Source organism: Bradyrhizobium roseum, assembly GCF_030413175.1.
Taxonomy (GTDB): Bacteria; Pseudomonadota; Alphaproteobacteria; order Rhizobiales; family Xanthobacteraceae; genus Bradyrhizobium; species Bradyrhizobium roseum.
On record NZ_CP129212.1, the window covers coordinates 7103761 to 7160969 of the forward strand.

A 57209-nucleotide genomic window follows, 5' to 3' on the forward strand; every position below is an offset into this window, starting at 1 on the left:
TCGATCAACTCGGCAGCCGCGGCTACGATTTCGTTGCGGGGCTCGAGGTCGAATTCCACCTCTTCAAGCTCGATGACGCGCACATGGCGCCCGAAGATGCCGGCCAGCCCGGGCGGCCGCCTTCGGTCAGCCTGCTGTCGCACGGCTATCAATACCTGACCGAGCAGCGCTACGATCAGATGGAGCCGGCGCTTGAAATCATCCGCCGCGACGTGCTGGCGCTCGGCCTGCCGTTGCGATCGGTCGAGGTCGAGTTTGGCCCGAGCCAGTGCGAATTCACCTTTGCGCCGACTAGGGGGCTGACGCCCGCCGACAACATGGTGCTGTTTCGGTCAGCCGTGAAGCAGATCGCGCGGCGCCACGGTTTTCACGCCACCTTCATGTGCCGGCCGAAACTGCCGAACGTGTTTGCTTCCGGCTGGCACCTGCACCAATCGATCGTCTCGCGCGCGGGCGGCGAGAACGCCTTCATGGCCAAGGATGGCGGCGAAGCGCTGAGCCCGTTTGGCCGTTTCTATCTCGCCGGACTGCTGGCGCACGCCCGCGCCTCCACCGTATTCACCACGCCGACCATCAACGGCTATAAGCGCTACCGCTCCTATTCGCTGGCGCCGGACCGCGCGATCTGGGGTCGCGACAACCGCGGCGTCATGATCCGCGTCCTCGGCGGCCCTGGTGACCCCGCCACGCGGCTGGAAAACCGCATCGGCGAGCCGGCCGCCAACCCCTATCTCTACATGGCTTCGCAGATTCTCTCCGGACTCGACGGCGTCGACCGCAAGCTCGATCCCGGGCCGTCGGCGGACACGCCTTACGAGACCAAAGCGGCGCTGCTGCCGAAGAGCCTGCGCGAGGCGGTGTTCGCGCTGAACGACGATCCCTTCTTCCGGCAGGCATTGGGCGCGGAGTTCGTGGATTATTACGTCCACATCAAGAACGCGGAGATCGAGCGATTCCAGGCCGAGGTATCGGACTGGGAGCACCGCGAATATTTCGAGATGTTTTGAGCGATTAGCCCGCGCCGCCAGCGATCGCCGACGCCTCCGCGGCGGCCCGCTGCATGCTCGACGACATTTCAGAGGTAACGGTGCTCTGCTCCTCCACCGCTGCGGCCGTGGACGTGACATATTCGCAAACGTTCTGGATTTCCGTCCTTATTTCGTTCAGCGCGCTCACGACCTCGTCGGATATCGAATTCAAGCCGCCGATCTCCGTGCCGATCTTGTCGGTGGCCTGCTTGGCCTGATTGGCGAGGTTCTTGACTTCCGCCGCGACGACGGCAAAGCCCCTGCCGGCCTCGCCCGCCCGCGCCGATTCGATCGTCGCATTCAGCGCCAGCAGATTGATCTGACCGGTGATGTCGCCGATCATCTCGACGATGCCACTCATGGCCTGCGTGGCGTCACTGAGCCGCTTGGCCTGCGAATCGGCGGAAGCGACCCGATCGGCTGCGCCTACCGCGGTCTCCTTCGACTTGACCATCGCCTCGGAAATCTCGCGTACCGAGGCGTTCAGCTCCTCTGCGCCTGCGGCGACCGATTCCATCATGCCGCGAACGCGCTCATTGCCCATTCGAACCAGCACTTGCCGGGTGATGTCGCTGGCATATTTCACGACCTTGAACGGCTTGCCGTTGAGATCGAGGATCGGATTGTAGGATGCCTGGATCCAGACCTCCTTGCCGCCCTTGCCGATCCGCTTGTATTCACCGGTCTGGAACTCGCCCCGGTTCAGCGCCGCCCAGAATTCGCGGTAAGTCGGGCTGTCCCGCTCGTCCGGCGCCACGAACATGCTGTGGTGCCGGCCCGCGATCTCGGCGAGCGAATAGCCGAGAGCCTGCTGAAAATTGCGATTGGCGGTGATGATCGAGCCATCGAGATTGAACTCGATGACGGCCTGCGATTTTCCGATCGCATCGATCTGGCCCGACAGGTCGGCATTGCGTAATTTTTGCTCGGTGACGTCGATGGCGAACTTGACGACTTTGACCGGCTTGCCCTTGTCATCGAGGATCGGATTGTACGACGCCTGGATCCAGACCTCCCTGCCGCCCTTGCCGATCCGCTTGTACTCGGCCGCCTGGTACTCGCCCCGGTTCAGCGCTGCCCAGAACTCCCGGTAGGCGGCACTGTCGCGCTCCTTTTGTTCGACGAACATGCTGTGATGCTTGCCCTGGATTTCGGCGAGCGAATAGCCGAGCGCTTTCAGGAAGTTTTCGTTGGCGTCGACGATGGTGCCGTCGAGCCTGAATTCGATCACCGCCTGCGACCGCTTGGCAGCGGCGACCTGACCGGCGAAGTCCGAGTTCTGCAGGCGAATACTGGCGTCGGCCCATTCGACAACCGTGCCGGCACTGCTGCCATCCGCCTTCTTCAGCGGCGTCGCCATCAGATCGAAGCTCCATTTCCCGATCTTGATGGTCGCCCGATGCACCGAACTGAGCGACTTCAGCATCTGCCGCTGATGGCTCGGGTTCTTGTGGAAGACATCGATATTGGTCCCGATCAGGGTATCGACGTTGAATTTCGGCAAGTCCTTCTTCAGGTCGGCCTCGGCCTCCCGCAGCAGCTTCCTCACCGCGTCGTTCATGTAAACGATGTTGAGGTCGGTATCGGCGATCATGACATTCGCGCTGATCGCTTTGGTAGCGAGCAGAGCCAACGAATCGGAATCGGGCTTACGGCGAAACATCGAGGTCCCCAGCAAAACGGCACCTCGTCACCCTGAGCATCGGCGCCTAAATCAACGTTAATTTCGTGTTCCGTACAATCACGGGATTGTCGGATGGACTCGCCCGATGCGGCGGCAACGGGCCGCGAACTTAACGCAGCCGCGCCACTCGCCTTTCGCCGCGAACCTCGACCACCAGCGGAATTTTCTCAGATACCCAAATACCGATGCTGCAGATCCGGCTCCGCGATCAGCTGCTCGCTCGTCCCGCTCCACACCGTCCGACCGCGCTCGATAATGTAGTGGCGGTCGGCGATCTTGGAGAGGTTGGCGACGTTCTTGTCGATGACGAGCACCGATTGCCCCCTGCCCTTCAGCATCGAGAGGCAGCTCCAGATTTCCTCGCGGATCAGCGGCGCGAGGCCTTCGGTGGCTTCATCGAGGATCAACAGCTTGGGATTGGTCATCAGCGCGCGGCCGATCGCCAGCATCTGCTGCTCGCCGCCCGACAGCGTCACGCCCATGTTGCCGTTGCGCTCGGCCAGCCGCGGAAACAGCGCGTGAATCTTGTCGATGGTCCAGGGGTCGGGATTGCCGAGGCGGTTGCCGGAGGCTGCGACCAGGTTTTCGTAGACGGTCAGGTTCGGAAAGATCTGGCGGCCTTCCGGCACCAGGCCGATGCCGAGTTTTGCGATTCTGTATGACGGCAGGCTGCGCACTTCCTCGCCCGCGAAACGGACCTTGCCGGCGCGGGCCGGCGTCATGCCCATGATCGAGCGGATGGTCGTGGTCTTGCCCATGCCGTTACGGCCCATCAGGGCGACCATTTCGCCGGATTGAACTTTAAGCGACAGGCCGAACAGCACCTGGCTGAGGCCGTAGCAGGTTTCGATGCCGTCGATTTCCAGCAGCGTTTCAGCCATGACCGACCACCACATGCTGGTCGCCGAGATAGGCACGCTTGACTTCCTCGTTGTTCCGGATGGCGTCGGGATCGCCGGACGCGATCACGCGGCCATAGACCAGCACGGTGATACGGTCGGCCAGCGCGAACACCGCCTCCATGTCGTGCTCGACCAGGACGATCGTGACTTCCTTCCGCAGCTCTTTCAGCAGCGCCACCATGCGCGCGGATTCGGTGACGCCGAGGCCGGCCATCGGCTCATCGAGCAGCAGCAATTGCGGTTTTGTGGCGAGCGCAACCGCGAGCTCGAGTTCGCGCTGTTCGCCATGGCTGAGCTCGGATACCGGCACATTGGCGCGCTTCGCAAGCCCCACGCGCGCCAGCGCGGCCTGCGCTGCATCGCGCAGGTGCTTTTCCTGGCGGGCCGCGCCCCAGAAGCGGAACGAGTGACCATCATGCGCCTGTGCGGCCAGCGCAACATTGTCGGCCGCGGAAAAGTCCGGCAGCAGGCAGGTGATCTGGAACGAGCGCGCCAGGCCGAGCCGACTGCGCTGGTAGGACGGCAGCCAGGTGACGTCACGGCCGCCGAAATGAATCGTGCCGGAGTTCGGCATCAACTGCCCGGTCAACTGGCTGATCAGCGTGGTCTTGCCGGCGCCGTTGGGGCCGATGATGGCGTGCAGCTCGCCCGCCCCGACATCGAGCGACAGATTGTCGGTCGCCTTGATGCCGCCAAAGCTGCGGACCAGCTTTTCAACGCGGAGCATTGGATCAGCCACGGCCAAACCTCCCCAGCAAACCCATGATGCCGCCGCGCGCGAACAGCACGATCAGCAGCAACAATGGACCCATGATCAGCGCCCAGTATTCCGTGAACTGCGACAACAGCTCTTCCAGCAGTAAGAACGCGATGGTTCCGATGACGGGACCGAACAGCGAACCCATGCCGCCGAACACCACCATCACCATCAGCTCGCCGGAGCGGGTCCAGTACATGCCGGCCGGGCTGACAAAGTCGGTATTGTTGGCCAGCAACGCGCCGGCGAGGCCGCAGATGGTGCCCGAGATGACGAAACAGACAAGGCGGTACCGGTTGGCATGATAGCCGATCGCCTGCATGCGCTGCTCGTTGGAACGGATGCCCTGCACCACCATGCCGAACCGCGAATTGATGATGCGCCAGATCAGATAGATACCGCCGAACAGGCAGCCGAGGCACAAATAGTAGAACTGCACGCGGTTCGACAGGTCGATCAGGCCGCCGAAATTGCTGCGCTTGTAGATCGTCAGCCCGTCGTCGCCGCCATAGCGCGACATGCCCGAGGCGATGTAATAAGCCATCTGCGCAAAGGCGAGCGTGATCATGATGAAATAGACGCCGCGGGTGCGGAGCGACAGCGCGCCGATCACCAGCGCGTACAGCGCCGATGCCAAAAGCGCGACCGGCCACTGGATGAAGCCGGAGCCGATGCCTTCGAACGCGAGGATTCCGACCGCATAGCCGCCGATGCCGAGATAGGCGGCATGGCCGAAACTCATCATGCCGCCATAACCCATGATGAGGTTGAGGCTCGCGGCGGCGAGCGCGAAGATGACGATGCGGGTGAACAGCGTCAGGATGAAGATGTTGCCTGACAGCGCTGAATAGACCGGCAGCAGCGTGAGGCCAAGCACGACGAGCGCCACGACGGCGTTGCTAACGTTGATGCGGGATTTCATCGCTTGGCGGCCGGAAACAGCCCCTCCGGCCGCACGACAAGCACGATCGCCATCAGCAGATAGATCAGCATCGAGGACAATGCGGGGGCGGCGGTGGAGGCGGCGGAAGAACTCAGCGCCATGCGCAAGAGATCCGGCAGGAAGGCGCGGCCGAGCGTATCGATCATGCCGACGAAGATCGCGGCCAGGAACGCGCCGCGGATCGAGCCGATACCGCCGATCACGATGATGACGAAGGCGAGAATCAGGATGTTCTCTCCCATACCGATCTGCACCGTGAGGATCGGCGCCTGCATCAGCCCGGCGAGGCCGGCGAGTGCGGCGCCGAGCCCGAATACCAGCGTGAACAAGAGCTTGATGTTGATGCCGAGCGCGCCGATCATTTCGCGGTTGGAGGCACCGGCGCGGATCAGCATGCCGACGCGGGTGCGCATGACGACGAGATAAAGCAATGCAGCGACCGCGAGCGCGACCGCGATGATCGACAACCGATAGGCCGGATAGGACACGCCGGGGACGATCTGCACCGGTACCGTCAGCCAGGCCGGCAGCGGCAGCGACAAGCCGGCCGGCCCCCAGATCAGCCGCACCGCATCGTTGAAGAACAGGATCAGCCCGAAGGTCGCCAGCACCTGGTCAAGATGGTCGCGGCCGTAGAGATGCCGGAGCGCGATGAATTCGAGCGCAATGCCCAACAACAATGTGGCGCCGAGCGCCAGCAGGATGCCGAGCACGAAACTGTTGGTCCAGGCCACGAACGTCGCGGCGAAATAGGCGCCCATCATGTAGAGCGAGCCGTGCGCCAGATTGACGAAATCCATGATGCCGAACACCAGCGTCAGCCCGGCGGCCAGCAAAAACAGCAACAGTCCGAACTGGAGGCCGTTCAGCGATTGTTCTACGAGGACGAGCATGAATCTAAAACTCTGGACCTAACAAAACAGCGGCAGCACATCTGCGCCGCCGCCATTTTTGCTGTTGGGCGGATGATCTGCCGCAAACTGCCTCCGGGTCAAGCCCGAGGGCGCGTTCGCGACATCATGCACCGGCCGTGCCAACCATCAGCACCGGCCATGCCAACCATCACTTCATCGGGCACTTGTCGGCGAAGCGGTCCTGGTCGTCCTTGACGATGGTCGCGACCGTCTTCAGCGAGAGCTGGCCGTCGGCGTCCTTGACGACGTCCTGCAGGTAGAAATTCTGGATCGGAATGTGGTTCTTGCCGTATCTGAACGCCCCGCGCACCGACTTGAAGTTGGCCTTTTCCATCTCGGCCTTCATCTCGTCCTTCTTCGCCGTGTCGCCCTTCACGGCAACCACTGCGCTGTTGATGAGTTGCGCGGCGTCATAGGACTGCGCACCGTAATAGGTCGGACGCAGGCCGGGATATTTCTTGCGGTAGTCCTCGACGAACTTCTTGTTCTCAGCGTTTGGCAGGTCGTTGACCCATTGCTGCGCGCCGGGAATCCCGATCGCGTTTTCCTTCTGCAGCGGCAGCGACAATTCGTCGACGGTGAACGCCGTATAGAGCGGCATCTGCGCCTTGAGGCCGGCCTGGGCATACTGGTTGAGGAACTGGACGCCGGCCGCGCCCGGATAGAACACGAAGATCGACTCGGCCTTGGAGTTCTTGGCCTTGGTGAGTTCGGCGGAGAAGTCGAGCTGGCTCGGCCACACCGTGTATTCCTCGCCCACGACCTGGCCCTTGAACGTGCTCTTGAGGCCCGCCAGCATGTCCTTGCCGGCCGCGTAGTTCGGGCCGATCAGGAACACCGACTTGACGCCCTTCTGGTTCATGTACTGGCCCATCGCCTGCGGCGTCTGGTCGTTCTGCCAGGAGGTCGAAAACACGTAGGGCGAGCAGAGTTCGCCGGCCAACTGCGACGGCCCGGCATTGGCCGAGATCAGGAAGGTCTTGGAATCGACGGCGGTCTTCAGCGAAGCCAGCAGCACGTTCGACCAGATATAGCCGGCGATGAAATCGACCTTGTCGGACTGGATCAGCTTTTCGGTCTTCTGCTTGCCCACGTCAGGCTTCTGGCCATCGTCCTCATAGATCACCTCGACCGGCTTGCCGCCCATCTTGCGGCCCATATGGTCGAGCGCCAGCTCGAACGAGTTGCGCATGTCGTTGCCGATCACGGCCGTCGGGCCGCTGAAGGTCGAGACAAAGCCGATCTTGATGGTGTCGCCGGCGGATGCGGGCTGCGCCAGCGCCAGAACTGCCGCGCCTGCCAGCCAGAATGCCTTTTTCATAATCACTCCCCTCCTCGTTATCGAACCAGACCCGGTCAACCGGGCGACCGCGCGTATCCCGCGCGCCTCATTATCAGGTGAGGTATTTTGTGCGCGAAATGCCCGGTCAGCGGCAAGCATGAACCAACGGTCCTGGGTTGGACCTTCGGCTCATGCCCAGCGGTCTGCACCATATTTCGTAGATGGCGGGGATGGCAAGAACTATAGTTCCGGTTGCTTGGGCAACTATTGTCGCAGTGGGGCAGGTTCAAACCGCGTATTCCGCGCCGTCGATCGCATACGCCGCATGGCGGAAATCGCGGATGGTCGCGACCCGGCTGGCAACCCAGCCCAGCAGGACGAAGTCTTTCGGTCCTGCGTCACGCCCGCTCGGATCGAACACCAGGATGGCGGGACGCCCCTCCATCACGCCCGGCACCAGATGCCAGTCGGTCACCTTGGCGTAGTTGCCGAAAGAGCTGTGAAGTTCGGCCTTGCCGCGCATCTGGGTTTTGTTGACGAGATCGAGCCGCACGTCGTCCGAAATCATGGCGCGGCGCAGGAAATCCAGCGCTGCATTGTGCGCGATGCGGAACAGCCAGCCTTCGGGATTGCCGATATGGCCGGCGGTAGAATGCGCCTCGATCGCCTTGGCGAGCGCATCCTGCAGCACGTCCTCGCCGTCGATGACCGAGCCGACCATGCGCACGCAATAGCGATGCAGCTTTGGCCGCATCGCTACCAGCAGGCGTTCGATGTCACAGCCCGCGTTCGGCTCAGGCACTCGATCCACCTCCGGCAAGCGGGTTCAATTCTCGCCCAGCATGCGATAGGTGCCGACGACGGTGGCGCCTTTGGGCACCGGAGGTTCGACGCAGCGCTCGCGAATGCCGCTCTGAAACGCGGCGAACGCCTTCAGCTTCGGCAACGGGCTGGCGCCGTCCTCAGTCGTGGTCTCGACGACATGGATAAAAGTATCGTCCTCCAGCCGCAGCGACATGTAGCGGAGGTCTTCCGGCTGCGCGGCGTTCAGCTCTGCAAACACCGCCGCGACCAGTTCGGCATTCCTGTCGGCCATGTCAGGCCTGATCCTGTATCGTATCACGGTCCGCTTCATTGCGCTCTCCTCGTTGGCACTGCAAAGGCAGCACATTTCGATCCCAAGGACGTCCGGGATCGGCCAAAGGATGCGGGATGGCGAAAAAATATTTCGTTCCGGCAAGACGGGACGGCGGGTGATACGCTTTCGCTATCGACCGATTGACAAACGCGCCTTGGACCAGGGGGCGCAAATGACTACATAGTCCATTGAGTTGAATGATCCAGAACCGGGATTGCATGCCATGTCGGCAGCGCCGAAACAGCCCCATCATGTGGTCATCGTCGGCGCCGGTTTCGGCGGGCTGGAAGCGGCCTTCGGGCTGGCCGGCGCGCCGGTCAGGATCACGCTGATCGACCGCCGCAACCATCATCTGTTCCAGCCGCTGCTCTACCAGGTCGCGACTGCGTCGCTGGCGACGTCGGAAATCGCCTGGCCGATCCGCTACCTGCTGCGCGGACGCGAGGAGGTGACGACGCTGTTCGCCAATGTCAGCGGCCTCGATGCCACGGGCAAGCGCGTGCTGCTCGATGACGGCGACGCGATCGCCTATGACACGCTGGTGCTCGCCACCGGCGCACGCCACGCCTATTTCGGCCACGACGAATGGGAGCCGTTCGCACCCGGCCTCAAGACGCTGGAAGACGCCACCACACTGCGGCGGCGCATCCTGGTCGCGTTCGAGCGCGCCGAGCGCGAGACCGATCCCGCGAAGCGCGCGGCACTGCTGACGTTCGTCATCATCGGAGCGGGGCCGACGGGCGTCGAGATGGCCGGCACCATCGCCGACCTCGCCAAGGACACGCTGCCGCCGGACTTTCGCAACATCGACACCCAGAACACCCGTGTCGTGCTGGTCGAAGCCGGTCCGCGCGTACTGGCCGGTTTTCCCGAGGACCTTTCGGCCTACGCGCAGCGCGCGCTGGAGGAAATCGGCGTCGAGGTGGTGCTGGGAAAACCCGTCACCGAGTGCTCCGCCGATGGTGTCGTCTATGGCGGGAACAAGCTCGAGGCCCGAACCATCGTCTGGGCCGCCGGCGTGCGCGCCTCACGCGCGGCGGAATGGCTGAACGCGCCCGCCGACCGCGCCTATCGTTTGAAGGTCGAGCCTGATCTCACCGTGCCCGGCCACGCCGACATCTTTGCGATTGGCGACACCGTGACCATCGCCGGCCCCGATGGCCATCCGGTGCCGGGCATCGCGCCGGCCGCCAAGCAGCAGGGACGCTACGTGGCGGCGCTGATCAAGGCGCGCCTGGAGGGCGGCACGCTGCCGCCGTTCCGCTACAAGCACGCCGGCAGTCTCGCGCAGATCGGCAAGCAGAAGGCGGTGATCGATTTCGGCTGGATGAAGCTGCGCGGCAATCTCGCCTGGTGGATCTGGGGCCTTGCCCACATCTACTTCCTGATCGGCCTGCGCAACCGCCTCAGCGTCGCCCTGAGCTGGCTGTGGATCCACGCCCGCAACCAGCGCGCCGCGCGACTGATCACGCAGGGTTCGAGCAAGGTGACGGGATAGCGGCTCGCCTCCGCGAGCCGGGGAGAAGCCGGCCGCGCGTTACTTCACCAGCGAACAACCACCATCCGCGATCGGGCGGAACGCCCGATCGGCCGGAATGGTCGAGATCAGCTTGTAGTAGTCGTACGGATATTTCGACTCGTCCGGCTTCTTCACCTCGAACAGATACATCGGGTGAATGACGCGGCCGTCCTGGCGGATGGCGACGTCGCCGAACAGCTTGTCCTTGCCTTTGAACTTCTTCATCTGCGGCACAGCGTCTTTCGCATGGTCGCTGCCGGTGGCCGCCACGGCGTTGAGATAGGCCAGCGTCGACGCATAGACGCCGGCCTGGTTGCCGCTCGGCATCTTGCCGTTCATGCCCGGCCGCGACGCGAAGCGCTTGGCGAAGGCGCGGGTGTCGTCGTCCATGTCCCAATAGAAGGCTTCGAGCAATTGCAGGCCTTGGGCTACCTTCAGCCCCATGCCATGGACGTCGTTGACGAACAGCAGGAACGCCACCATGGTCTGGCCGCTTTGCTGGATACCGAACTCGTTGGCCTGCTTGACCGCGTTGATGGTATCACCGCCGGCATTGGCCAACCCGATCACCTTGGCCTTCGAGTTCTGCGCCTGCAGCAGGAACGAAGCGAAATCCGAGGTGCCGAGCGGATGCTTGCTCGAGCCCAGAATCTTGCCGCCATTCTTCTCGATGTAGTTTGTGGCTTCAGCCTCGATCCCCTTGCCGAGCGCGTAATCCACCGTGACGAAGTACCAGTCCTTGCCACCGCGCGCCATCATCGCCGCCGCCGTCGTGTTGCCCGTCGCCCAGGCGTCGTTGACCCACTGGATCGTGTTGGGCGAACAGGCTTTTCCGGTGAGATCGGAACTGGCGGTGGACGACGCCAGGAACGTCATCCGCGAATCCCGCAGCAGCGCATTGATGGAAAGACCGACGGCCGAATTCGGCACGTCGACGATGGCATCGACGCCTTCGACATCGAGCCATTTGCGCGCGATCGCCTGCCCGACGTCGGCCTTGTTCTGGTGATCGGCGTAGACGATCTCGACCGTGATGCCCTTGCCGCCGCCGTTGAAATCCTCCGCCGCCATGCGGGCGGCTTCCACCGACCCCATGCCGTTGGTGTCCTGAAATATGCCGGAGATGTCGTTGAGCACGCCGACGCGGACGACGTTGTCGGAAATTTCCGCGCGCGCTGTGTTGGCGCCGGCGAGCGACAAGGCGCCTGACAAGGCCAGCGCGAGATGACGGCCAAAACTCTTCATACCATTTCTCCCCTCGAACTTTTTCATTATTAAGAATATAGCTCGCCGCGCCTGTCAGGCCGCCGAGATGGTCACGGGAAGGCTCTCAAGCCCGCGCAGCGTGTTGTTGTAGCGGCGCTTCACCGGTCCAGCGATCTCGATGCTCCCGACCTTGCGCGCCAGCGCCGCCAGCATGGTCTCGCCTTCGAGGCGGGCGACGAGCTGGCCGACGCACATGTGGATGCCGGAGCCATAGCCGACATGGCCGCTGGTCCGCCGCGTGATGTCATAGCTGTCAGCGTTATCCCAGCGCCGTGGATCACGGTTGGCGGCGCCGAGGAACATCAGAACCTTCTCGCCCTCGCCGACCCGATGGCCGCCGATCTCGACCTCTCGCGTCGTGGTGCGGAAGAACGTCTGGACCGGGCTTTCGAACCTTACCGCCTCCTCGAATGCGTTGCGCGCCAGCGACAAATCCTGCCGCAGTCGCGCCAATTGTTCGGGATAGCGCGCCAGGCAGTAGACCGCCGCACCGATGCCGTTGACGGTCGTATCGAGCCCGGCAGACAGCAGCGAGCGCACCAAAAGCGGCGCCTCGGCCGCAGTGATATCGCCAGCATCGACGCGCGCATGGATACAGGCGCCGAAACCGCTGGGCGCGAGGTTCTCGCGCTGACATTGTTCGGCGACATAGGCCTGATGCGGCGCGGAGCGCTCGATCGCGTCCTGCCGCAGCTGGTTCGGCGGCCCGAACGCATTGAACACGACGCCCGCATAGGGCAGCAGATGCTCGCGCCCTTCCTGCTTCAGCCCGAGCGCATCGGGAAAGATCGCCAGCGGATAGGCTTCAGCCAGATCGGCGATGGCATCAAAGCTTTGTCGCTCCAGCAATTCGTCGACCTTGGCGGCGGCGGCGGCGGCGAAACGGTCGCGGACCTGCTTCAGCGCGGTCGGCGACAGCACCTGGCTCAGCACCGCGCGGGTGCGCGTGTGCTCCGGCGGATCGGCCTCGAGAATGAGGCTGGGCGGACGCCACGGTTTCTCCTTGGCAAAATCGCTCAGGCCGACGCCGCGACTCGAACAGAACGTGGCGGGATCGTTCAGCACCGCATGCACCTCGGCATAACGCGCGACACCGTAGACCTTCCATGTGTTGAGATAGACCAGCGGCCCGGCCTCGCGCAGCCGCTCCTGGCTGGGATGCAGATCGTCAAAGTATTCGATCGAAAACGGATCGAGCGACAGATGCGGCACAGCCGCGACGTGGTCGGCACCGGCGTCCATAGAAGTCATCGAGACCTCCCGAAGTTTGCCCTTGTAAAGTCCTGCCCCAAGTCCCTATTGCTCGCGCGCAATTCCGCAGCGATGATCGAGACATGAGCCAGAATCCCGTTAGCCGGAAACCGCGTCGGCCGCCTCCGGCGGAGCCCGCCCCCGCCGACGACGGCCCGTTGCTCGATCTCGAACGCTACGTTCCGGCATTCATCACCTTCATTGCCAACAAGCTGTCGAACAGCGCGACGGTGTTTTATCAGCGCAATTTCGGCGTCAACGTCACGGAATGGCGGATCATGTCGCTGCTGGCGATCGAGCCCGGCATTCCCGCCTCGCGGATCTGCAGCGTGATCGGCTTCGACAAGGGACCGGTCAGCCGCAATCTTTCCGTGCTGCAAAAGCGCGGCCTGGTCGCGATCCGCACCGCACCTGACGACGGCCGTACCCACGCGATCTCGCTGACCCCGCGCGGGCGCGCGATCCACGACAAGGTGATCATCGCCGCGCTCGAACGCGAGCGGAGGCTGCTGTCCTGCCTGAAGAAAGACGAGCGGGAGGTTCTGATCGACCTGCTGCGGCGGCTGCACGAAAATCTCGGCGCCGTGACCGGCCAAGGCAGCACCTGATCGCGCAACGCCGACGCTCTGTCCGGCCGGGTACGCGCCGGCATTCGGCTCCAATGAGCCGCTCCTCTCAAGCATCCGTTTTCTCCCGGCACGGCGAGGCAGTTCGACTGCTCTATGGGGAGGCCGTGCGATGACACAGAAGCTTCCACAAGTTAGTTGCTTTGGCAACAAATTTGTCGGCGCGGGCTATTATCGAGTTCGATCAGCCGGTTGGTGCGTAAATCTTCTTGCTTCGGACGCAGCGCAGCACGACGTGACACGCTGCGTCCGGAGCACGAAATGCTAGCAGGCGATCCACTCGGCTGACGCATCATTATCGAGCGTTGCTACCGCCTGCGCCCGCCGCGTCAGCACCGCGCGCTGGTTGATGTAACCCTTGTCGGTGATCTCGCCGCCATCAACGGAAGCCGGCTCGGCCAGCAGCAACGCCCGCGTCGCGTGCCCGGACGAGTTACCGCTTTGCGCCTTCAGTTTCGCAAGACCCTGCGCGATCGCGCTTCGAACCGCGTCATGGCCGATCACATCTTTCACGTCTGCGCTCTCGGGCAGGCCCGCAAGCGCCCGGCACGCCGCGATGTTCGGAAACACCAGGAAGCGCACTTCGTCACCGCCATGGCCTGTGACCACGATGTCCTGCGCCAGCGGCGCCAGCGCGGCGATGCCGGCCACACGCAAGGTGCCGACGTTGACCCAGGTGCCGGAGTTGAGCTTGAAGTCTTCTGCGACGCGACCGTCGAAGAACAAGCCAAGTTCGGGACGCGCCGGATCGGCGAAGGTCACGGCATCGCCGATCAGATAAAAGCCTTCGCTGTCGAACGCCTGCGCGGTCAATTCCGGCGCCTTCCAGTAGCCGGGCGTCACGTTGGGACCGCGCACGCGCACCTCCAGCTTGTCGCCCGACGGGATCAGCTTCAATTCGGTGCCCGGAATCGGCACCCCGATATTGCCGGAGCGCTGCGCCTGAAAATGGCAATCGGTCGCCAGCGGCGAGGTTTCGGTCGAGCCCCAGGCCGACACCATCGGCAGCGCGCGGCCAACGGTCTTGACCGAGAGTTCTTCCAGCGCATCCCAGAGATTTTGCGGCAGCGCTGCGCCGGCATAAAAGGCGAATTTCACTTCGCCGAAGAATTTATGCCGCAACTCCTCCTCGCCCCGCAGCGCTGTGATCAGCATGTCAAAGCCGCGCGGCACGTTGAAATAGACCGTTGGTCTCACGCTGCGCAGGTTAGCGAGCGACGTCGCGAACAGCCCCGGCGCCGGCTTGCCCCCGTCGACATGGAGCGTGCCGCCATTGCGCAGCACCAGGTTGAAATTGTGGTTGGCGCCGAATGTGTGGCTCCACGGCAGCCAGTCGAGAATCACAAGATCGTCGCCGATGTCGTCGAGGAAGGTCCAGGTCTGCGCCTTGGCCTGCTGGCTTGACGTCAGCATGCGCTGGGTGTTGATCACGGCTTTCGGCGTACCAGTCGAGCCCGAGGTGAACAGGAATTTTGCGATCGTATCCGGCGTGATCGCGGCAAAGGCCTTTGCGACGTCAGCCGTCTCCGGGGTGGTCGCGATGCTGCGAAACGAAACGGCCTCGGCATCGCCAGCACCGCCGCTGACGATCGCCGCCGAATGCAGCGGCTGGATCGCCGCCAGCGCCGCCGCGAAAGGTTTTGTGCCGGAAACATAGATCGCGCCCGGCTGCAACAGCGCGACCATGCTCTTGAGCTTGTCGAAGTCCTTCGACATCAGCGAATAGGCCGGCGAGATCGCGGCCGACGGCACGCCGACATGCTGGGCCGCAAGCGCAAACAGCGCGTGTTCGACGCTGTTGTCGGACAGGATCACCAGCGGGCGCGCCGCGCTCAGGCCTTGCGCGAGAATCCACGCGGCAGCCGAACGCACCTGCTTCAGGGCGGCCTTGTACGTCACCGTCGACCACGGCGCATCGGCACTAACGCGGTCGGCGAGGAAGATGCGGTCGGGCGCCTGTCGCGCCCATTGCTCCAGCCAGTCGCCGATGCAACGCGCACTCTCGCGCAGCGGCGTCGTTGATTTCAGGACGATGCTGCCGTCGGCCCGGCGGTCAGCCATGATCGCAGGCGTCGCGAACAGCGTTTCGGATCGGTCGCGGCCCGGGGCAGCGGCTGGCGTCATCGGTTTCCTCCGCTGCCTCTTGTCATCTTTGTCGGGCAGACAGTTTGCTCTACGCGAGATCGGCTCAACCCGGCAACGCGCGCCGGCCAAAACGACCTGCCTAATTAATATGCAATCCAGATCCGACAGGACCGGCTAGCTTGGCTAGGCGCCTTGGCAACAGTGAAGCTAAGCGCTTGAAATCGTATAGGGACTGTTTCGCTTCCCTTCCCGCGACTGATGTACACAATGGCACATCGCTTGCTACGTTCCAGGTACCATCCTGCTCGCTGGAGTTTTGCTCGCCATGGGGTCTGACGCGCCCGAAACCGTTGCCGCCATCGTCGCCGCGCACCGCGCCGGCACCATGACCCCGGCGCAAACCATCGCCCGCTCCTATCAGCGCATTCGCGACCACAGCGATCCCGCCGTGTTCATCAGCCTGCGCGACGAGAAGGCGGCAATGGCGGAGGCCGAAGCGCTGACGCCGAAGGATGCGGCGGCGCTTCCGTTGTATGGTGTGCCGGTCGCGGTGAAGGACAATATCGATGCGCAGGGAATGCCGACCACGGCGGCCTGCCCGGCATTCTCCTATTCGCCCACGCAGGATTCGACCGCCGTCGCAAAACTACGCGCGGCCGGCGCCATCATCATCGGCAAGACCAATCTCGACCAGTTCGCGACCGGCCTGGTCGGTGTGCGCTCGCCCTACGGCATTCCCGTCAATCCGGTCCGCGCCGATCTCGTTCCGGGCGGATCGAGTTCGGGATCGGCAGTCGCGGTTTCGGCAGGTCTGGTGCCGCTCGCGCTCGGCACCGACACGGCGGGCTCGGGTCGCGTGCCGGCGATGCTCAACAACATCGTCGGGCTGAAGCCGAGCCTCGGATTGATCTCCAACGCCGGGCTGGTGCCGGCGTGCCGAACGCTGGATTGCATCTCCGTGTTCTCGCTCACCGTGGACGACGCGATGACCGCGCTGGCGGCGCTGGCGGGCCCCGACGGCGCCGATCCATATTCGCGCGACCGGCCGCTGGGTGCCATGTCGGCGCCCCCCGAACAACTCCGGCTCGGCGTGCCACGCGACGGCCAATTGATCTTCTTCGGCGACCGCGCCGCGGAGAAAGCCTATGGCGAGGCACTCGAGCGCTGGACATCGCTCGGCGCCACCTTGGTGGAATTCGATCTGGAGCCGTTTTACGAGACCGCGCGGCTGCTCTATGAGGGGCCATGGGTCGCCGAGCGCTACCTCGTCATCCGCGACCTGCTCGCCTCGTCGCCGGATTCGATCCATCCCGTGACGCGCGAGATCACCGCACCCGGCGCACGGCTGACGGCGGCCGACACCTTTGCTTCGCTCTATCGGCTGCAGGCGCTGCGGCGTACAGCCGAGCGCGTTTTCACTCATTTCGATGCCATGGTGCTACCGACCGCGCCAACCGCCTACTCCACGGCGCAGGTTCTCGCCAATCCGATCGAGCTCAACTCCAGGCTCGGCACCTACACCAATTTTGTGAACCTGCTCGATCTCTGCGGTCTGGCGCTGCCGGCCGCGATGCGCGCCGACGGCATTCCGTTCGGCATCACGCTGCTGGCGCCGGCGGGCCGGGACGCGGCGCTCGCCAGCATCGGCCGCGTGTTTCATGCCGATACCAAATTGAAGATGGGAGCCAAAGGGCTCGCGCAGCCCGCGCTCGCGCCGTTGCCGGCAACGGTGGGCGGCGATGAAATCACCCTCGCCGTGGTCGGCGCGCATCTTTCCGGCATGGCGCTCAACGGCGAACTGCAGGCGCTCGGCGCACGCCTGCTCGAAGCGACCATGACCGCGCCGGACTACAAACTTTATGCGCTCGACACGGTGCCGCCGAAGCCCGGCATGCTGCGTCTCGACACCGGCAAGGGGAATTCGATCAAGCTGGAATTGTGGGCGCTGTCGGCGGCAGCGTTCGGAAAGTTCGTCGCCGCGATCCCGCCACCGCTCGGGATCGGCACGGTGAAGCTGGCGGATGGAAGAGCGGTGAAGGGATTCGTGGTCGAGCCGGTGGCGATCGAAGGCGCGCGCGACATTTCGGCGTATGGCGGCTGGCGGGCGTTTGTGGCCGAAAAGGTTTAGGCCGTCATTCCGGGGCGCGCGAAGCGCGAGCCCGGAATCCAAGTCACCGCAAAGCCGGTATTGATTTTATAATGAGCGCCTTCCGCGTGGAGAGTTGGATTCCGGGTTCGCGCTTCGCGCGCCCCGGAATGACGGGGACAACTCCCCGACGGCCCACTCCTACACCGACACCGCGTAAATCTCGTATTCCCCGCGCACCAGTTCGATATGCGCGCGCATTGCCGCCGCAGCCCCGTTCTTGTCGCCGCGCATGATCGCGACCACGACGAGGTCGTGTTCGGCGTGCGATTTCGCCAGCCGTCCCAGATTGCGGAACTGGGCGCGGCGGAACGGCTGCACGCGCACCCGCGTCGCCAACGTCATCTCGGCGATGTAGCCGTTCTGAGATCCGGCATAGATCGCGTTGTGAAAGCGTTCGTTGACCTCGTGAAAGCGCTCGGGGTTGCCGGCGTGGCTCAGCACGCGCAACTCCTCGTGGATCGCCTCGAGCTTCTGGCGATCGGCCGGCGGCATCCGCTCGGCGGCAAACCACGCGCACAGCGCTTCGAGTTCGGCCATCGCCTCGAACATTTCCTTCAGCCGGTCGGGCGAAGGCTGCGCCACGACGGCGCCGCGATGGGCGCGAGACTCGACCAGGCCGCTCGCCACGAGCTGGCGCAGCGCTTCGCGGACCGGGGTGCGCGACACAGAGAAACGCCGCGCGATGTCGGTCTCGTCGAGCGCCGATCCCGGCGGCAGTACGCCGCGCACGATCTCGTCGGCGAGTTGAAGCCGCAATTCTTCCGCGCGCGTAACCTTGTCGCGCAGCGGTGACGGCCGGTCGACGCGGCGAACAACGGTTTGCGGTAGATCCTCCAGACTCATGCCGTTGGCTCGTCGATCATGCTGACATGGGCTGCAACAATCCTCCACCCTTCAGGAAATCGCACCCAGGTCTGCATCTGCCGCCCGACCCTGCCCGGCGCGTTGTCGCGATAGAACAGCGTCGAGGCGACGGCGGTCTCGCGGCCGTAGCTCGTGATCACGGTCTTGTCGGTCCGGCGCATCAGCCCGGCCGGCGAGCGCGCGGCGCGAAAGCCCTGAATCGCCTCATAGCCATAGAGATTCTCGCCGATGCCATAGCGCAGCGTGCGGGAATCATTGCGGAACAGTTCGCCCAGCACCGCGACGTCGTTCGACACCAGCGCCTTTTCGTAACGCGCGAATTGCGCGGTCACCTCGGCCAGCACGTCCGGCAGATCGATCTCCATCATCACACTCCTCTCGGGGCCGGTGCGGCGGCAGCGCCCATTTTTTCCAGCGCATGCGCCACGCGCAGCGCGATATCCTCCCGCCACGGTGCGGCGATGATCTGCACGCCGATCGGCATCGGCTGCAGCGGCACGGGGACTGCGACCACGGGCAGGCCGATGAACGAAATCGGCTGGGTGTGGATGCCGATATTGGCGCGCACCGGCAGTTCGACGCCGTCCAGTACGAACGTCGCCTGTCCGAGTTTTGGCGCGATGCAGGGCGTGGCCGGCGCGATGATCACGTCGACCGACTTGAACAGCTCCAGCACTTTGGCGCGATACCAGCGGCGGAATTTCTGCGCGCGGTCGACCAAAGGCGCCGGGACCATGGCGCCGGCGATCAAGCGATCACGCACCGCCGGATCGAAATCGTTCGCCCGGGTGCGGAGGCGATCGAGATGCAGCGAAGCGCCCTCCGTGGTGGAGATGACATAAGCCGCGGCGCGAGCGCGAGCAGCCTCGGGGATTTCGATCGTTTGCGTGGCATCGAGCGCCTTCGCGATGCGCGAAACGGCTTCGACCGCTTCGGGGAAGACGTTCTTCTGAAAATATCCGCCGGCGATCGCAATCCGCAAACCTGCAAGGCCCTGCGCCAGCAGCGGCGTGACCGGTTCGACCGGGCGCGAGGTGCAGGCCGCATCGTCGGCATCCGGTCCCTGCATCGCATCGTAGGCCAGCGCAAGATCGCCGACATTGCGCGCGAACGGGCCGAGGTGATCGAAACTGGCGACGAAAGGAAACGAGCGCGCGCGCGACAGCCGGCCGTAGGTGGGCTTCAAACCAAAGATGCCGCAGAACGACGACGGCACCCGGATCGACCCGTTGGTGTCGGACCCCAGTGCGATCGGCACCAGCGCGCCGCCGACCGCGCTGCCCGATCCGCCGGAGGAGCCGCCGGTCATCCGGGTCGGATCATGCGGATTGCGCGACGGGCCGTCATGCACGTTCTCGCCCGTAAAGTCGTAGGCGTATTCGCCCATGTTGAGCGCGCCGACCAGCACGGCGCCGGCCGCTTCCATCCGCTCGATCAACGTGGCGTCGCGCGACGATGGCGCGAGGTCGCGGTTGATCTTCGAGCCGGCGCGGGTGGAGAGGCCCTTGACGTCGAACAGGTTCTTGACCGCGAACGGCACGCCGGCCAGCGGCCCGACTTTCTCGCCGGCCGCGATCTTCGCGTCGACCGCCTTGGCCGTGGTGCGGGCGCGATCAGCGGTGACGTCGGTGAAGGAATTCAGCACGCCGTCATGGGCAGCGATCCGCGCCAGCGCGGCTTCGGTCGCATCGAGCGCGGAGAATTGGCGGTCGGTTATCGCCTGCGCGATTTGCTGGGCCGACATCCCATCAGTGTTTACGGTCATGACGATCAGGCCGAATAGATGGTGGCGGGCTCGGTTTCATCCGGCAGCGGGAATTCATCGACCAGCCTTGCCAGCCTCAGCGACACTTCGAGGTTTGCCCGCACGGCGGGGCGCCAGGCTTCCTCGACCGGCAGCGCCAGCGCCAGCGCAACAGCGTCGATGTAACTATCAAGGGGTTCGGCAGCCATTTCACTCCCACTCAAGCTCTAGTGAACCGGCAACGGCGGATGCGGGATCGCCGTCAACAATTCCTTGGTATAGGCGTCTTGGGGATCGCCGAGCACCTGTTCGGATGAACCCTGTTCGACGATGCGCCCCGACCGCATCACGATGACACGATCGCACAACAAACGTACCACATTCAGATCGTGCGACACGAACAAATAGCTCATGCCCATCGACGCCTTGAGGTCCTGCAGCAGATTGAGCACGACCGCCTGCACCGAGACGTCGAGCGCTGCGGTCGGCTCGTCGAGGATCACCAGTTTTGGATGCAGCGCGATGGCGCGCGCGATGCCGACGCGGGCCTTCTGGCCGCCGGATAGCTGGTGCGGGAAACGATCGAGCAAATTGACGGGGAGGCCGACAAGGCCGGCGAGTTCCTCGCAGCGCGCGCGCAGCGCGTCACGTCCCCTGATGTCGCCGAGTTGCATGATCGGATCGGCGATGGCGCGCGCGGCGGTGAAGCGCGGGTTGAGGCTGTCGGTCGGATCCTGGAACACCATCTGGATGCTTTTGCGCAGCGGCAGCCGGGCAAAGGCATTCGGCAGGATGGCGCCGATCTCGTCGCCGTCGAACACGATGCGGCCGGAAGTCTGGTCCAGGAGCCGCATCACCATCATCGAGGTCGTCGACTTGCCGCAGCCGGACTCGCCGACCAGGCCGACGCTCTCGCCGTGGCCGACGGTGAAGCTGATGCCGTCGACCGCGCGGAAGATTTCGGCTTCCACCGGCGGCTTGCGGGAGAACAGTTTTGACAGCACGGCCGTGGCGCCCTGACGGGGATATTCCTTGACCAGCTTTTCGACGGTGAGGAGGGGTTTTGCACTATCGTCACCCCCGGGCTTGACCCGGGGGTCCATCGCTGGAGAAGAATCTGGCGAAGAGGGATGGATGGCCGGGTCAGGCTCGGCCATGACGGAAGTGCCCTCCTCTTCCGGCAGCAAGTCCCGCAACGACACACCGAGCCGCGGCGTCGCGCGCATCAGCTTCTTGGTATAGGCGTGTTCGGGCCTGGCGAAGATATCCGCCGACTTCGCCGTCTCGACGACGCGGCCTTTCTCCATCACCACCACGCGGTCGCAATAGGCGGCGGCCAGTCCCAGGTCGTGCGTGATCAGGATGGTCGACATGTTCCGGCGTTTGGTCAGTTCGACGACCAGGTCCATCACCGCCTTCTGCGTGGTGACGTCGAGGCCGGTGGTCGGCTCATCGGCGATCAGGAGCTGCGGATTGCAGGCGAGCGCCAGCGCGATGACCACGCGCTGGCACATGCCGCCGGACAGTTCGAACGGATAGGCGTGATATCGCTCACGCGGGCGGGCAATCTTGACCTGCTCCAGCGCTTCGATGGCTTTCTCGCCGCGGTCATTGGAGGACGTCTGCACGTGCTGGCGCAGCACGTCCTCGATCTGGTCGCCCACCTTGCGGATCGGATTGAGCGCCGCGCGCGGGTTCTGAAAAATCATCGAGATTTCGCGGCCGCGCAGGTCGCGCATCTGGTTCTCGCTGGCGGCCTTGACGTCGATGCCGGAGAACATCACCGAACCGTCGGCGATCCGCCCCGCCCGGTCGAGGATGCGCATCACCGCATAGGACGTCACCGACTTGCCGGAGCCGGACTCGCCGACGATGCCGAGCGTCTCGCCCTTGGCAACGGAGATGTTGACGTGCTGCACGGCCTTGACGATGCCGCGTCGGGTGGAGAACTCGACGGTGAGGTCGTGGACGTCGAGCAGGGGCTGCGCGGTCATGACCGCCTCCCTAACAAAAACATCGAAAACAACCCCATGCACAGTAGGGATGTCACTGATTTTGTTGCGGTTTCAAATTCACCGGAACGGGCCACACCAAAAGCCGCCATCACGTCCTCCGCTGCGGGTCGACGATGTCGCGCAGGCCGTCGCCGAGCAGGTTGAAGCAGAACACCGCGATCATCAGCGCCAGCCCCGGAAACAGCGCGATCCACCATTCGCCCGACACCATGAAGCCCGCCCCCTCGGCAACCATGATGCCCCACTCCGCCGTCGGCGGCCGCACGCCGAGCCCGATAAAGGACAATCCTGCGGCGTTGAGGATCGCGTAGCCCATGGTCAGCGACATCTGCACGATCATGATCGGCATGATGTTGGGCAGGATGTGCACCAGCAGGATCCGCATCTCGCCATTGCCCGAGAGACGCGCGGCCTGCACGAAGCCGGCGTTGCGTCGGACATTGGCTTCCGCGCGGGCCACGCGCGCATAAAGCGGAAAATTCACGATCGCGGTCGCGATGATGATGTTCTGCACGGTGTTGCCGAGCGCGGCGACGATGCCCATCGCCAGCACGAACAGCGGAAACGCCATGATAGTGTCGGCGACGCGCCCGACGATGCGGTCGGTCCAGCCGCCAAAGTAGCCGGCGGCGATGCCGGCGAGCCCGCCCATCAGGAATACAAGCGCGACAGAGGCGACAGCGATGAACGTATCGAGACGCGTCGCGACCACGACGCGGCTGAAGATGTCGCGGCCCAGCTGATCGGTGCCGAACCAGTGCGCCGCCGACGGCGGCTTCAAGGCCGAGGCGGTATCGCTGGCGAGCGGATCGTAGGGCACGATGTAAGGGCCGAAGATCGCGGCAAACAGGATCACGACCAGCAGGCCAAAGGCGAAAGCGGTGACGCGGTTCTCGCCAAGCACATAGCGGGTGTGTTCGAAGATCGCGGCCAGTCCCGAGGTCCGCGCGGGTCCGGCAGGTTCAACGGCAGGCAACACAGCACTCATGTTTCAACCTCACCCTTCCAGCCGCACGCGCGGATCGATGACACCGTAGAGAATGTCGATGACCAGATTGAGCAGCACGTACATGACCGCCATGGTCAGCACAAAACCCTGCACCGGCGCGAAATCCGAGGAGATCAGCGCCTCGACGGCGTAGGAGCCGATGCCGGGCCAGGCGAACACTTTTTCGACCAGCACGTTGGCGCCGAGCAGGAACGAGAACACCATGCTGAGCGTGGTGATGACCGGCAGCATGGCGTTGCGGAAAGCATAGGTGACGATCACGGTGGAAGGCGAAAGCCCTGAGGCGCGGGCGGTTCGGACGAACTCGGACGCCAGCACCGCCAGCATCGAGGCCCGGGTCATGCGCGCGATCGGCGCCAGCGAGAAGATCGCCAGCGTCGCCGCCGGCAGGATCAGCTGGCTGAGCGCCGAACGAAAGGCCTCGAAATCGCGCGCGATCAGCGTGTCGATCAGATAGAAGCCCGTGATCGTCGGCGGCGCGCTGTAGAACACATCGAGCCGGCCGAGCGGCGCCGGCGACCAGCCGAGCCTGAAATAGAACACGTAGACCAGCACCAGCCCGGTAAAGAACACCGGCAATGAAACACCCGCGGTCGTCGTGATACGGCAGAGATGATCGATCCATGACCCCGGCCGCGTGGCGGCCAACACGCCCAGCGGGATGGCGATGATAACCGACACAAAGAGGCCCAGCAGCGTCAGCTCGGCCGATGCCGGCAGGCGGTTGCGGATCTCGGCGGCGACCGGCTGGCCCGTGGTCAGCGAATTGCCGAAATCGCCATGCACGAGGTCGCTGGTGTAGCGGAAGAACTGCTCGATCAGCGGCTTGTCGAGCCCGAGTTTCTTGCGGATCTGCTCGACCGCCTCCTTGGTCGCGGCAGGCCCTGCGAAGTACGCAGCCGGATCGCCCGGCAGCGCGCGCGTCAGCAGAAAGGTGACGATCACGACTCCGATCAGCGACGGGATCGCAAACAGCAGCCGTTTGCCGATCATGGTCAGCATGGCGGATTACGCCTTCACCAGCGCGCGATAGTCGAGCCGGCGGTGGAACCAGTACTGATAGCCCGAGATGTTCTTCTGCATCGCGACGTTGACGAAGGGCTGGTACAGCGGGATGCGCGGGATGTCGGTGAAGGCGAGATCGACAAAACCTTTGACGCTTTTGTCGTAAGTCGCGGTGTCGCCGGTCGAGGCGGCCGTACGCGCGCCGTCGATCAGTTTGTCCATCTCGGGCGACTTGTAGCTCATGGTGTTGAAGACGGAATTGTTGCCGTGATAGCACCAGTAGAAGAAGTATTCGGGGTAATCGAGCCAGCCCGAGAACACATTGGTGTAGAGCGGCATTTCCTTCTTGTTCAGCTCGGTGCGCCAGTTGGCGCCGGGCACCTTGTTGATCGTGGTCTTGATGCCGATCTGGGCGAGCGACTCCTGCACCAGCACGCAGAGCGGCTCGTTGACGCCGGCGAAATTCAGGTCGAATGAAATCGTGGTCTCGAAGCCTTGGGCGTAGCCGGCTTCGGCCAGCAGCGCCTTGGCCTTGGCCATGTCGGTGGAATATTTGGTCGGCTGCGGCCACGCGACCTCGGTGGCCTTGTCAGCCGCGGCGCCGAACATCGGATTGGCGAGGCCGAACAGCACCGCGTCCATGATCTTCTGATACGGCAACGCGTAGGCGACCGCCTGACGCACCTTGGGATTATCGAATGGCGGCTTGGTGACGTTCATGCCGATATACTGGATGCCGTTGGAGAACGGCAGCGACACCACGTTGAGCTTGCCGTTGGCCTTCATCTCCTGGAAATCCTTGAACGGCAGTTCGTAGGAGATATCGGCGTCGCCACGCTCCAGCAGCGCGCGACGGTTGCCGGCTTGCGGCACCATGCGCCAGATCACGCGCTTGATCTTCGGCAAGGGGCCGCCGACCCACTCGTCGTTGCGCTCCATGATCACTTCGGTGCCGGCGGTCCATTTTGTCAACTTGTAGGCACCGGAGCCCGCGGTCTGCTGCTTGGTGTATTCGAGACCCCAGGGATCCTTCTCGCTGGCGTTCTTCTTCACCAGTTCGGAGTTGACGATGCAGGGCACGATGACCGCGAGATCGGGAATCGTCAGGCGGTCCTTCTTGGCAAAGTCCACCCGCACGGTGTTGTCGTCAACGACGACGAACTGCTCGGTCTTGGTCAGCGAGCCCGCACTCATCTGGAAGGTCGGGAAACCACCCACGGAGACCGCGCGGTCGAGCGACCATTTGACGTCCTTGGCCGTGACCGGCGCGCCGTCGTGGAATTTGGCGTTCTTCTTCAGCTTGAAGGTCACCGACATGTCGTCGATCTTCATGTCGTCGGCGAGTTCGCCCTTGAACTTGTCGCGGTCGTAATACGGCACGCCGCCGGGACCGCTCTTCATCTCGTGCGTGATCAGGCGGTCGTAGCAATTCCACGACACCTCATAGCCGGGCACGTTGGTGCCGACGCCATGGATGTCTAAGTTGTTCGGACCGCCCTCCGAAACGATCAGCAGGGTCTCGGACCGTGACTGCGCCTGGGCCGCAGACCAGATCGCCGGCGCGGGCACCATCGCGCCCGCCGCAGCTCCAGTGACGGATTTGAGGAAATCGCGACGCTTCATGGGGATGCTCCAAATGCCTTCAGGGAAAATGGCTTTGGAACGGGGATCGCAAGGTTTGTGCCAAACCTTAAGGAGGCGTTTATTTCGCCTTATCCTGTTGAGTTATCTTGATATTTTTAGACCGCTAGGACAGTGCGCCGCGCGCAACACCCCAGCGAATTGCATACAAAGACGCATATTTGCTTATTAATTAATCAAAAATTCTTTGCGCTCCATTGTTGGGCGACGATCAAAATCGGCCACAGGAGGTCCTTCAACTCGTGGAGGGCGGCCTTTTCCAACCCAGCAAAAAACTACGGTGGCGATCCTGCCCAAAGCATTGGCGGACAAAAAGAAGCGGCTTGAGTGCGCATTTCTCCGAAATCAAACGGAACCGCGCGCCCGCGAATTTTTCTGAACTTGCGCGGAAACAAGTGTTTTTCGTTTTCTTACAAAAAGTGGACGAAACCACGCGTCGAGGGCGGTCCGTCAAACGTCATGACGCTTGCCTTTGAGGCTTGATGTGAGACCGTTTATGGCGCGTCACATTCCTGAAAGGAGAGCCAGATGGCGGATATTGCATCAGACTTGAACCATCTTCAGAGCCTGCTGAGTCAGATCTCAATAATGGCTTCGTTGCCCCAGACTAAAGGCGACGATCTTGGCGCGAAGATTGCGGATTGTTTTGCGCCGCTCGTCCGCATTCACGAGGCGGTCAGGAAATCACCGCACAGCGGGCGCCGTTTCTAGATTGGCGTTATCGGCGGCTTCGTAGCCGATAGATCTCCACTCTCTCCCCCGTCATTGCGAGCGCAGCGAAGCAATTCAGGTCTCAGCACGGGGATAGATGGATTGCTTCGCTGCGCTCGCAATGACGAGGAGAGACCTTCACCAAGGCTTCAGCGGACAAGCCGCTGTGCAGAAATTGTAGCCCGCATGAGCGCTTGCGACATGCGGGATGCCGCGGGCGCCGGTCCCGCATATCGCAAGTGCTCATGCGGGCTACAGAGGCGACGAAGCAATCCACGCCTCAGCGCGGGGATAGATGGATTGCTTCGCTGCGCTCGCAATGACGGCGGAGAGAGCGCGCTATCTATCCGGATTCGCCCGCTCGAACTGCCTGAGCAGGCGGTTGCCGCGCTCGACGGCGGCGTCCAGCGCGGCCTGCGCGGACTGCTTGCCGCTGAACACGTGCTCGAGTTCTTCGTCGATCACGCCGCGGATCAGCACAAAGGAGCCGAGCCGGATTCCCTTCGAATTCTCGGTCGGCGGCTTCAGGGTCAGCTGCTCGATCCCGATCGCGGCCCCCGGATTGCGATCGTAGAAACCCTGTGCGCGGGTGAGGTCGAAGGCGGCGCGGGTGATCGGCAGATAGCCCGTGTTCTGGTGCCAGGCGGCCTGCACTTCCGGCTTCGAAAGATAGGCGAAGAACTTTGCAACGCCCGCATATTCGGCGCGCGGCCGGTCGCGCAGCACCCATAGCGTGGCGCCGCCGATGATGGAATTTTGCGGGGCGCCGGTGATTTCGCTCCGGTACGGGATCATGCCGTAGCCGACTTCAAATTTCGAGTTGGCCTTGATGTCGGCGCGCGTGCCTGACGAGCCGACGAAGATGGCGCATTCGCCCTTCTGGAAGCGCGGCTCGGCGGTTTGCCCCTTGCCGCTGTAGTCGAACACTTTGGTCGCCTGCCATTCCGCGAGTTGCGCGACGTGGCGCACCACGTCCGGATTGTTGAAGGACAGTTCGGTATCGAGCCCGCCAAAGCCATTGGCCCGGGTGGCCAGCGGCAGATTGTGGAAAGCGGAAAAATTCTCGACATGAACCCAGGACGGCCACGAGGTGGTGAAACCGCAGGGCGAGCCGGCCGCGCGCAGGCGTTTTGCAGCCGCGCCGATGTCGGCCCAGGTCTTCGGCGGCGCTTCCGGATCGAGACCGGCGGCGCGGAACAGATCCTTGTTGTAATAGAGGATCGGCGTCGAGACGTTGAACGGGAATGACAGCATGTTGCCGGCGACATCGGCATAATAGCCGGTCACGGCCGGCAGATAGGCCTCCGGCGAGAACGGCTCCGACTGGTCGCGCATCAGTTCGAACACCGGATAGATCGCGCCCTTGGCCGCCATCATGGTGGCGGTGGCGATCTCGTTGACCTGGACGATGGCGGGCTGGCTGCGCGATCGGAAGGCGAAGATCGCCGCCGTCACCGTTTCGGTGTAGTTGCCCTTGTAGGTCGGTGCGATCCGGTAATCGGATTGCGATGCATTGAAATCGGCCGCCAGCTTTTCAAGCTGCTTGCCGAGTTCGCCCGACATCGCATGCCACCACATGATCTCGGTGGCGGCTCGCGCCGGAGAGGCAAGGAACGCCACGGCAAGCGCCGCAAATCGCAAGAACAAAAAAACCAATTTCACTGGCGACAATCCCGATCTACCGCCGGACAATATGATTTGCCTGGCTCAGCCTCATAAAATGCCGCAGCCAAGGTTTCAATCCGCCCCGCCGCACTGCAACGCACAATTGCAGATTGCAGCGAAATTAAAGCGATTACTAAGACAGGCTGGCCCGCGAACCCAGTCATCGATAGCCAAGCATCGGTAAATTCTGCTAAAAACGCTTTGAACCTTTTTGCCCCGCCTTAGACTCCATCTCTAAGGGGATTTGTCGCTCGTGTATCGCCGCGCCGACCTTTGGCGGACCTTCGTGCCTGTTGTTGTGCTGTTGCTTGCGGCGGTCTCAACGGGCGCTTTCGCGCGCGAATTTCGTGGTCACGATCCCCGATGCGCAAGGCATCCGGGCGGCCTGCGCGGAGTGGAGCGAACGTGACCGGCGCACCGCACCCGCACAATGGAACCGAACGGCGGACGGGCTTCGCGGCGCGCGGCCGTTTTCGCGTCGTGCAATGGCTGCGCGCGGTGCCGATCCGCTGGCGCATCCTGTCGATCGCGGCCCTGAATTCCGCCGTCGTCGTGGTGCTCGCGGTGCTGATCTGGAACGGCGCCAAGGTGCTGGGTTCGGCCTGGGACGACGTCCGGCAGGTGCGGGAGTCCGACAAGATCCTAGCGCTGCTGGAAAGCGAAACCAGCCGGCTGCAGAACCTGATCCATCGCTACATCAACCAGCCGAGCCCCGATTTGTTCGCCGAGATCCTGCTGCTGCGGGAAGCCGTGCTCGGCACCCTGACCACGCGGGCCGCCAGCGATCCGATGCTGTCGGGCTCGGTCGAGCGGCTCGAGCACGTCACCGATCGTTTCCTGAACGGGTTCGGCGAATTGCGCGCCGTGCAGGCCACCATCACCAGGACCTACGAGCAGCAGGTGCTGGGCCCGGCGCGGGAAATGGCCGGGCTGTACTCGATCATCGAGGGCGCCACCGGACACCGCGACGCGCAGATCTGGCCCTCGCTCGGCAAATCCCGCGAGGCGTTCACGGCCATGCTGGTCGCCACCAACGCCTATTATCTGTCGCGCAGCGACGCCTCCGCCGAGGACGCCCGCAAGAATACCGAGACGATCGAGAACACCATTCCCGCGATGAGCGGCCTTGCCGACAATGACCTGCAGCGCATGGCGCTGCAGCGGCTCGCGGCGCGGACGGTGGCGCTGCGCGAGGGAATGGCCAAGCTGACGGAGCAGCTCGCGATCCGGACCGAATTGCTGCGCAACACCATCGATGCCAGCCAGGCCGAGGCGATCGGCGTCATCGACGAATTGTCGGTCAAGATGCGCCAGCGCGAACAGAAGGCGCAGGAGACGTTCGACAGGACGCTGTCGGCGATCTCGCGCCGGGTGCTGTCGATCGCGGTGATGTTCCTCGGCATCATCCTGTCCGCCGGCGTGCTGATCGCGCTGTCGATCCGCCTGCCGCTGCAGCAGATCCTCCGCTCGATGCACGCGATCACGTCGGGCAATCTGGATCGCAGGGTTCAAGGCACCACCGCCAGAGACGAGGTCGGCGCCATGGCGCGCGCCGTGGACGTGTTTCGCGAGAACGCCATCGCCAAGCGCAAGACGGAAGCCGAATTGCGCGCCGCCAAGGAGAAGGCCGAGGCCGCGCTCATCGAACTCAACACCGCGCAGCAGAACCTGATCGACGCCGAGCGGCTGGCAGCCCTCGGCGGCCTGGTGGCCGGCGTCGCCCATGAGGTGAACAACCCGATCGGCATCAGCCTGACGGTGGCGTCGAGCTTTGCGCGCCGGGCCGAAACCTTCGAGCAGGAATTGCGCACCGGGCCGCTGCGCCGCTCCAAGCTCGACGCGTTCGTCAACAGCTCGCGCGACGCGGCCGGCCAGCTGGTGGCGAACCTGCACCGCGCCGGCGAACTGATCCAGTCGTTCAAGCAGGTGGCGGTGGACCGCTCGCACGCCGAGCGCCGGCAGTTCAATCTCAGCGAGGCCACCGACCAGATCATCGCGAGCCTGCGGCCCGCGCTGAAGAAGGCCGCGATCACGCTGTCGGTGGAGGTGCCCGAAGGGCTCGTGATCGACGGCTATCCCGGCTCCTACGGCCAGATATTGACCAACCTGTTCCTGAACGCCGCCAACCACGCCTTTGCCGACGGCCGGTCCGGGGCGATCACGATCTCGGCGCGGGCGCGCGGCAGCGACGACGTCGAGATCATCTTTGCCGACAACGGGGCCGGCATGACCCCGGACGTGCAGCGCCAGGCGTTCGACCCGTTCTTTACGACGCGCCGCAACGAGGGCGGCACCGGGCTGGGCTTGCATATCGTCTATAATCTTGTCACTCAACAGCTCGGCGGTCGGATGATGCTGGAGTCGAGGCTGGGACAAGGCACCACCTTCCGCATTATCATGCCCAAGGTCGCCAAGGGTGGGTCGACAGGTGGATCGACCGACGAACCGACGATGACAGACCAGGCAGCAGCCGACGGAACTTCGCAATGGCCGAACAGGACGATGTCCTCCACCTGATCGACGATACCGGGACCGTTCCGGAGGACTCGTCCGCGCGCAAATGGAAGATCGCCGTCATCGACGACGATGCCGCGGTGCACGAGGGCACCCGCTTCGCGCTGAGCGACTACAATCTGCACGGCGCCACGCTGGAAATCCTCTCGGCCTATTCCGCGGCCGAAGGCCGCACCTTGATGCGCGACAATCCGGATGTCGCGGCCGTGCTGCTCGACGTCATCATGGAAACCGACGTCGCCGGCCTCGAGCTGGTCGAGTACATCCGCAACGAGCTCAAGAACGAAACCGTCCGCATCATTTTGCGCACCGGCCAGCCGGGCCAGGCGCCCGAGCGCCGCGTCATCGTCCAGTACGACATCAACGACTACAAGGCCAAGACCGAGCTGACCGCCGACAAGCTGTTCACCTCGCTGACGGCGGCGCTGCGCAGCTACCAGCAGCTCGAGCGCATGGTGCAGACCCGCCGCGGGCTCGAGATCATCATCGACGCCGCCTCGACGCTGTACGACTTCAAGTCGATGCAGCGGCTGGCCGAGGGCGTGCTGACCCAGCTCGCCTCCCTGCTCAATGTGGACTGCGCCGGGATTTTGGTGTTGCGCGACGACGGCGCGCCCGGCAGCGAGTTTTCGGTGCTGGCGGGCTCGGGCTGCTACAGCCGCTTCATCGGCTCGACCAGCTCCAAGTCGCTCGATCCGGATTTGCGCGAGATGGTGGAAGCCGCCTTCCTGCGCCGCAAGAACGAATTCGCCGACCACCGCAGCGTGCTTTATTTGCGCACCGGAAGCGGCCGCGAGGTGGTGGTGCTGCTGCAGGCCGAGCGGCAGCTTTCCGATACCGACCGCGCGCTGGTCGAGATCTTCTCCAGCCGGCTGTCGATCGCGTTCGACAACGTCATCCTGTACCGGCAACTGCACGAGGCCAATACCCAGCTCGAGGACCGCGTCGCGCAGCGCACCCGCGCGCTGATGCAGGCCAATCGCCGCCTGTCGGCGCAGTGGCTGCGGCTGCAGCGCGCCAACGGCTTCAAGAACGAGATCCTCGGCACCGTCGCGCACGATCTGAAGAACCCGCTCGGCGTGATCCTCGGCCGCACCGAAATGCTGACCGAACTGATCGGCGCCGGCTCGCCCAAGGAGAACGTCACCGCCCAGGTCGAGCATATCCGCGACGCCACCAAGCGACTGACCTCGATGGTCGATCACCTGATTTCGGACGCGATGGCGGACGCCTTCGACATCACCATCCGCCGCGAGCCGGTCGATGTCGCCGCCCTCGTGGCTGAAGTCGCCGACTCGAACCTGCCGTCGGCCATCAACAAGCAGCAGGCCATCACGGTGTCGGCGCCGCCGAATATCGTCACCATGTGCGATACCGACCGGATCCGCGAAGCGATCGACAACCTCGTCAGCAACGCCATCAAATACTCGCCGATCGGCGGCAAGATAACCGTAACCGTCACCCATGAGGGCAACGACACGGTGATCCGCATTTCCGACCAGGGCGCCGGGCTGTCGCCGGAGGATCTCGGCCGGCTGTTCGGCCGGTTTCAGCGGCTCTCGGCCAAGCCGACCGCCGGGGAGAGTTCGACGGGGCTCGGGCTGTCGATCGTCAAACGTATCATCGACATGCATGGCGGCCATGTGACCGCAGAGAGCGGCGGTCCCGGACAGGGCTCGACGTTTACCGTTAAACTGCCGGCGACAGAGACGACATGACCCAGAACCCGCATATCTTCATCGTCGACGACGAGGCGCCGGCCCGCGAGATGGTCGGCGATTACCTCAAGATGCACGGTTTCGGCGTCACGCTGTGCGACGGCGGCAAGAGCCTGCGCAAGGAGATCGAGAGCAACGTGCCCGACCTCGTCGTGCTCGACCTCAACATGCCCGAGGAAGACGGGCTTTCGATCATTCGCGACCTCAAGAGCAAGATCAACGTCCCCGTCATCATGCTGACGGCGACCGCGAGCCCGATCGATCGCGTCGTCGGCCTCGAACTCGGCGCCGACGACTACATCGCAAAACCCTGCGAGCTGCGCGAGCTGATGGCGCGCATCCGCTCGGTGCTGCGCCGGAGCACCCCTGCCAGGGCGGCGGCCGCGCCGGAACCCGCGGCGGCCAAGGCCGAGAAGGAGCAGCTGGTACGGTTCGGCACCAAATGGCTCGACCTCGAAGCTCAGGCGCTGCGCGACGACGAAGGCAACGAGCATCCGCTGACGGCCTCCGAATTCGGGCTGCTGAAGGTGTTCGCGGCGAATCCGAAGCGGGTGCTGTCGCGCGAGCGGCTGCTGGAATTGGCCAATGCGCGCGACGCCGAGGCCTTCGACCGCGCGGTCGACCTGCGCATCATGCGCATCCGACGCAAGATCGAGATCGACCCGACCAAGCCCGCAGTGATCCGCACCATCCGGGGCGGCGGGTATCTGTTCTCGCCGGCGGGCGAGAAGGGATAGCGGCCCCGGTCGTCCCCGCGAACGCAGCAACGATCGAGCGGAACTATTCCGCTTCTGAAATCTTCCAATTTTCCGCCCATTGAAATTACTGGCCTTTTCCGGCCGAATGTTTCGTCGCGGGCGCCGCGATGAAACAATTCTCTGCGGCACGAAACCATTTTCCCTCTTTCGTGCAGACGTCCCGAAACCGAGCCTAACTAACAATCTTCCCAACGAACGCCGCTGGGCGTCGGAATTGGGAGCCTGTCATGTCGAACGTCGTCGCCATCAATGCCGCAGCCAACAAATCGATCGCCGCCGCCCGCGCGACGTCAGACGAAATGCTGTTGCAGAGTATTGCCAAGGGCGACCGCACGTCGATGCATGTGCTTTATTCGCGCCACAATGTCCGCGTGTACCGTTTCGTGCTGCGCATGGTGCGCGACTCCACGATGGCGGAAGACCTCGTCAGCCAGGTGTTCCTCGACGTGTGGCGGACCGCCAGCCAGTTCGAAGGCCGTTCGCAGGTCTCCACCTGGCTGCTGTCGATCGCCCGCTTCAAGGCGCTGACCGCCCTGCGCCAGCGCAAGCATGAGGACATCGAGCAGGAAGACGTGCTCGAAATCGTCGATGAGGCCGATACCCCGGAGGCGTCGCTCGACCGCAACAACACCAAGGCCATCCTGCGCGCCTGCGTCGCAAAACTGTCACCTGCCCATCGCGAGATCATCAATCTGGTCTACTACCATGAGAAGTCGGTGGAAGAGGCTGGCGCCATCATCGGCATTCCCCAGAGCACGGTGAAGACGCGGATGTTCTACGCCCGCAAACAATTGGCCGAATTGCTTAAGGGTGCCGGCGTGGACAGTATCGCGGCTTAAATTCGTTTATTATCAAAGGGTTACATCGGAATAGCGACGAGAAAACGGGTCGGTTTCGGCGGACGAAGATTACCAGCGACGAAACAAATGAAACAATTCGCGACATTACCCGGAAAAACTCGCCCGCTATAACTCTTCTCGACAACGCAAGACAGCGAGACCCCCGCTGACTTTCCAGCCTACCGAGACCTCCCCAGGTTTCAGACCCCAAGCGACCTCCAACGACCCGGCAGGGATGCCCCCCGCCGGGTCGCTCTGCTTTGAGACCAGGTTTCATGCGCGGGACGGCACGAGCTCGCACGACGCAATCGTGATTTGCGTGCATGCGGTGGTCGCTTGACGCGGTGCGGCCGGACGTGATGTCTGCCGCCGGCGATGGATGCGGCGGCACACGAGAATGAGGTCAGGTTACGCAGGGGCACGACGCTCAACGAGCGGCTGGTTCTCGCCGGCATCGCCGTCGTGGTGTGCCTGATCGCCCTGCCCGGCCTCGCCCATCTGGCAAACGACCAATGGCTCGGCATCGCCGCGCTGTTCGCGCTGTTGTTCGGCTGCCTGCTGCTGGCCGCCGCGCTGTTCGACCGCAATGTGGTGTGGATCGTGACGCCGGGCGAGATCCTGATCGGCGAGCAGCGTCCGTTCGGCAAGTTGCACCGGCGATCGATCCGGGATGATGAGCTTTCGGAGATGCGGCTGCGCCGAAGCCTCGGCAAATCGGTCGAGTTCACCCTCATCTTCGAGACCGATTCGGGAGATACGCTGACCTCGCCGCCGCTGCCTGACATCACCCAGGTGAAGCGAACCACCGTGCAGATCGCGCGGCTGCTGCAACTGCCCGCGCCCGAACTGGCCGAGAACCCGCTCGACGCCGCGAACGCGGCGATAAGGCTGGGCAAGCCGGTCAGTGCCAGACGCTTATGGGCGTTCCGGGCGCTCACCGGGGTGCTGGTTTGCTCGGTGGTTCTGCCACCCGCGTTCGCGCTGTGGAGCGGCAAATTGTCCGGGCTCGGCGTAGCGATCTGGTCATTCGGCGCGATCGTGGCCTTCCTGCTGACCAGGTATCTCTACCGGGCGAGCGGATGCTGGGTCGTGCGCGATGGTGCGATCCGGATGGAGCGGCTGTCGTTGACGGGCGCGATCGACATCATCGTGGCCGACGGCAACGAAATCGCGCACATTGATGTTGAAAGCGGCGGCCGGCGAGGTTCCCATTACGCGCTTGCGGCCCGCCTGCACTCCGGCAGAAAGGTGCGCAGCCCGGTGCTGGTCGGCAAGGAACAAACCCGCGCCGTGCAGGCCGAGATCACGAGGCGGTTACGGCTCGCCCGACCGGCTGCGAGATAGCGCCGCACGCCTGTTCCGCGTAGCGCGCAGATACATTCCGCATCCGGCGTGATAATGTGAAGATCTGGTTCGGACGCAATTCGAAAGCGATTGCGCCCGGTGAAAGTGCGACGGGTGGTGCCGATGTTCGAAGGCTGGGATGCTGTAGTACTCGCCCGGGCGCAGTTTGCTTTCACGATGTCGTTCCACATCATTTTCCCGGCGTTCTCGATCGGGCTGGCGAGCTATCTCGCCGTGCTCGAGGCGCTGTGGCTGTGGACCGGGCGCGAGGTCTTCATCAACCTGTTCAACTACTGGCTCAAGATCTTTGCCGTCGCGTTCGGCATGGGCGTGGTATCGGGCATCGTGATGTCCTACCAGTTCGGTACCAACTGGTCGGCATTCTCGGACAAGGTCGGCCCGGTGATCGGCCCGCTGATGGCCTACGAGGTGTTGACCGCGTTCTTCCTCGAGGCGGGTTTCCTCGGCGTCATGCTGTTCGGCCTGCAGCGCGTCGGGCCGAAACTGCATTTCCTGGCGACGCTGATGGTCGCGATCGGCACGCTGATTTCGGCGTTCTGGATCCTGTCGGCCAATTCCTGGATGCAGACGCCGACCGGCCACGCAATCAACGCCGACGGGCAGTTCATAGCCGTTGACTGGCTGAAGGTGATCTTCAATCCATCCTTCCCCTACCGCCTCGTGCACATGGTGCTGGCGGCCTACCTGACCACCGCGCTCGTGGTCGGCGCGGTCGGCGCGTACCACCTGCTGCGCGACCGCCACCTCGCCGGTCCACGCGTGATGTTCTCGATGGCGATGTGGATGGCCACCGTGGTGGCGCCGCTCCAGATCCTGGCCGGCGACCAGCACGGGCTCAACACGCTGGAACACCAGCCGGTGAAGATCATGGCGATGGAAGGCCACTTCACCAGCCACAAGGACGGCGCGCCGCTGATTCTGTTCGGCTGGCCCAACCAGAGCGCCGGCCGGATGGATTATGCGATCGAGGTGCCGAAGCTGGGCTCCATGATCCTCAAACATTCGCCCGACGCGCCGATGGCCGGGCTCGACACCGTTCCGCGCGAAAACTGGCCGCCGGTGGCGATCACGTTCTGGTCGTTCCGCATCATGGTCGGGATGGGATTGCTGATGCTGGCGCTCGGCGCATTCAGCCTGCTGATGCGCATCCAGGGCAAGCTGTACGATTCCCGCCTACTGTACCTGTTCGCGGTCGCGATGGCGCCCTCCGGTTTCATCGCCGTCCTCGCTGGCTGGATCACCACCGAGACCGGGCGCCAGCCGTTCACGGTGTATGGATTGTTGCGCACGGTTGATTCCGCCTCGCCGCTGGCGGCGCCTGCGGTGGCTTCCTCACTGATCGCCTTCATCATCGTCTATTTCCTGGTGTTCACGGCCGGCGTGATCTACCTGCTGCGGCTGATGGCGGCGCCGCCGCATCCGGGCGAAGAGGGCCCGCGCAGCGACATTCCCGCCCGTGCCGCCGGCATCACGCCCGCCGCCGGTGCGGTCGCCGAGGGAGCCGCGCGATGATCGGTATCGATCTTCCGGTCATCTGGGCCTTCATCATCGCCTTTGCCGTGTTCGTCTACGTGGTGATGGACGGTTTTGATCTCGGCCTCGGCATCCTGTTTCCGCTGTTTCCGGAAAAGCGCGACCGCGACGTCATCATGAATTCGGTCGCGCCGGTGTGGGACGGCAACGAAACCTGGCTAGTGCTCGGCGGCGGCGGCCTGATGGCGGCGTTCCCGCTGGCCTATGCGATCCTGATGCCGGCGCTCTACACGCCCATGATCGTGATGCTGCTGGGCCTCGTGTTCCGCGGCGTCGCCTTTGAATTCCGCTGGCGCACCACGAAAGAGCGGAACAAGTGGGACATCGCCTTTGCCGGCGGATCGCTGCTGGCGACATTGGCGCAGGGCATTGCGCTCGGCGCCATTCTGCAGGGCATCCATGTCTCGGGCCGCGCCTATGCCGGCGGCTGGTGGGACTGGCTAACGCCGTTCAGCATTCTCACCGGCGTGGCGCTGGTGATCGGCTACGCGCTATTGGGCGCGACGTGGCTTGTCATGAAGACGGAAGGCGAATTGCGTGATCGCGCCTATCGCCTGAGCTGGACGCTTCTGATGGCGATGCTCGGCGCCATCGGCGCGGTCAGCGCCGCGACGCCGTTCCTCAGCCTGCAGTATACGCAGCGCTGGTTCACCTTTCCGAACATCGTGCTGACCGCGCCGGTGCCGGTCGCGGTCGCTGCCGTCACGGCGCTTCTGTTGCGCAGCCTCGCCAACAAATACGACTACCAGCCGTTCTTCCTGACGCTGGCGCTGTTCGCGCTGTCCTATGCGGGGCTCGGCATCAGCATGTATCCCTATATCGTGCCGCAGAGCGTCACGATCTGGCAGGCGGCCGCGCCGGAGAACAGCCAGGTCTTCATGCTGTTCGGCGTCGCCGTCCTGATCCCGCTGATCCTAGGCTATACCGCCTGGGCCTATTGGGTGTTTCGCGGCAAAGTCGATCCCGAGAGCGGATATCACTGATGCCGGCGGAGCCGAAACTTCGCCCGCTGCCGCAGCGGCTGTTGTGGTTCGCCGCGCTCTGGCTCGGCGGCCTCGGCACTGTGACGTTGATCTCATTTGTGCTGCGGCTATGGATCGCGCCGAAATAAGGCGGCCGGGACATCCCATGAATTGGGCAGAAGACAGATATTGAAGATATTTCAGTTACCTATTGGCCTCATTCGCCCTAAACTTGCCATCAAGCCGGCCCTGAGATTTGATGGTTCCAGAGCGCGATCAGCAAGGTGGGAGCCGGTTTTGCGTCCGATCGCGCTCTGACTTAAAAAGCGGCGCATGATCTTGTCGCCAAACCGCTCACACTTTGGCGGATCATGCGCATTTGCCAGGAGAATTTTCGATGACGAAATTTCGGTACCTGATCTGGATGATGATCGCAGCAAGTGGTCTGGCCCTTTCGGCCCCGCAGGGCCAGGCACAGACACGGCAGCCCGACGTCGGCGACCAGCCGGGGCTGATCGCGGACGACTCCGTCGAACTCGAGCCGCAGTTCAGGAAGACCGCGGTGTTCTATCGCACCAACGAAGCGCCGGGCACCATCATCGTGGTGACGGCCGAGCGCCATCTTTATCTGATCCAGGGCAATGGCCGCGCATTGCGCTACGGCATTGGCGTCGGCCGTGAAGGATTCACCTGGCAGGGGCTGGTGAACATCACGCGCAAGGCGGAGTGGCCGGACTGGACCCCGCCGCCGGAGATGATCCAGCGCCAGCCCTATCTGCCGCGCTTCATGGCGGGCGGCCCCGGCAACCCGCTCGGCGCGCGTGCGATGTATCTCGGCACCACGGTCTACCGCATCCACGGCACCAATCGGCCCGACACCATCGGCACCGCCGTTTCTTCCGGCTGCTTCCGCCTGGTCAACGCCGACGTCGCCGACCTCTACGAGCGCGTGCCCGTTGGCACCAAGGTGATTATCCGGCAGAAACCGGAACTCTGATTGCGACCCGGCCGCTCCAAGCCGATCCATTCCCTGAACGTGTGAGTTTAAAAATGTTGCGGACATTCCGAGGCGGCCTCCTGATAGGGCTGGCGGTCGCAGCCGCCGTTGCGGCTGCTGCCATCACCTATGAGCGCTACGACACCAAGACGCTGAAGCGCACCATCCGCCGCGGCGATGTGCTGTGCGGCGTCAACAAGGGCCTGCCCGGCTTCTCAATTCCCGACGAAAAGGGCGACTGGACCGGTTTCGACGTCGATTTCTGCCGCGCGGTGGCCTCGGCGATCTTCGACGATCCCAAGAAGGCGAAGTTCGTCCCCCTCGACGCCAACGAGCGCTTCAAGGAGCTGCAGAACCGCACCGTCGACATCCTGGCCCGCAACACCACCTGGAGCATGTCGCGCGAGAGCAATTACGCGCTCTACTTCCCGGCGGTCGCCTATTATGACGGCCAAGGTTTCATGCTGCCGCGGTCGCGCAACATCGATTCCGCGCTCGACCTCAACAACAGCAAGGTTTGCGTGCAGGAGGGGACGACCAACCTGCTCAATGTCGCCGACCACTTCCGCGCCAACAACATGAAATACACGGAAGTAAAGCTCCCCAAGCTGGAGGATGTGCTCAAGGCCTATGAAGGCGGCAAGTGCGACACGTTCTCCGCTGACGTCTCCCAGCTCTACGCGCTGCGGCTGAACCTGATCCAGCCGAGCGACCATGTCATCCTTCCCGACGTCATTTCCAAGGAGCCGCTGGCACCCGTGGTGCGCCAGCGCGACGACGACTGGATGATGATCGTGAAGTGGACGCTGTATGCGATGATCAACGCCGAGGAGCTCGGCATCACCTCCAAGAACATCGACGAGGCGCTGAAGTCGAAGAAGCCCGACGTGATGCGGCTGGTCGGCACCGAGGGCGCCTACGGCGAGGATCTCGGCCTGCCCAAGGACTGGGCCGCCCGGATCATCCGCCATGTCGGCAATTACGGCGAGGTCTACGACCGCAATGTCGGCGAGGGCTCGAAACTGAAGATTCCGCGCGGGCTGAATTCGCTGTGGAGCAACGGCGGGATCCAGTACGCGCCGCCGATCAGGTAGTTTTTTTACCCGCCCCTTGAGGGGGCGGGTCGGCTCACTTGGCGCGCAGCGCCATGGGAGACGGGGCGGGGTGACAGACTATCCACGCATGCTCTGTTGGACGTGGAGAGTGGATAGCTCATCTCGGGCACTGTTGAACGTGGAGAGACCTTCACCCCACCTCGGTTCGCATTGCATGCGAACCGATCCTCCCCCTCCAGGGGAGGATAAGAATCACCCGCATCAACCGCCGTCATTCCGGGATGCGCTCGCTTGGGCGCAGACCCGGAATCCATCGGGCAGCAAGCACAGCGGAGAGTTGGATTCTCAGATGTGCAATTGCACATCATAGTTCGCGCTGCGCGCGCCCCGGAATGACCGTAGAGAATCACGCTCCGGTGTCATCGCCCGCGCAGGCGGACGATCCAGTATTCCAGAGACGTCTGTGAATCGACGAGAAGCCGCGGCGTACTGGATCACCCGCCTGCGCGGGTGATGACGGCGATGGGTGGGACGACGTTTTGCGCGCGCCGAAATGACGGCGCAACGACTTCAATAGCTCTTCATCCGCGCCAGTTGATCGGCGTGGTAATTGCTGTCGCCGAACAATTCCTGGCACACCCGGGCGCGCTTCATGAAGAAGCCGATGTCGAATTGGTCGGTCATGCCCATGCCGCCGTGCATCTGCACGCCTTCCTGCACTGCCCGCGTGGCCGTGGTCCCCGCGCGAGCTTTGGCGACCGCGACGGCGGCGCCGGCGGAATCGAAGTCGCCGTCGAGCGTCTGCAGCGCCTTCAACACCGCCGCGCGGGTGATCTCGATGTCGATGTAGAGCTCGGCGGCGCGGTGCTGCAGCGCCTGGAATTCGCCGATCAGTTTGCCGAACTGCTTGCGTTCCTTGAGGTAGGTGACGGTGCGGCCGAACACCTCTTCGCTCAGGCCGACCATTTCGGAAGCGACCGCGCCGCGGCCGATGTTGAGCACGCCGTCCAGCAGCGCGCCGCCCTGATCGACTTCGCCGAGCACGTGATCGGCGTCGACCTCGACATCGGAAAATTCGATTCGCGCGGCGTTGTGGGCATCGACCATCACGGTGCGTTCGATTGCGACGCCCTTGGCCTTGGGATCGACCAGGAACAGCGTCAACCCGTGGCGCTCGCCGGCGGCGCCGCCGCTACGGGCGGCGACGATCAGCAAATCGGCGGTGTGGCCGTCCACCACCAGCGCCTTGGCGCCGCTGAGCTTGAAACCGTTGCCGGAGCGAACCGCCTGCAAATTGATCTGCAGCGGCCGATGTTTGGTACCTTCATCGACCGCGAACGCGGCCAGCAGCGAGCCATCTGCGATCTTCGGCAGATGCGCCGACTTCTGTGCCTCACTGCCGCCGCGCGACAATGCGGAGGCCGCCAGTACCGCGGTCGACAGGAAAGGCGACGGCATCAGCGTGCGGCCGATTTCCTCCATCACCACGCCGGCCTCGACATAGCCTAACCCGCTGCCGCCGAAATTTTCCGGCACCAGCAGGCCGGTAAATCCCATGTCGGCGAAGGCTTTCCAGAGATCGCGCGAAAAGCCGGTGGCATCCTTACTGTCGCGCAAGGTCCGCAGATGCGCCACCGGCGCCTTGTCGCTGATGAGGCCGCGCGCGCTGTCGCGCAGCATGGATTGTTCTTCGGTGAGGACGAGGGGCATTGATGAGTTCCGGTTCAGAAGAGACTAAATTTGTTTCGTCGTCCCTGCCTTGCGCTCAGATGCGCAATTGCGCATCGGGGGACCCATACGCCGCGGCCTATCGAGGTAGGGATGGAGCTAGCGACACAATCAAACCTCAGGCAGCGGTGGTTATGGGTACCGGCGCAAGGCCGGGACGACGTGAGAGTTGGGCTACGCCCCCGGCAGGTCGAGGATGCGCTTGGCGACGATGCCGAGCATCACCTCTGACGTGCCGCCTTCGATCGAATTGGCCTTGGTGCGGAGCCAGGCGCGCGGGCGGGCGCCGCCCCTGGAGCGCTCGCTTTCCCATTCCAGCGCATCGATGCCGCCGGCCGACATCAGGATTTCGTGGCGGCGCTTGTTGAGTTCGGTGCCGTAATATTTCATCGCCGAGGAAAACGCCGGATGCGACTGCCCGGCTTTCGCCAGATCGACCGCGCGTTCGGCGGCCGCGGACAGCGCCGCCTCGTCGATCTCGAAAGTCGAAATCTGGCTGCGCAGCATCGCATCATCGAGCCGGCCCTGCGGATCCGCGCCGATGGAATCGGCGGCGACCTGGCCAAGCGGCCGGCCGACGCCGCGCTCGCCCATGCCCGAGATCATCGCGCGCTCATGCTGCAGCAGATACTTTGCGACATCCCAGCCGCGGTTGACGGTGCCGACCACATGCGATTTCGGCACGCGGACATTGTCGAAGAAGGTTTCGCAGAACGGCGAATAGCCCGAGATCAGCAAAATGGGTTTGGTCGACACGCCCGTTGAGGCCATGTCGAACAGGATGAAGCTGATGCCGTCGTGCTTCTTGGCCGCCGGATCGGTGCGGACCAGACAGAAAATCCAGTCGGCGTAGTTGGCATAGGAGGTCCAGATCTTCTGGCCGTTGATGACGTAATCGTCGCCGTCGCTCTCGGCGCGGGTCTGCAGCGAGGCGAGGTCGGAACCGGCATTCGGTTCGGAATAGCCCTGGCACCAGCGGATCAGGCCCGCGGCGATCTTCGGCAGGTGTTCCTTCTTCTGCGCATCGTTGCCGTACTTCAAGAGAGCCGGCCCGAGCATCCAGATGCCGAAACTCGACAGCGGCGGGCGCGCTCCCATCGCGGCCATCTCCTCGCGCAGCACCTTGTGCTCGGCGCGATCGAGACCGCCACCGCCATATTCCTTCGGCCAGTCCGGCACGGTCCAGCCCTTGTCGCGCATCCGCTCGAACCAGAGGCGCTGCGGCTCGGACGAGAACTTTGCGTTACGCCCGCCCCAATAGGTGTCGTTCTCCGAGGTCGTCGGACGCCGCATCTCCGGCGGGCAATTGGCCTCCAGCCAGGCGCGGGTTTCACGACGGAATGCTTCAAGATCGGACATGATGGCGTTTCCACGTTGTATATTTGCCATCGACCTTAGCGGTCAGATGGCGGAATTCAACCTGTGTCTGGCATCGGCCCATGCCGCCGGTACGGTGGTCATGGCGCGCAATCGGGTGTATGCGCAAAGCGTAACGATTGAAAAACAAGAGGAAACGCGCATGCGGCTGAAACTGCTTTCGCCTGGCGAAATGAGCCCCGAGCAAAAAGAAACCTATGACGAGGCGATATCCGGCAAGCGCGGCGCCCCGCCGGCGCCGATGATGGCCTGGCTCAACAGCCCGGACATGGCGCGGCATGCCACGCGGCTCGGCGAACAGCTGCGGTTCAATACGATGTTTCCGGCAAAACTGTCCGAGATCGCGATCCTCGTTACAGCGCGGCACTGGACCTCGCACTACGAATGGTTCGCGCACAAGCGCCTGGCGCTGAAGGGCGGTATGGACCCCAAGATCATCGAAGACATCCGGGATCGCCGCACGCCTGTCTTCGACGATCCGAAGGGCCAGATGATCTACGACCTCGCCAAGTCGCTGCACGAGGGCAAGGGCGTCTCGAAGGCGCTGTACGACGAGGCGGTGAAGGTGCTGACCGAGCGCGGAATCGTGGAAGTGATCGGGCTGTGCGGGTACTACACGATGGTGTCGATGACGCTGAATACGTTCGAGTTCGGACTGCCGGAGGGGGAAGTGTCGGATTTGGCGTGATCTGTAGACTCCCTCGCCCCGCTCTTGCGGGGAGAGGGTTGGGGTGAGGGGCTGCCTCCGCGAGTTGTGAACTCTCGATAGACCTGTACCCCCTCACCCGAATTTTACGCTTCGCGTAAAATCCGACCTCTCCCCGCAAGCGGGGCGAGGTTAAGAAAGCAGCCAGCGCGGAGAGAACCACATGCCCCAGAACCCACCCGTCATATCCGGCACCCGGATCGGCCACGTCCATCTCAAGGTCGCCGATCTTGATCGCGCGCTCGGCTTCTATTGCGGCGTGCTCGGCTTTGAGATTATGCAGCGGATCGGCGATGCTGCCGCGTTCATTTCGGCCGGCGGCTATCATCACCACATTGGCCTGAACACCTGGGAGAGCAAAGGCGGCCATCCGCCGCCGCCCGGCACCACCGGGCTGTTTCATACCGCCATTGTATATCCGACCCGCGCGGCGCTGGCGGATGCGCTGTATCGCGTGATGCAAGCCCACATCGAGCTCGACGGCGCCAGCGACCACGGCGTCAGCGAGGCGCTTTACTTGCGTGATCCCGACCAGAACGGCGTCGAGCTCTACCGCGACCGACCCGAGGCCGAGTGGCCGCGCGCGGGGGATGGATCGCTGGCGATGTTCACAAAAAGGCTGGATCTGGCGGATCTGATGCGGGCGCGGGAGGCGTAAACTCTTCACCCGCTCCTCGACGACCGTCATTCCGGGGCGCCGCAACGCGGCGAACCCGGAATGACGGCTCAGGCTTTTTGGCCGTGAAGGCGCGCGCCAGCGGCGAGCCGACGCGCCCCCTCAAGGGGCTGGCGAAGAGACCGAACGCCCCCGCACCATGATCAGCACCGCGGCCGTCAATTCCAACGCGATGCAGCCGTAGAACGGCAGCGTGTAGCTGCCCGACAGATCCCGCAGCAGGCCGATCACGCCGGGGCCGAAGGCGTAGGTGATCTGGTTGATCGCCGTGATCAGGCTGACCAGCACGCCGAACGAACGCGGGTCAAACTCGCGCTGCACGATCAGCGCCGGCAGCGTGATCAGATTTCCGACCGAGAAGCCGAACAGCGCGCAGGCGGCGATCAGCGCGTAATCGCGATGCACATTGATGACGACCAGCAGCGCGACCGCCTGGCTGACGAAGGAAAGCGCGGACGCCAGCCGCTGGTTCATCCGGTCGATGACAAATGAAACCAACACGCGGCCGACCACTGCCATCGCGGTCAACACCGCCACGGCAATCGCCGCCTGCTGCCGCCCGATCACCGAATCGAGAAACGAGATCAGGTGGACGATGAAGCCGACCTGCGCGAACAGCACCAGCGCGAACGCCGCGGACACCGAGAGGAAGCCGATATCCCGAAATGCGCGCGCGCGAACCTGCGTCGGCGACGGTGCGTCCGCGGCCGCAGCGGAGCCAGCGCCGGCGCCGGCATGAACCGGCGGCCGGCCGACGAAGATCAGGATCACGGGAATCATCACCACGACCATCACGGCGGCCGCAGCGGTCATCCCGCCGGAAAAGCCAAAATGGCCGATCGCAGCCACCAGCAGCGGCACGCCGATGATGCCGCCAAAGCTCGCGCCGTTCAGCGCCAGGCTGATCGCCATGCCGCGCTTCCTGTCGAACCACAGGCTCAAGGTGTTGGTGATCATGCCGAGGCTGGTGCCGGCCCAGCCGAAGGCGAGCACCGCGTTGGCGAGATAAAGCTGCCAGGGCTCGCGCACCTGGCCGATGGCGACGGCGGCAACCGCCATGGTGCAGATGCCCGCGACCATGCAATTTCGAGGACCGAAGCCCCTGATCGCCTCGGAGACAAAGGCGACCAGCGCCGCGCCGGATAGATAGAAGAACGTCGTGCTTGAGGAAATCAGCGAGGCCGGCCAGCCGTGCGACCTCTGCAACTCGGCGACATAGACGCTCTGGCCATAGAAGCCGAACGCCCAGCCGAACGTCGCCAGCAGGAAACAGACGGCGACGATGCGCCAGCCGTCGTAGCTGATCGAGGTTTCGTCAGTGAGCGAGTAGTTGCGGGCGTCCACAATCGTTCTTCTTGTGTTGTCTCTCTCCGTCATGGCCGGGCTTGACGACAACTACTAGCAGAACCACAAGGGCCATCAATTCGATGGACAGCGAACTGTCAGCAGATGTCAGCTGGCCGGCTTCGACGGATCGTAGAAGAACCGCTCGCGAAACACCTTGTCGCCGCGCCATTCCTGCAGCGCGACTTCGTCGAACCGGCTGGTCTTGCCGGACTTGTAGACAAAGTCGAACACCCAATGGATCGCGACGCGATCGCCCTCGACGATCGAGGTGACGCAGGTCGACGTCACGCGCTCGACCCGTTCCAGCACCGCGCGCTCATGCGCCACCAGCAGATCGCGCCCGACCCGCGGCGGCGCGGCGTTCTCCTGCATGCTGGCGTCCTCGGTGTAGAAGCGCTCGATCGCGCCGGCATGGTCGCCGGAGACGACGGCGGCAATGAACTCATCGAGGCGGGCGCGCGTCGGCATGGGACCTCCAGCGGATGATGTGACCGATCAATACCAGAACTAGACGCCCGGATCGGGAATTCAATCGACCGCGTGCCATTTCGCCCGCCGTTTTGCGAACGACGCAAACGACAGCACAGCAAGGCCGAGCAGCACCGGCGGGAACACCACCATGTTGACCATCGACCAGCCGTAATGCGCCAGCAACTGGCCTGACGAGAACGAGCCCGCCGCCATCATCCCGAACACCAGAAAGTCGTTGAACGCCTGCACCTTGTTGCGTTCCTGCGGCCGGTGCGTCTCCAGCACCAGCGCGGAGGCGCCGATGAAGGCGAAATTCCAGCCGATCCCGAGCACGACCAGCGTCGCCCAGAAGTGCATCACAGTGATGCCGGCAAGGCCGATGCCCGCCGCGGCCGCTTCCAGGAGCAGGCCGAGCGCGACGATCCTGGGCGCGCCGAAGCGCGCGATCAGCGAGCCCGTGAAGAAGCTCGGCCCATACATCGCCACGATGTGCCACTGAATGCCGAAATTGGAATCGCTGACGGTGAGCCCGCACATCTTCATCGCGAGCGGCGCCGAGGTCATCACCAGGTTCATCATGGGGTACGCAACCACGCCGCATAGCGCCGCCGCGATGAAGCGCGGCTGCCGCGCGATTTCGAACAGCGGCCGGCCGCCATGCATGTCCGACGGCGCGGGCTTCGGCGCATCGACGCCCCACAGCACCGCCATCGCCACCAGCGCGACGACGGCCTGCACCAAAAAGCTGAACGCGAACAAATAAGGCGGCCAGATATCCATGGTCCACTGCACGAGCTGCGGACCGAGCACGCCGGCGAAGACGCCGCCCGCCATCACCCATGACACGGCCTTTGGCCGGAACGCGGCGCTGGCGCCGTCGGCGGCGGCAAAGCGATAGGACTGCGCCACCGCGCCATAGAGGCCGCCGAGAAACGTCGCGCAGCAAAACAGCCCGAACGACGCATAGAGAACGGCGATTGCGGCGAGCAGGCCGGTCAGCATGCCGCAAAACGTGCCGATGATGAAGGCTGCGCGGCGGCCGTAGGCACGCGAGATCGCGCCGGTCGGCAGCGTGCCGGCGGCGAGCCCCAGCACGTACATCGACAGCGGCACGGTGGCGAGCGAGATATCGGGCGCCAGCGTTGCGCCGACGATCGAACCGGTGGCGAAGATGACGGCCGAGTTGGCCCCCGTCAGCGCCTGCGCCGCGGCCAGCCGCAGCACATTGCCGCGCGCCCGCGCGTCATTGGTTACCTCCAGGGTGGCTGTCGTATCCAGCATCGGCCTTTTTGCCCAGCAGGCCCCGGCGGGAGCCTCTTCGATTCATGGCCGGCACTATGAAGATGTGACGAAACCCGATCAACCGGCGCAAACGGGCGTGCGCCATGCGCACATATCACGTTCGGCAGAGCTTCCGGACTATCTACGACCGCCCGAACACCAGAATCATGTTGTTGGCGGGCATCGGCACGGCTTCGGTCAATGTCAGACCTGCGCCGATCGCAAGCTTCTCGATGTCGGCGATGTCGCGCACGCCCCATTCGGCGTCCTGCTGGCGCAGGCTGGTGTCGAACACCGCGTTGCTCATGGCGGTGTGCCTGCCCTCGCGCTTGAACGGGCCATAGAGGAACAAGCGCCCGTCAGCGCGCAGATAGCGGCCGGCGCCGGCGAACAGGCCTTCGGCGACGCGCCAGGGCGCGATGTGGATCACGTTGGCACAGAACACCGCGAGCAATTCGGCCGGACCGCTGCCGTCCTGCATCGCCGGACACCAGGCGGGATCGGTGAGATCGATCCGCAACGGCGGACGAATGTTCGCGAGCGCTGAATGGGCGCGCCACGCCTCGATGCTCTTCAAATGGTTCGCGTTGAGATCGCTCGGCCACCACATGATACCGGGGGTATGTCTTGCAAAATGCACGACGTGCTGGCCGGTGCCGCTGCCGGCCTCCACCGCGTCGCCGGACTTGCCGTCGAGGAATTTCCGCAGTGCCGCCCAGATCGGTTCATGGTTGCGGTGGAACGCCGCCGCGTCGAGCCGCCCGTCGGGCTCGACCGGCCGGCCATCCTTGCCGAATTCCACCACATAATCGGCCATTGCTGCCTCGCCTGAAAATCGCTGTAGATCTGAAACGCCGGCGGCGTCACTTCAGGTCGCCACAATAGATCTCTTTCAGCACCTGCAGCAGACGCAATGCGCGCGGGTCGGCAACGCGATAATGCAGCGTCTGCGACGCCCGCCGGAAATCGACCAGTCCATCGGCGCGCAGTTTCGCGAGGTGCTGCGACAAGGCGGACTGGCTCAGCTTGGCGACGCCGACCAGTTCCCCGACTGTCATCTCGCCGCGCACGGCCAGGAAGCACAGGATCAACAGCCGCGTTTCGTTGGCGAGCAATTTCAGCAGCTGGGCGGCATCACCCGCCTGCTTCGCCAGTCTTCTCAGCGCCGCCGCATCGGCGGCGGGGGCGAGTGGCATCTCTTTGGCTGCCGCTGCTCTCATAACGTCCAATCCGGGATGGTTTTCCGTGCCTGCGAACCCCACGCAGCACACTAGCGCCAAGATACTTCTTTAGCATTGGCTAAATTAGAGGATAACGGTTGGAAAAGGCAACAAACGGTGCGGCCGTGCGGACGCAAGCACAGGAAAACCTGCGGCATAGTCTATACTTTGAGGACAATTGCGTCCGCGTTGCGCTACGCCGCGGAACCTTCGGCGAGACGGGAGGCCGCTTCCGGGACGGCGTCGGATCGCTCAAGGATAGCGTTAACCGCGCCAGCCCGACGTCCACGCCGCACACGTTGTCAGCGGATGACGTTTATGCTTTGACCGCCTATACTCAGAACCTGAACGATCTCGTTGCCTTGCCTTCGCGACAAGCCGTTTGCGCCGAGATCATGCGAACAATCAAGAGTCCGTACGACGCGCGGAGACCCGCATGACCATCCGCCGCCGCGATTTCCTGAAGCTTGCGGGCGCCGCCACCCTGTCCGGCAGCCTGCCGCAGCTACAAGCGCATGCCGCCGATGGCAATGCGGGCGTTTACGATCTGGAACGCTTCGGCAATGCGCGCATCCTGCACATCACCGATACCCATGCGCAACTTCGGCCGGTGTTCTTCCGCGAGCCGAGCGTCAATCTGGGCATCGGCCCGATGCGGGGCAACCCGCCGCATATCGTCGGCCGCGCCTTCCTCGACCGCTTCGGCATCCGGCCCGACAGCGCCGACGCCTATGCGTTTACCTCCATCGAGTTCGAGAAGGCCGCCGCGAGATTCGGCAAGCTCGGCGGCTTTGCGCATCTGAAGACACTGGCCGACCGGATGCGCAGCGAGGCCGGCTCAGGGCGCGCGTTGCTGCTCGACGGCGGCGATCTCTGGCAGGGCACCGGCCTTGCCAACACGCTGCGGGGCGCCGACATGGTGGACGCGGCGAACCTGCTCGGCATCGAGGCGATGACCGGCCATTGGGAATTCACGTTCGGCGAAAAGGCACTGCGTGCCAACCTCGAACGCTTCAAGGGCGAGTTTCTGGCCCAGAACGTCTTCCTTACCGAGGAAGCCGCCTTCAACGACGCCAAGGCGTTCGATCCGGCGGCGGGGCGCGTGTTCAAGCCGTCCGTCATCAAGGAAATCGGCGGATATCGCATCGCCGTGATCGGGCAGGCGTTCCCCTATGTGCCGATCGCGCACCCGAAGCGTTTTACGCCGGACTGGAAATTCGGTATTCGCGAGGAGGAGCTGCAAAAGCTCGTCGACAGCCACCGCAGCGCCGACAAGGTCGATGCCGTGATCCTGCTTTCGCACAACGGCATGGACGTCGACCTCAAGCTCGCCAGCCGCGTCACCGGCATCGACGTCATCCTTGGCGGCCATACCCATGACGCGGTGCCGCAGCCGATTGCCGTGACCAATCCGGGCGGTGTCACGCTGGTGACGAATGCCGGCTCGAACGGCAAGTTCCTGGCGGTGCTCGACCTCGAACTCGGCAGAGGCAAGGTCAAGGACGTGCGCTACCGGTTGCTGCCGGTGTTTGCAGAATTGCTGAAACCCGATCCGGCCATGCAAGCGCTGATCGACAAGCTGCGCGAGCCCCAGGTCGCGGCACTGAGCGAAAAGGTCGGCGTCGCCGACCGCCTGCTCTATCGACGCGGCAATTTCAGCGGCCCGATGGACCAGTTGATCTGCGACGCGCTGCTCGGCGAACTCGACGCCGAGATCGCGCTGTCGCCGGGTTTTCGCTGGGGCACCACTGCGCTGGCGGGACAGCCGCTGACGATCGAGGACGTGATGGCGCAGACCGCGGTCAGCTATCCCGAGACCTATTTGCAAAGCATGACCGGTGGCCAGATCAAGGACGTGCTGGAAGACGTCTGCGACAACCTCTTCAACACCGATCCCTATTACCAGCAGGGCGGCGACATGGTCCGCGTCGGCGGCCTCGCCTACACCTGCGACCCGAACGAAACCATAGGCAAGCGGATTTCCGGGCTCAAGCTCGACAACGGCCACGCGTTGCAGGCCGGCAAGCACTACAAGGTGGCCGGATGGGCCTCCGTCAACGAGCAGAGCGGCGCGCCGGTCTGGGACGTGGTCGTCAAACATCTGCGATCGGGCAAGCCGCCGAACCGGGCGGCGCCGGGCGTCACGCTGAAAGGCGTCGACGACAATCCGGGCATTTTGGGACAGGGATGAACGGCTTTTCGAAAACACTTTGCACGGCGGTCGCAACGCTGCTGATCTCAGCGCCACTCATCGTAACCGCAGGGCCTGCCGCCCGCGCCCAGCAGGCGCCGCTGCAGGACAAGCCGTTCGCCGAGCACAAGATCGTGCTGCAGCTCTCCGACGACGACCCGCGCAAGCAGGGCCTCGTGCTCAGCGTGGCCAGCAATTTGATGAAGCATTACGATCCCGACAAGGTCGCGATCGAGATCGTGGCGTTCGGCCCCGGCATCGCGCTGCTGCGCCCGGAAAACCCCAACCGCAAGATGGTCGAGAGCCTGGTGGCGCAGGGCGCGCGGTTTGACATCTGCCTCAACACCGTCGACACGATCGAACGCGAGAGCGGCAAGCGGCCGGCGTTCATCTCGGCGGCCACGCCGGTGCAGGTCGGCGTGGCACAGATCCTGTTTTTGACCGAGAACGGATATACGCTGGTCCGCCCGTGACGCCCGCCCGCCGTGCTCGGCCCTGAAGAGTAAAATTCCCTCGACATTGTTACTTTTTGTAGATGGAAGCTGTTTGAGGAAGTCATCAATTTAGAATAATATCCTGCATGAGACTCAAATCGAGCCGGCAGGAGCCATGATCTTTCGCCAGCTATTCGACAGCGTTTCCGGCACCTACAGCTATCTGCTGGCGAGCCGCGCCGGCGGCGAGGCGTTGATCCTCGACCCTGTGCTGGAGAAGGCCGACCGCTACTGCCAGCTGCTGCGCGAACTCGACCTGCGGCTGGTAAAGGCGGTCGACACCCATCTGCACGCCGACCACGTCACGGGACTGGGCGAACTGCGCGACCGCACCCAATGCATCACCATCATGGGCGAGCAGAGCAAGGCCGACGTGGTGTCGATGCGCGTCTCTGACGGGGACCGGGTGACGATCGAGGGCCTCAGCCTCGACGTCATGTACACGCCGGGCCACACCGACGATTCCTATTGCTATCTGATGGGCGACCGCGTCTTCACCGGCGACACGCTGCTGATCCGCGGCACCGGCCGCACCGATTTCCAGAACGGCTCCTCGCGCGCGCAATATGAGTCGATTTTCAACCGGCTGCTCAAGTTGCCGGAGGAGACGCTGGTGTTTCCCGCACACGACTACAAAGGCGACACGGTTTCCACCATCGGTGAGGAGAAGCGCTACAATCCGCGGCTGCAGGTGCGCAGTGTCGATGAATACATCGAACTGATGGCGAACCTGAAGCTGCCAAATCCGAAGATGATGGACGTCGCCGTCCCGGCCAACATGCATGTCGGGCTGCATCAGGAAGACCTTGCCAGGCAGGGACTGGCGCTCACCGCCCGGGACGCCATCAATTGCCTCGGCCGGCCCGACGTCCTGCTGGTCGATCTGCGCGAGGCCGGCGAGCGCGCCAAGCACGGCACGATCTCAGGCGCGATGCAAGCGCCCTACCCGGGCATCGCCGACAGCCTGAAGGCCGGTGGCATGTTGCGCGAAGTCGCCGCCGCCACCGGCCGCCGCGTGGTGTTCTTCTGCGCGTTCGGCGAACGCTCGGCGATGGCCGTTGCGGCGGCGAAGAATGCAGGGCTGGCGAATACGGCGCATATCGAAGGCGGCATCGATGCGTGGAAGAAGGTGGGTGGGCCGGTGGTGCACGGGTAGTATCGATGGTCGTCCCCGCGAACGCGGGGACCCATACCGCGTGATCTATCGATGATGCACGGTGGATGACGCTCTATTTGTGCAACACCCGCTGTCGCTTGCCGAAGCAAAGTCGTCTCTCCGTGTGCCGCTTTCGCCGGCCGTGGCGTATGGGTCCCTGCATACGCAGGGACGACGAGATCGTTTTATCGCGACATCACCGCCCCACCCGCTTCACTTCCGCGGTCAGCGCATCCAGCGCATCGGCGAGCAACACGCCGCCGCATTCGGTCATGCGCTCCGGAATCACGATGCGCTTTTGCGGCGGGTAGAAGCGCTCCAGCGCCGGATGCAACAGAAACGCCTGGCCGTCATCTCGTGCGGTATCGCCGGCCTGCGACACCACGATGAAGTCGGGCCGCAGCTTCACGATCGCTTCCAGCGAGGCGAATCCGCCGAAGGCAAAACCGAGATCGCCGGCGGCGCTGCGCAAGCCGGTTTCGCCGAGCAGCGAGCCGACAAAGCTGTCGCTGCCTGCGACCCAGCCGCGCCGGGACAGCGGCAGCACGCGAAAATGCCGCTCTGAAACCGCGGCCCGGGCCCGCGCCAGCGCCGCATCGAGCCGTGCGATTTCCGCCGCTGCGCGATCGGGATGCCCGGTGATGTCACCGGCCTCACGGATTTGCTGTCGCGCTTCGTCAAGCGTGCGCGGCACCGCGAGCTCGACGAGGCGAAGTCCCTTGGCCTTCAAAAATTCCCGCGTCGAGCGCTTGTCGAACGCGCTGGTGACAACGAGGTCCGGCTTTATCAGCAGCACGTCCTCGGCGCCGCCCGACAGCACCGGATAGCGGCTGAGGTCGCCGGCCTTCGATTGCCAGCCGTCACGCGAGAACCGGCTCAATCCAAGGATCTGTTCGGGGGCGGCCAGCGTCAGCACCAACTGATCGGTGCAGACATTCATGGAAACCAGACGCGGCAGGTTGGCGGCCGATACGGCGCTGCCCGACGAGGCAAACGCGAGCATCGCGAGCCAGAATACCAGCCGCCGTCGCATCAGATATCCGCCCACGGCACGATCACGGCCTCACGCTGGAATTCCGCGCGATAGGCCGAAATGCGAAACACCTCCGCCATCACCTGTTCGGACAGCGCTTCCGCCGGCGCACCCTGCGACACCAGGCGGCCCTCGCGCAGCACCAGCACGTGGTCGGCAAACCGCGCGGCCAGTCCCAGGTCATGCGTCACCACGATGACGAGCACGCCCTTGTCGGCGGTGGCGCGCAGGTTCTTCATGACGTCGATCTGGTGCCGCGGATCGAGCGAGGCGGTCGGCTCGTCGGCCAGGATGACCGGCGCCTCCACCGCCAGCGCGCGCGCCAACGCGACGCGACTGCGCTCGCCGCCGGACAGTTCGGTGACGCGGCGCTCGCTGAATTCCATGACGTCGACCGCCTGCATCGCGCGCAGCACCGCCTCCGCATCTTGCGGCGACAGCCGCGCCGGATCGGTGGCGCCATGCGGATAGCGGCCGAGCGCCACGATATCGCGCGCCGGCAGCGGCCAGTGCACGACATGCCCCTGCGGCAGATAGCCGAAGCGTTTGGCGCGCTCGCGCAGCGGCAGCGACGACAGCGCCTCGCCGCCGATCTCGATGTCGCCCTCGGACGGGATCAATCCCGCCAGCGCCCGCAGCAGCGTGGTCTTGCCGGCGCCGTTGGGTCCGACCAGCGCCACCAGATGTCCCGGCGCCAGCGCCAGCGAAACCTCATTCAGCACGACACGGCCGGCGAGCCGTACACCGAGTCCCCTTGCGGTCAGCAGCGCTACCTCGCTCATGCGACGCCTCCGCCGAGCGCGCGGCGTTCGCGCATGATCAGATAGAGGAAGAACGGCACGCCGATGATCGAGGTCAGCACGCCGACCTTGATGTCCGAGGTCGAGGGGATGATGCGTACTGCGATATCGGCGGCCAGCAGCAGCGCGGAGCCGGCGAGCGCGCTCGGCACCAGCAGCCGCCCCGGATCGTGCCCGACCAAAGGCCGCATCAGGTGCGGCGCGACCAGCCCGATGAAGCCGATGGTGCCGGTGACCGCGACCGCGCCGCCGACACCGAGGGCGACACCCGAGATGACGAACAGCCGCAACCGGCCGACATCGACGCCGAGGCTTTGCGCGGTTTCCTCGCCGAGGCTCAGCGCGCGAAAGGCATGGCGCTGGCTCAGCAGCATGATGCCGCCGGCCATGATGAAGGGAAACGCCAGCATCACGTGTTGAAAGCTGCGGTCCTCCAGCGAGCCGAGCAGCCAGAACGCGATCTCCAGCACCAGGAACGGATTAGCTGCGAGGTTCATCACCAGCGCGGTGGCCGCGCCGGCAAAGCTCGAAATCGCGAGCCCCGACAGGATCAGGATCAGCAGCCCGGCATTGCGTCCGGCGATCGACAGCAGCATGAACACGGAGCCGAACGCGGCGACGATCGCGGCCACCGGCAGCGCGTAAGAGCGCACGTCGGCAAGCCCCGATGCGATTACCAGCACGGCCCCGAAGGCCGCCGATTGCGGCGCGCCGAACAACTCGGGCGCCGCCAGCGGATTGCGCAGCAGGCCCTGCAGCGCCGCGCCCGACAACCCCAGAATGGCGCCGATCGCCAGCGCCAGCAGCATGCGCGGCAGGCGGATTTCGCGCACGATCACCTGAGAGACGTCGCTGCCGGCGCCGAACAGCGCTTCCGCCACCGCCAGCGGCGACAGCCGCACCGGGCCGATGCCGAGCGAGACCAGCGCCAGCAGCCCGACCAGGGCAGCCAGCGCCGCGGTCGCGCCGATCCTCCGTCGCGCGGCATCGTCATGGGTCAGGGTTGCGGCCTCAGCGCTCATCGATCGTCCTAAAGCAGGTTTACCCGCGCTGGTACAGGAACTTGGGGAGCAGCCTCATGCGGCAAAAATAGCGCACTCGTCCAGCGAGGGTTGCGGCATCACGCCAGACTGGATTGACGAGCAGTTTGACAAAATTCTACCCTTGTTTCCGACGGTTCCCGTTTTGGGGATCAAAAGGGAATGCGGTGCGGGGATGTTCCCCAATTCCGCGGCTGCCCCCGCAACTGTAAGCGGCGAATCCTTCGTCATAGGCCACTGGGAATCTCGGTCCTGGGAAGGCGACGATGGGGTAACGACCCGCGAGCCAGGAGACCTGCCGTCAGCCGTGGTCACACGCGAAGATGTCGGTCGGGGAGTACAGACATTGGCTTCACCGGGTCGCGCAAGCGCGATGGTGAGACTTGGTTCGCTGTGACGTGCCACTGACGTCATACCGAGGCCCAAGCCATGTCTACAACCACCCCCGCGAAGCGGCGCCGCGCGCTCCTGCTCGCCACCAGCATCCTTGCGCTGAGCGGCTCGACCGCTTCCGCGCAAACGCCGTCGACCACCCTGCCCCCCGTCGAGATCAGCGCGCCCACCGACCCGAACAAGACCCGCGCCCGGCCGCTGGACAATGACGGCAGCGGCACGACGACGCGTCCGACCCCGGCCGCACGGCCGTTGCGTGGCGCCGGCACAGGAACGTCCGACGGCGCAAGCCAGGGCACGGCCGACGCCGGCGGCACAGGCAGCGGCGTGCGGCAGTTCAACGGCATTGTCGGTGCTTCGTCGACGGTCATTACGGCCGAGCAGATCGCGCATTCGCCGACGCAGACCTTGACGGAGATCATCGCGCAGGTGCCTGGCGTTCAGTTGCAGTCGTTCTTTGGCGGCGTCAACGGCGCCAAGACGTCGATCGATATCCGCGGCTTCGGCGCATTCGCCACCGCCAATACGCTGATCCTCGTCAATGGACGCCGGCTCAATGACATCGACATGGCTGGCGTCGATCTCTCGACCATCCCGGTTCAGTCGATCGAGCGGATCGAAATCACCCGCGGCAACAGCGGCGCAGTGCTCTATGGCGACAACGCCGTCGGCGGCGTCGTCAACATCGTCCTGAAGAGCGGCGTTGGCGGCCCGCCCGTTGCCGGGCGCGTCGAGGCCGGCGTCGGCTCCTTCAACCAGCGCCTGGCCAATATCTCCGTGGCTACCAATTCGGGGCCGTGGTCGACATCGTTCTACGGCAATGCCATCAAGTCGGACGGCTATCGGGAAAACAACGCGCTCGACCAGCGCAACGGGGTCGGTAATCTCAACTACACCACGCCTGATCTCAAGGCGTTCCTGACCGTGACCGGCGACGACCAGAAGATCGGCTTGCCCGGCGGGCGGATCGTCAGCCCCTCGCAGGGCATCAACGACCTGGTCACCAACCGCCGTGGGGCCGATACGCCGTTCGATTACGCCAACCAGCAAGGCGCCAGCGCCACCGCCGGCTTCACCAAGACGCTGTGGACCGGCGCAGAACTCATCGTCGATGGAGGCGTGCGCAAGAAGGATACGCAGAGCGCGTTCTTCGGCACGGGAACCGCGGCCTCGCCGCTTCCGAGCTTCTCGTCGACTTATAATGACGCGACATTGCAGACCTGGTCGATCACCCCGCGATTGAGCGTAAAGAACTCGATTCTTGGGATGCCTTCGCAGATCCTCACCGGCATCGATTACTATGATGCGACGTTCAATCAGGAGCGCGGCGCATTCCGGGGCCTTGCTGCGACCCACA

General features: G+C 64.0%; 51 protein-coding genes and 1 riboswitch (2 of these 52 only partly in view). Of the genes, 21 read left to right on the forward strand and 30 right to left on the reverse strand.

What is annotated here, in order from left to right:
- On the forward strand, positions 1-1007 hold the 3' portion of the coding sequence (locus QUH67_RS33695) for a glutamine synthetase family protein (RefSeq protein WP_300944286.1). Its footprint begins 430 nt before the window's first position; only the last 1007 of its 1437 coding nucleotides appear in the window; its start codon lies beyond the left edge, outside the window; its stop codon occupies positions 1005-1007.
- A 4-nt stretch (positions 1008-1011) separates the two neighbouring features.
- Here QUH67_RS33695 and QUH67_RS33700 read toward each other — a convergent pair whose 3' ends face one another.
- The 8 genes from QUH67_RS33700 to QUH67_RS33735 form a co-directional block, all read right to left on the reverse strand.
- On the reverse strand, positions 1012-2691 hold the full coding sequence (locus QUH67_RS33700) for a methyl-accepting chemotaxis protein (RefSeq protein ID WP_300944288.1): 1680 nt from the start codon (positions 2689-2691) through the stop codon (positions 1012-1014).
- A 188-nt stretch (positions 2692-2879) separates the two neighbouring features.
- Positions 2880-3593 (reverse strand): ABC transporter ATP-binding protein, encoded by a 714-nt coding sequence (locus QUH67_RS33705; RefSeq protein WP_300944290.1) that lies wholly within the window; start codon positions 3591-3593, stop codon positions 2880-2882.
- On the reverse strand, positions 3586-4353 hold the full coding sequence (locus QUH67_RS33710; RefSeq protein WP_300944292.1) for an ABC transporter ATP-binding protein: 768 nt from the start codon (positions 4351-4353) through the stop codon (positions 3586-3588). Before QUH67_RS33710 ends, QUH67_RS33705 begins: the two co-directional genes overlap by 8 nt.
- On the reverse strand, positions 4346-5293 hold the full coding sequence (locus tag QUH67_RS33715) for a branched-chain amino acid ABC transporter permease (RefSeq protein ID WP_300944294.1): 948 nt from the start codon (positions 5291-5293) through the stop codon (positions 4346-4348). Before QUH67_RS33715 ends, QUH67_RS33710 begins: the two co-directional genes overlap by 8 nt.
- Positions 5290-6207, reverse strand: a complete 918-nt coding sequence (locus QUH67_RS33720) for a branched-chain amino acid ABC transporter permease (protein WP_300944296.1) — start codon at positions 6205-6207, stop codon at positions 5290-5292. The genes QUH67_RS33715 and QUH67_RS33720 overlap by 4 nt, the downstream gene beginning before the upstream one ends.
- A gap of 169 nt (positions 6208-6376) precedes the next feature.
- A complete protein-coding gene (locus tag QUH67_RS33725; RefSeq protein WP_300944298.1) occupies positions 6377-7549 on the reverse strand; it encodes an ABC transporter substrate-binding protein in 1173 nt (390 codons plus the stop codon).
- 247 nt (positions 7550-7796) lie between these two features.
- Positions 7797-8264: an RNA polymerase sigma factor gene (locus tag QUH67_RS33730; RefSeq protein ID WP_300948269.1), complete on the reverse strand. Its 468-nt coding sequence runs from the start codon at positions 8262-8264 to the stop codon at positions 7797-7799.
- Between the two features lie 72 nt (positions 8265-8336).
- Positions 8337-8645: a hypothetical protein gene (locus QUH67_RS33735; RefSeq protein WP_300944300.1), complete on the reverse strand. Its 309-nt coding sequence runs from the start codon at positions 8643-8645 to the stop codon at positions 8337-8339.
- Between the two features lie 226 nt (positions 8646-8871).
- Between QUH67_RS33735 and QUH67_RS33740 the strand changes: the two genes are divergently transcribed.
- Complete coding sequence (locus QUH67_RS33740; protein WP_300944302.1) at positions 8872-10146, forward strand: NAD(P)/FAD-dependent oxidoreductase; 1275 nt, start codon at positions 8872-8874, stop codon at positions 10144-10146.
- Positions 10147-10185: 39 nt separating this feature from the next.
- On the opposite strand, the gene QUH67_RS33745 is transcribed toward QUH67_RS33740, so the two are convergent.
- Together QUH67_RS33745 and QUH67_RS33750 are read right to left on the reverse strand one after the other, a co-directional pair.
- Positions 10186-11412: an ABC transporter substrate-binding protein gene (locus tag QUH67_RS33745; RefSeq protein WP_300944304.1), complete on the reverse strand. Its 1227-nt coding sequence runs from the start codon at positions 11410-11412 to the stop codon at positions 10186-10188.
- A gap of 54 nt (positions 11413-11466) precedes the next feature.
- The gene (locus QUH67_RS33750) at positions 11467-12684 is read right to left on the reverse strand and encodes a cytochrome P450 (protein ID WP_300944306.1); all 1218 of its coding nucleotides are present in this window, start codon (positions 12682-12684) and stop codon (positions 11467-11469) included.
- Between the two features lie 83 nt (positions 12685-12767).
- On the opposite strand from QUH67_RS33750, the gene QUH67_RS33755 reads away from it, so the two are divergent.
- Positions 12768-13292 carry a MarR family winged helix-turn-helix transcriptional regulator gene (locus tag QUH67_RS33755; protein WP_300944308.1) on the forward strand — a complete coding sequence of 175 codons (525 nt, stop codon included), beginning with the start codon at positions 12768-12770 and terminating at the stop codon, positions 13290-13292.
- A gap of 282 nt (positions 13293-13574) precedes the next feature.
- Here the strand turns inward: QUH67_RS33755 and QUH67_RS33760 are convergent, their stop codons facing one another.
- Entirely contained in the window at positions 13575-15434 is a 1860-nt protein-coding gene (locus tag QUH67_RS33760) for a feruloyl-CoA synthase (protein WP_300944310.1), read from the reverse strand.
- A 286-nt stretch (positions 15435-15720) separates the two neighbouring features.
- Between QUH67_RS33760 and atzF the strand changes: the two genes are divergently transcribed.
- Entirely contained in the window at positions 15721-17523 is a 1803-nt protein-coding gene (atzF, locus tag QUH67_RS33765; RefSeq protein ID WP_300944312.1) for an allophanate hydrolase, read from the forward strand.
- Positions 17524-17682: 159 nt separating this feature from the next.
- Here atzF and QUH67_RS33770 read toward each other — a convergent pair whose 3' ends face one another.
- The 8 genes from QUH67_RS33770 to QUH67_RS33805 all read right to left on the reverse strand — a co-directional run bounded on the left by QUH67_RS33770 (position 17683) and on the right by QUH67_RS33805 (position 25804).
- Positions 17683-18387, reverse strand: coding sequence for a GntR family transcriptional regulator (locus QUH67_RS33770; RefSeq protein WP_300944314.1), 705 nt, complete (start codon positions 18385-18387; stop codon positions 17683-17685).
- Complete coding sequence (gene hpxZ / locus QUH67_RS33775) at positions 18384-18773, reverse strand: oxalurate catabolism protein HpxZ (RefSeq protein ID WP_300948270.1); 390 nt, start codon at positions 18771-18773, stop codon at positions 18384-18386. The genes QUH67_RS33770 and hpxZ overlap by 4 nt, the downstream gene beginning before the upstream one ends.
- Before the next feature lie 2 nt (positions 18774-18775).
- Positions 18776-20152, reverse strand: coding sequence for an AtzE family amidohydrolase (locus QUH67_RS33780; RefSeq protein ID WP_407080498.1), 1377 nt, complete (start codon positions 20150-20152; stop codon positions 18776-18778).
- A 26-nt stretch (positions 20153-20178) separates the two neighbouring features.
- A complete protein-coding gene (locus QUH67_RS33785) occupies positions 20179-20361 on the reverse strand; it encodes a DUF4089 domain-containing protein (RefSeq protein WP_300944318.1) in 183 nt (60 codons plus the stop codon).
- 18 nt (positions 20362-20379) lie between these two features.
- Positions 20380-22146 carry a dipeptide ABC transporter ATP-binding protein gene (locus QUH67_RS33790; protein ID WP_300944320.1) on the reverse strand — a complete coding sequence of 589 codons (1767 nt, stop codon included), beginning with the start codon at positions 22144-22146 and terminating at the stop codon, positions 20380-20382.
- Between the two features lie 109 nt (positions 22147-22255).
- Positions 22256-23155: an ABC transporter permease gene (locus QUH67_RS33795; RefSeq protein WP_300944321.1), complete on the reverse strand. Its 900-nt coding sequence runs from the start codon at positions 23153-23155 to the stop codon at positions 22256-22258.
- A 9-nt stretch (positions 23156-23164) separates the two neighbouring features.
- Positions 23165-24178, reverse strand: a complete 1014-nt coding sequence (locus QUH67_RS33800; protein ID WP_300944323.1) for an ABC transporter permease — start codon at positions 24176-24178, stop codon at positions 23165-23167.
- 6 nt (positions 24179-24184) lie between these two features.
- Entirely contained in the window at positions 24185-25804 is a 1620-nt protein-coding gene (locus QUH67_RS33805; protein ID WP_300944324.1) for an ABC transporter substrate-binding protein, read from the reverse strand.
- A gap of 546 nt (positions 25805-26350) precedes the next feature.
- Between QUH67_RS33805 and QUH67_RS33810 the strand changes: the two genes are divergently transcribed.
- Positions 26351-26533: a hypothetical protein gene (locus tag QUH67_RS33810; RefSeq protein ID WP_300944326.1), complete on the forward strand. Its 183-nt coding sequence runs from the start codon at positions 26351-26353 to the stop codon at positions 26531-26533.
- Positions 26534-26872: 339 nt separating this feature from the next.
- On the opposite strand, the gene ugpB is transcribed toward QUH67_RS33810, so the two are convergent.
- The gene (ugpB, locus tag QUH67_RS33815; protein WP_300948271.1) at positions 26873-28189 is read right to left on the reverse strand and encodes a sn-glycerol-3-phosphate ABC transporter substrate-binding protein UgpB; all 1317 of its coding nucleotides are present in this window, start codon (positions 28187-28189) and stop codon (positions 26873-26875) included.
- A gap of 507 nt (positions 28190-28696) precedes the next feature.
- Here ugpB and QUH67_RS33820 point away from each other — a divergent pair.
- From QUH67_RS33820 to QUH67_RS33865, 10 genes are all read left to right on the forward strand, one after another.
- Complete coding sequence (locus QUH67_RS33820) at positions 28697-30715, forward strand: sensor histidine kinase (RefSeq protein ID WP_300948272.1); 2019 nt, start codon at positions 28697-28699, stop codon at positions 30713-30715.
- Positions 30685-32430 carry an ATP-binding response regulator gene (locus tag QUH67_RS33825; RefSeq protein ID WP_300944327.1) on the forward strand — a complete coding sequence of 582 codons (1746 nt, stop codon included), beginning with the start codon at positions 30685-30687 and terminating at the stop codon, positions 32428-32430. The genes QUH67_RS33820 and QUH67_RS33825 overlap by 31 nt, the downstream gene beginning before the upstream one ends.
- Positions 32427-33167, forward strand: coding sequence for a response regulator (locus QUH67_RS33830; protein WP_300944329.1), 741 nt, complete (start codon positions 32427-32429; stop codon positions 33165-33167). Before QUH67_RS33825 ends, QUH67_RS33830 begins: the two co-directional genes overlap by 4 nt.
- 248 nt (positions 33168-33415) lie before the next feature.
- Positions 33416-34027, forward strand: coding sequence for a sigma-70 family RNA polymerase sigma factor (locus QUH67_RS33835; RefSeq protein WP_300944331.1), 612 nt, complete (start codon positions 33416-33418; stop codon positions 34025-34027).
- 375 nt (positions 34028-34402) lie between these two features.
- Positions 34403-35371: a hypothetical protein gene (locus QUH67_RS33840; RefSeq protein WP_300944333.1), complete on the forward strand. Its 969-nt coding sequence runs from the start codon at positions 34403-34405 to the stop codon at positions 35369-35371.
- A 123-nt stretch (positions 35372-35494) separates the two neighbouring features.
- A complete protein-coding gene (locus QUH67_RS33845) occupies positions 35495-36904 on the forward strand; it encodes a cytochrome ubiquinol oxidase subunit I (RefSeq protein ID WP_300948273.1) in 1410 nt (469 codons plus the stop codon).
- Complete coding sequence (gene cydB / locus QUH67_RS33850; protein ID WP_300944334.1) at positions 36901-37908, forward strand: cytochrome d ubiquinol oxidase subunit II; 1008 nt, start codon at positions 36901-36903, stop codon at positions 37906-37908. Before QUH67_RS33845 ends, cydB begins: the two co-directional genes overlap by 4 nt.
- Entirely contained in the window at positions 37908-38036 is a 129-nt protein-coding gene (locus tag QUH67_RS33855) for a DUF2474 domain-containing protein (protein WP_300944336.1), read from the forward strand. The genes cydB and QUH67_RS33855 overlap by 1 nt, the downstream gene beginning before the upstream one ends.
- Before the next feature lie 248 nt (positions 38037-38284).
- Positions 38285-38884 carry a L,D-transpeptidase gene (locus tag QUH67_RS33860; protein WP_300944338.1) on the forward strand — a complete coding sequence of 200 codons (600 nt, stop codon included), beginning with the start codon at positions 38285-38287 and terminating at the stop codon, positions 38882-38884.
- 53 nt (positions 38885-38937) lie between these two features.
- On the forward strand, positions 38938-39978 hold the full coding sequence (locus QUH67_RS33865; protein WP_300944340.1) for an amino acid ABC transporter substrate-binding protein: 1041 nt from the start codon (positions 38938-38940) through the stop codon (positions 39976-39978).
- Positions 39979-40509: 531 nt separating this feature from the next.
- Here QUH67_RS33865 and QUH67_RS33870 read toward each other — a convergent pair.
- Entirely contained in the window at positions 40510-41649 is a 1140-nt protein-coding gene (locus QUH67_RS33870; RefSeq protein WP_300944342.1) for an acyl-CoA dehydrogenase family protein, read from the reverse strand.
- Positions 41650-41841: 192 nt separating this feature from the next.
- A complete protein-coding gene (locus QUH67_RS33875) occupies positions 41842-43026 on the reverse strand; it encodes an acyl-CoA dehydrogenase family protein (protein ID WP_300944343.1) in 1185 nt (394 codons plus the stop codon).
- Positions 43027-43186: 160 nt separating this feature from the next.
- Between QUH67_RS33875 and QUH67_RS33880 the strand changes: the two genes are divergently transcribed.
- Both QUH67_RS33880 and QUH67_RS33885 read left to right on the forward strand, forming a co-directional pair.
- The gene (locus QUH67_RS33880; protein ID WP_300944345.1) at positions 43187-43732 is read left to right on the forward strand and encodes a carboxymuconolactone decarboxylase family protein; all 546 of its coding nucleotides are present in this window, start codon (positions 43187-43189) and stop codon (positions 43730-43732) included.
- Positions 43733-43913: 181 nt separating this feature from the next.
- Positions 43914-44408 (forward strand): VOC family protein, encoded by a 495-nt coding sequence (locus QUH67_RS33885; protein WP_300944347.1) that lies wholly within the window; start codon positions 43914-43916, stop codon positions 44406-44408.
- A 120-nt stretch (positions 44409-44528) separates the two neighbouring features.
- Here QUH67_RS33885 and QUH67_RS33890 read toward each other — a convergent pair whose 3' ends face one another.
- The 5 genes from QUH67_RS33890 to QUH67_RS33910 form a co-directional block, all read right to left on the reverse strand.
- Positions 44529-45803, reverse strand: a complete 1275-nt coding sequence (locus QUH67_RS33890) for an MFS transporter (protein ID WP_300944349.1) — start codon at positions 45801-45803, stop codon at positions 44529-44531.
- 75 nt (positions 45804-45878) lie between these two features.
- On the reverse strand, positions 45879-46241 hold the full coding sequence (locus tag QUH67_RS33895; RefSeq protein WP_300944351.1) for a nuclear transport factor 2 family protein: 363 nt from the start codon (positions 46239-46241) through the stop codon (positions 45879-45881).
- Positions 46242-46301: 60 nt separating this feature from the next.
- Positions 46302-47525, reverse strand: coding sequence for an MFS transporter (locus QUH67_RS33900; protein ID WP_300944353.1), 1224 nt, complete (start codon positions 47523-47525; stop codon positions 46302-46304).
- 142 nt (positions 47526-47667) lie between these two features.
- Entirely contained in the window at positions 47668-48342 is a 675-nt protein-coding gene (locus QUH67_RS33905; protein ID WP_300944355.1) for a DUF938 domain-containing protein, read from the reverse strand.
- A gap of 46 nt (positions 48343-48388) precedes the next feature.
- Positions 48389-48721, reverse strand: a complete 333-nt coding sequence (locus QUH67_RS33910; RefSeq protein ID WP_300944357.1) for an ArsR/SmtB family transcription factor — start codon at positions 48719-48721, stop codon at positions 48389-48391.
- 460 nt (positions 48722-49181) lie between these two features.
- On the opposite strand from QUH67_RS33910, the gene soxB reads away from it, so the two are divergent.
- From soxB to QUH67_RS33925, 3 genes are all read left to right on the forward strand, one after another.
- Positions 49182-50936: a thiosulfohydrolase SoxB gene (gene soxB / locus QUH67_RS33915; protein ID WP_300944359.1), complete on the forward strand. Its 1755-nt coding sequence runs from the start codon at positions 49182-49184 to the stop codon at positions 50934-50936.
- Complete coding sequence (locus tag QUH67_RS33920; protein WP_300944361.1) at positions 50933-51409, forward strand: DsrE family protein; 477 nt, start codon at positions 50933-50935, stop codon at positions 51407-51409. Before soxB ends, QUH67_RS33920 begins: the two co-directional genes overlap by 4 nt.
- A 136-nt stretch (positions 51410-51545) precedes the next feature.
- Complete coding sequence (locus QUH67_RS33925) at positions 51546-52586, forward strand: MBL fold metallo-hydrolase (protein ID WP_300944362.1); 1041 nt, start codon at positions 51546-51548, stop codon at positions 52584-52586.
- 196 nt (positions 52587-52782) lie between these two features.
- Here QUH67_RS33925 and QUH67_RS33930 read toward each other — a convergent pair whose 3' ends face one another.
- The 3 genes from QUH67_RS33930 to QUH67_RS33940 are packed head-to-tail and all read right to left on the reverse strand — an operon-like array spanning position 52783 to position 55441.
- Positions 52783-53619 (reverse strand): ABC transporter substrate-binding protein, encoded by an 837-nt coding sequence (locus tag QUH67_RS33930; protein ID WP_300944364.1) that lies wholly within the window; start codon positions 53617-53619, stop codon positions 52783-52785.
- The gene (locus QUH67_RS33935; RefSeq protein WP_300944365.1) at positions 53619-54401 is read right to left on the reverse strand and encodes an ABC transporter ATP-binding protein; all 783 of its coding nucleotides are present in this window, start codon (positions 54399-54401) and stop codon (positions 53619-53621) included. The genes QUH67_RS33930 and QUH67_RS33935 overlap by 1 nt, the downstream gene beginning before the upstream one ends.
- Positions 54398-55441, reverse strand: coding sequence for a FecCD family ABC transporter permease (locus QUH67_RS33940; protein ID WP_300944366.1), 1044 nt, complete (start codon positions 55439-55441; stop codon positions 54398-54400). Before QUH67_RS33940 ends, QUH67_RS33935 begins: the two co-directional genes overlap by 4 nt.
- A 135-nt stretch (positions 55442-55576) precedes the next feature.
- Positions 55577-55776: riboswitch (cobalamin riboswitch) on the forward strand.
- 112 nt (positions 55777-55888) lie between these two features.
- On the opposite strand from QUH67_RS33940, the gene QUH67_RS33945 reads away from it, so the two are divergent.
- Positions 55889-57209, forward strand: the 5' portion of a protein-coding gene (locus tag QUH67_RS33945) for a TonB-dependent receptor domain-containing protein (protein ID WP_300944368.1). The gene runs 965 nt beyond the window's last position; only the first 1321 of its 2286 coding nucleotides appear in the window; it begins with the start codon at positions 55889-55891; its stop codon lies beyond the right edge, outside the window.

What these genes read in the sequence shown, in the direction of transcription:
- QUH67_RS33700 (WP_300944288.1), bottom strand. Translation starts at nt 2,691, where the DNA reads ATGTTTCGCCGTAAGCCCGATTCCGATTCGTTGGCTCTGCTCGCTACC.
- QUH67_RS33705 (WP_300944290.1), bottom strand. Translation starts at nt 3,593, where the DNA reads ATGGCTGAAACGCTGCTGGAAATCGACGGCATCGAAACCTGCTACGGC.
- QUH67_RS33715 (WP_300944294.1), bottom strand. Translation starts at nt 5,293, where the DNA reads ATGAAATCCCGCATCAACGTTAGCAACGCCGTCGTGGCGCTCGTCGTG.
- QUH67_RS33720 (WP_300944296.1), bottom strand. Translation starts at nt 6,207, where the DNA reads ATGCTCGTCCTCGTAGAACAATCGCTGAACGGCCTCCAGTTCGGACTG.
- QUH67_RS33725 (WP_300944298.1), bottom strand. Translation starts at nt 7,549, where the DNA reads ATGAAAAAGGCATTCTGGCTGGCAGGCGCGGCAGTTCTGGCGCTGGCG.
- QUH67_RS33730 (WP_300948269.1), bottom strand. Translation starts at nt 8,264, where the DNA reads ATGCGGCCAAAGCTGCATCGCTATTGCGTGCGCATGGTCGGCTCGGTC.
- QUH67_RS33735 (WP_300944300.1), bottom strand. Translation starts at nt 8,645, where the DNA reads ATGAAGCGGACCGTGATACGATACAGGATCAGGCCTGACATGGCCGAC.
- QUH67_RS33740 (WP_300944302.1), top strand. Translation starts at nt 8,872, where the DNA reads ATGTCGGCAGCGCCGAAACAGCCCCATCATGTGGTCATCGTCGGCGCC.
- QUH67_RS33745 (WP_300944304.1), bottom strand. Translation starts at nt 11,412, where the DNA reads ATGAAGAGTTTTGGCCGTCATCTCGCGCTGGCCTTGTCAGGCGCCTTG.
- QUH67_RS33750 (WP_300944306.1), bottom strand. Translation starts at nt 12,684, where the DNA reads ATGACTTCTATGGACGCCGGTGCCGACCACGTCGCGGCTGTGCCGCAT.
- QUH67_RS33755 (WP_300944308.1), top strand. Translation starts at nt 12,768, where the DNA reads ATGAGCCAGAATCCCGTTAGCCGGAAACCGCGTCGGCCGCCTCCGGCG.
- QUH67_RS33760 (WP_300944310.1), bottom strand. Translation starts at nt 15,434, where the DNA reads ATGACGCCAGCCGCTGCCCCGGGCCGCGACCGATCCGAAACGCTGTTC.
- atzF (WP_300944312.1), top strand. Translation starts at nt 15,721, where the DNA reads ATGGGGTCTGACGCGCCCGAAACCGTTGCCGCCATCGTCGCCGCGCAC.
- QUH67_RS33770 (WP_300944314.1), bottom strand. Translation starts at nt 18,387, where the DNA reads ATGAGTCTGGAGGATCTACCGCAAACCGTTGTTCGCCGCGTCGACCGG.
- hpxZ (WP_300948270.1), bottom strand. Translation starts at nt 18,773, where the DNA reads ATGGAGATCGATCTGCCGGACGTGCTGGCCGAGGTGACCGCGCAATTC.
- QUH67_RS33780 (WP_407080498.1), bottom strand. Translation starts at nt 20,152, where the DNA reads ATGTCGGCCCAGCAAATCGCGCAGGCGATAACCGACCGCCAATTCTCC.
- QUH67_RS33785 (WP_300944318.1), bottom strand. Translation starts at nt 20,361, where the DNA reads ATGGCTGCCGAACCCCTTGATAGTTACATCGACGCTGTTGCGCTGGCG.
- QUH67_RS33790 (WP_300944320.1), bottom strand. Translation starts at nt 22,146, where the DNA reads ATGACCGCGCAGCCCCTGCTCGACGTCCACGACCTCACCGTCGAGTTC.
- QUH67_RS33795 (WP_300944321.1), bottom strand. Translation starts at nt 23,155, where the DNA reads ATGAGTGCTGTGTTGCCTGCCGTTGAACCTGCCGGACCCGCGCGGACC.
- QUH67_RS33800 (WP_300944323.1), bottom strand. Translation starts at nt 24,178, where the DNA reads ATGCTGACCATGATCGGCAAACGGCTGCTGTTTGCGATCCCGTCGCTG.
- QUH67_RS33805 (WP_300944324.1), bottom strand. Translation starts at nt 25,804, where the DNA reads ATGAAGCGTCGCGATTTCCTCAAATCCGTCACTGGAGCTGCGGCGGGC.
- QUH67_RS33810 (WP_300944326.1), top strand. Translation starts at nt 26,351, where the DNA reads ATGGCGGATATTGCATCAGACTTGAACCATCTTCAGAGCCTGCTGAGT.
- QUH67_RS33825 (WP_300944327.1), top strand. Translation starts at nt 30,685, where the DNA reads ATGGCCGAACAGGACGATGTCCTCCACCTGATCGACGATACCGGGACC.
- QUH67_RS33830 (WP_300944329.1), top strand. Translation starts at nt 32,427, where the DNA reads ATGACCCAGAACCCGCATATCTTCATCGTCGACGACGAGGCGCCGGCC.
- QUH67_RS33835 (WP_300944331.1), top strand. Translation starts at nt 33,416, where the DNA reads ATGTCGAACGTCGTCGCCATCAATGCCGCAGCCAACAAATCGATCGCC.
- QUH67_RS33840 (WP_300944333.1), top strand. Translation starts at nt 34,403, where the DNA reads ATGGATGCGGCGGCACACGAGAATGAGGTCAGGTTACGCAGGGGCACG.
- QUH67_RS33845 (WP_300948273.1), top strand. Translation starts at nt 35,495, where the DNA reads ATGTTCGAAGGCTGGGATGCTGTAGTACTCGCCCGGGCGCAGTTTGCT.
- cydB (WP_300944334.1), top strand. Translation starts at nt 36,901, where the DNA reads ATGATCGGTATCGATCTTCCGGTCATCTGGGCCTTCATCATCGCCTTT.
- QUH67_RS33855 (WP_300944336.1), top strand. Translation starts at nt 37,908, where the DNA reads ATGCCGGCGGAGCCGAAACTTCGCCCGCTGCCGCAGCGGCTGTTGTGG.
- QUH67_RS33860 (WP_300944338.1), top strand. Translation starts at nt 38,285, where the DNA reads ATGACGAAATTTCGGTACCTGATCTGGATGATGATCGCAGCAAGTGGT.
- QUH67_RS33865 (WP_300944340.1), top strand. Translation starts at nt 38,938, where the DNA reads ATGTTGCGGACATTCCGAGGCGGCCTCCTGATAGGGCTGGCGGTCGCA.
- QUH67_RS33870 (WP_300944342.1), bottom strand. Translation starts at nt 41,649, where the DNA reads ATGCCCCTCGTCCTCACCGAAGAACAATCCATGCTGCGCGACAGCGCG.
- QUH67_RS33875 (WP_300944343.1), bottom strand. Translation starts at nt 43,026, where the DNA reads ATGTCCGATCTTGAAGCATTCCGTCGTGAAACCCGCGCCTGGCTGGAG.
- QUH67_RS33880 (WP_300944345.1), top strand. Translation starts at nt 43,187, where the DNA reads ATGCGGCTGAAACTGCTTTCGCCTGGCGAAATGAGCCCCGAGCAAAAA.
- QUH67_RS33885 (WP_300944347.1), top strand. Translation starts at nt 43,914, where the DNA reads ATGCCCCAGAACCCACCCGTCATATCCGGCACCCGGATCGGCCACGTC.
- QUH67_RS33890 (WP_300944349.1), bottom strand. Translation starts at nt 45,803, where the DNA reads ATGACGGAGAGAGACAACACAAGAAGAACGATTGTGGACGCCCGCAAC.
- QUH67_RS33895 (WP_300944351.1), bottom strand. Translation starts at nt 46,241, where the DNA reads ATGCCGACGCGCGCCCGCCTCGATGAGTTCATTGCCGCCGTCGTCTCC.
- QUH67_RS33900 (WP_300944353.1), bottom strand. Translation starts at nt 47,525, where the DNA reads ATGCTGGATACGACAGCCACCCTGGAGGTAACCAATGACGCGCGGGCG.
- QUH67_RS33905 (WP_300944355.1), bottom strand. Translation starts at nt 48,342, where the DNA reads ATGGCCGATTATGTGGTGGAATTCGGCAAGGATGGCCGGCCGGTCGAG.
- QUH67_RS33910 (WP_300944357.1), bottom strand. Translation starts at nt 48,721, where the DNA reads ATGCCACTCGCCCCCGCCGCCGATGCGGCGGCGCTGAGAAGACTGGCG.
- soxB (WP_300944359.1), top strand. Translation starts at nt 49,182, where the DNA reads ATGACCATCCGCCGCCGCGATTTCCTGAAGCTTGCGGGCGCCGCCACC.
- QUH67_RS33920 (WP_300944361.1), top strand. Translation starts at nt 50,933, where the DNA reads ATGAACGGCTTTTCGAAAACACTTTGCACGGCGGTCGCAACGCTGCTG.
- QUH67_RS33925 (WP_300944362.1), top strand. Translation starts at nt 51,546, where the DNA reads ATGATCTTTCGCCAGCTATTCGACAGCGTTTCCGGCACCTACAGCTAT.
- QUH67_RS33930 (WP_300944364.1), bottom strand. Translation starts at nt 53,619, where the DNA reads ATGCGACGGCGGCTGGTATTCTGGCTCGCGATGCTCGCGTTTGCCTCG.
- QUH67_RS33935 (WP_300944365.1), bottom strand. Translation starts at nt 54,401, where the DNA reads ATGAGCGAGGTAGCGCTGCTGACCGCAAGGGGACTCGGTGTACGGCTC.
- QUH67_RS33940 (WP_300944366.1), bottom strand. Translation starts at nt 55,441, where the DNA reads ATGAGCGCTGAGGCCGCAACCCTGACCCATGACGATGCCGCGCGACGG.